Consider the following 57,671-nt stretch of genomic DNA (forward strand, 5'->3'; position numbering starts at 1 on the left):
CAGGCAGCCGACCTTGAAGGAATCATCGCGCGTGCCCTCAACCATCACGGCCCGGGCCATCCAGCACAGGAGACCCAGTAGGCGGAGGCTTGGGCAGATCTGCCGGGGACTCCTGAGCCAACTGCCGGGTGACGTGGGTTTCAGCCCCTGAGCGGGGTCACGTTCACTACGCCGATGGCGGCCGTTGAGGTGTCCTCCGGACCAGCGGCTTCATCGGAGTCGCCGTCTGCTGAGCGGCCGGACGTTGCGTCGGTCTCGGCTGGCTGTTCCTCTGCAGGGACAGGTGACACGGACACGGAGGCGGCACCGGCATCTGGAATGGTCGCGACGCTGACCGCCGGCAGCACACCGTCGGGTGTTCCTGTGGGCACGGCAGCTTCGGCGGACGCGCGCTCTGCGCGTTCGGCTTCGTCCAGCCTTGCCTGTTCTTCGATGTCGTCGGCAAGGGACTGGAGCATTGACTCCGCCTCTGCGGTCATCTCCTCGTGCCCGGCGGCCATGGCCTTGACCAGGTATTGGGCCAGGGCGAATTCGGCGAGCAACGCGGCCCGCCGCAGGAGGTGGCCGTCCGGCGTCTCGCGTCGGACCTGGGTGTAGCGTGCCAGGACCGCGTCGATGAACGGCGCCTCGTTGGAGGCCACCAGCCAGGCGAAGTCGTCGGCTGGGTCTCCGATACGGAGGTCCGTCCAGCCGGTGACTGCCGTCACGGCGTCGTGCTGGACCATCAGGTTGTCTTCGTGCAGATCTCCGTGGACCACCGAGGGATTGAAGCGCCAAAGCGCCACGTCTTCAAGTGCGTGCTCCCAGCGCCGAAGCAGCGCCGCGGGGATCTTGCCAGTGGTTGCGGCCTGGTCCAACTCGTTGAGCTTGCGTTGACGGAACTCGTTGGCCGAGTAGCTGGGCAGATCTGCGCTGGTGACCAGCGCCAGCGGCAGGTCATGGATCGCTGCCAGGGCAGAACCGATGTCCCGCGCGAGGTCCGCGTTGCCGGCGGACAGTTCCTCAATGGAGAGCGTGGCACCCTGCAAATGGGCATAGACGAACGTCGTCAGGTCCCCTTGCCGGACAGTCCCGGCGATGGTGGGCACATGGAACGGCAACTCAGCCCTGATGGCCGGGGCGAAGGCGCGCAGGATCATGAATTCGGATTCCAACCGGGTGCTGGCTTCGGGATGCCGGGGAGATCGGACACGCCACCGCTTGCCTTCCGCGTCAAGCAACAGCGCCGAGTCGAAGTCGGCGTCGTCATCGGAAGAATGAGCCGTAGCCGTCGGCGCCAATCCAGGCACCGCCGCAGTTGCTACAGCGGCCAGTTCAAGCGGTGTTCTTCTCACGTCTCCAACGGTAGATTGAGCGGAGCCGATGGCCATGATGCAGTGCGGCGAGTCTCCAGATCCGTAGCAAAACAGGGCTCCAGCGCACTTCGAAGCGCCTGTCCGGACGTATCCACATCAAGGGTCCGCCAAATGTTCTTTGTCGGCATGAGTCAGTACGGTAGATACATGACCTACACGGAGTCTCCTGCGCCGGCCAATCACCTCATGGACACCGTCCTTCCAGTGCGTCCTGCCGTGGTGGACCGTGGCTCTGGTGCCCGCCTCAAGCCGGGCATGGTGGAGGACCTGATCGCCTCGGGAACCGCCCAGGCCATGGTCATTTCGCAGCGCAAGGCCCTGGTGACGGAGCAGGGACTCTGGTTTGGTGATGCGCTCCGCCTGTGGGAGGACCTGAAACTGGCGGAAGACAACCCGGCCACTGCAATCTACCTGGGCACCACGTTGGGGCCGTCCTCCCTTCCGGAAGGCAGCACAGTGCTGCTGTTCACGGTCCCTGAACCCCCGGCGCCAGGCACGTCCGTGATACCGGCTGACGCTGAGTGGGCGGGCTTCCGCGAAGTCGCCGGAAGGCTCGACGCCAGCGATACTGCTTTGTTCATCGAAGCCAGCGCCATCAGCAACTGGCATGCAACACACACGCATTGCCCGCAGTGCGGTACCCCTACGGACCTGGAAGCAGGCGGATGGGTGAGGCGCTGCCCCAAGGACAACTCCGAGCACTATCCCCGGACAGACCCGGCCATTATTGTCACCGTGGTGGGTCCGGATGGCCGTCTGCTCTTGGGCGGCGGCGGTCCCACGGACGCGAAGAACTACTCCACCCTGGCCGGCTTCGTCGAGCCGGGCGAATCCCTGGAGCAGGCCGTGGTCCGGGAAATCGGGGAGGAAGTCGGTGTTCGCGTAACCGCGTGCCAGTATCTGGGCTCGCAGTCCTGGCCGTTCCCGGCTTCGCTCATGTTGGGTTTCACAGCCACCACCAGTGATTCCGTCGCCAGGCCCGACGGCGTCGAGGTCACCCGTGCGCGGTGGTTCAGCCGCGAGGAACTCCAAGCGGCCGTGCTGAGCGGTGAAATCACCATTTCCACCAGGCTGTCCATCGCACGGTCCCTGATTGAGCATTGGTATGGCGGCGTGATCGAAGACCTCCAGCCGTGACCCAAGGCATGGTTGACGCCGACGGTTCGCTGGAGGAACGAATACTCGGTGGTTTGGATGAGGAACAGCGGGAAGTAGCCAGCACCCTGACGGGCCCCTTGTGTGTCCTTGCCGGTGCGGGCACGGGCAAGACGAGGGCCATTACCCACCGCATCGCCTATGGGGTGCACTCGGGGGTGTACTCCCCGCGAAGGCTGCTGGCCGTTACGTTTACGGCGCGGGCGGCAGCCGAGATGCGCAGCAGGCTCCGTGATCTCGGTGTTCCCAATGTCCAGGCGCGGACCTTCCACGCTGCGGCGCTGCGGCAGTTGCAGTTCTTCTGGCCGCAGGCAATCGGCGGAACCCTGCCTAACCTTTTGGACCACAAAGCCACCATGATCGCAGAGGCCTCGCGCAGGCTCCGGCTCAGCACGGACCGTGCTTCCATCCGGGACCTTGCCGCAGAGATCGAATGGGCCAAGGTTTCCATGCTGACCCCGGCGAACTACCTCGAGAACGCAAAGGACAGGGGCACCCCCGGCGGTTTCGACCTGACGGCCGTTTCACGGGTGTTCCAGGCTTACGAGGACATCAAGACGGACCGCAACGTCATCGATTTTGAGGATGTGCTGCTCATTACCGTGGGCATCCTGCAAGAGGATCCGAAGGTGGCGGCTACAGTCCGGGAACAGTACCGGCACTTCGTGGTGGATGAATACCAGGACGTTTCACCGCTCCAACAGCGGCTCCTGGATCTTTGGCTGGGCGGCCGGGACGAGCTCTGCGTGGTGGGTGATGCCAGCCAGACCATCTATTCGTTCACGGGAGCTTCCCCGAAGCATCTCCTCGGGTTCAAGGCGCAGTATCCCCAAGCCACAGTGGTCAAGCTCGTCCGCGATTACCGTTCAACGCCCCAAGTGGTGAAACTGGCCAACGACCTCCTCGGTTCCAGGCGCAGCGGCGGGCCGGTGGCAGATGCCGCGTGGGCCTCGCCGCTCAAGCTTGTGGCGCAGCGGCCTTCCGGACCCGAGCCCCGTTTCCTTGAATGTCCGGACGACGAGGCAGAAGCTGCGGTGGTTGCCGGGAAGATCCAGGAATTGCTGGATGCCGGTGTCAAGGCAAGCGAGATTGCCATTCTCTTCCGCACCAACGGGCAGTCGGAAGCCTACGAGCAGGCCTTGGCATCGGCCGGCATCGGGTACCAGCTTCGCGGCGGAGAGAGGTTCTTCGCTCGGAAGGAAGTCCGCGATGCCATCCTTCAGTTGCGGGCTGCTACCCGGGCCGTCCAGGAAGGAACCCCGGAACCCCTGGGCCAGCTTGTCCGGGATATCATTGCTTCCCTTGGTTACACGGACGCAGCCCCGCATAGCGGTGGGGCCCTCCGGGAGCGCTGGGAATCGTTGGCTGCCTTGGTGGCCTTGGCTGACGAACTGGCTGTCAGCCGGGGGGAGTCCTTCAGCCTGGCGGAATTCGTCAATGAGCTGCAGGAACGCTCCGTAGCCCAGCATGCTCCCACCGTCCAGGGAGTCACGCTTGCCTCCCTCCACGCCGCGAAGGGCCTGGAGTGGGACGCCGTTTTCCTGGTTGGGCTCAGCGAAGGACTCATGCCCATCTCCTTCGCGGATTCTCCCGCAGACGTGGATGAGGAACGCCGGCTGCTGTATGTCGGAATCACCCGGGCACGGGAACACCTCAACCTGTCGTGGTCGGCGGCCCGGACACCGGGTGGCCGGGCCAACCGCAAGCCATCACGGTTCCTCGACGGCCTTCGCCCTGATTCTGTCGCATCGGCGAACGCCAGGAGCCGCGCGGGTGCGCCGCGGCGAAAAGCCGCCGCACCGGCGTCGTGCCGTGTTTGCGGGAGCATGCTCGCAACCGGAGCCGAACGCAAAGTGGGGCGCTGCAACCAATGTCCCCCCAGCTACCAGGAACAGACCTTCGAAGCACTCCGCCAGTGGCGTCGCGAGGAGGCCCAATCGGCAGACGTGCCCGCTTACGTAGTCTTCACCGATGCCACTTTGACGGCCATAGCGGAGGCGCGGCCGGAAACCCTGGAGCAGTTGGCGGGACTCGCTGGAGTGGGACCGTCGAAGCTGGAGCGCTATGGGGAGGCTGTGTTGGAGGTACTTACTGAAAGCGCAGAGCTCTGATGGCCGAGGAGATTCCCCTTCGCACCGATGACGGCGCTCCCGTCATAGTGCGCCGTTCCGCGCGCCGCCGGCGCACGGTCGCAGCTTTTTGGGAGGACGGCAATGCCGTTGTGGCCATCCCGGCCAGTTTCACCAAGGCGCAGGAACGCGAATGGGTTCGCAGGATGTTGGCCAAGCTCAAAGCCAAGGGCGAACGCCGGGGGAGCGGCGACGGCAGAAGGCGTCCGTCGTCGGACTCTGCTTTGGCGCAGCACGCTGCCCTGTTGTCCCGCACCTACCTTGGTGGCCGCGCTGTTCCGACGTCGGTCCGCTGGGTGACCAACCAGAACTCACGCTGGGGTTCGGCTACTCCGTCCGAGGGCACCATCCGGCTTTCGCACAAGCTGCAGCCCATGCCGCAATGGGTTGTTGACTATGTCCTGCTGCATGAACTGGCGCATCTTCTGGTGGCCGGGCACAACGCTGCGTTTTGGCGTCTGCTGGAGGCCTACCCGGAAACGGAAAGGGCGAAGGCGTTCCTCGAAGGCGTGAGCTTTGCCACCTCCCGCGGCTTGGGCGAAGGCCCCGCCTCGGTGGACACAGACGAGGATTAAGCAGCAGTGGCCGCCCGGATTTCCGTGGCGGCCACCGTGAGGCGCTACTTGGAGGGCGCTTCAGGTTCTCCCTCATCAGGGCCGGAGTCATCGGAAGCTTCGTCGGACGGTGAGTCACTGCCCGCTTCTTCCGCGGAGTCGTATCCACCGCTCAGGAGCTTCTGCAGGGCATCGTCCACTTCGCTGTCGCTCGCTTCCGCCAGGCGGCGGCGTTCCGAGAAGCCCTTGGGGTCGTCCAGGTCCTCGCCCGTTGGCAGGAGGTCCGGGTGGTGCCAAATGGCGTCGCGTCCGGCAACCCCGCGTTCTTCCTTGAGCGTGGCCCACAGCGTTGCAGCGTCACGGAGGCGGCGGGGCCTCAGTTCCAGGCCTACCAGGGAAGAGAACGCGTGTTCCGCAGGTCCGCCGGTGGCGCGCCGGCGCCGCACCATCTCGCGCAGGGCAGTGGCAGACGGCAACAACTTTTCGGTGGCTTCCGCGGTGAGCTCGTCAACCCAGCCTTCCACCAGGGCCAGCGCCGTTTCGAGCTTTTCGAGGGCGGCCGTCTGGACCGGGGTGCGTTCGGGCGTGAAGACACCTTGGGACAGGGCTTCCTGGATACCCTCGGGGTTGCTGGGGTCCAGGTCCCGGGCCAGGTCCTCGATCCGGGACATATCGATGTGGATGCCGCGGGCGTAGGCTTCGATGGCCCCCAGCAAATGTCCGCGGAGCCAGGGAACCTGGACGAACAGCCGGGCGTGGGCGGCTTCGCGGACGGCCAGGAACAGCCGGACGTCGTTCTCGGGCAGGCTGAGTCCTTCGCCGAACTTGGCAACGTTGGCAGGCAGCAAGGCCATTTCCAGGTCGGCGAGTGGGACTCCGATGTCCGTTGAGCTGACCACTTCGGCAGACAGGGCTCCGATCGCCTGGCCCAGTTGCATGCCGAAGATGGCCCCGCCCATGTTTTGCAGCATGGACGACGCGCCGCCCATCATGGACTTCATTTCCTCGGGCAGTTGCTGGCTGAGGGCACCGGAGAGGGCGTTGGCAATGCTGTTGGCCACGGGTTCGGTCAGCCGCTTCCAGGTGCCCAACGTTGCTTCGACCCATTCCGCACGGGACCAGGCCCGGCCGATCAGGCCCGTTGAGGGAAGGTCCGTCACGGGGTCGAGCCAGAGTTCCGCCAGTCGGAGGGCCTCGTCGATCTCGCGCTTTTGCGTGGAGTTCACGGAAGGGTCGCTGCCCGCGGCTGCGACGCGCCGGGCGTTCTCGTGGGCCAGTTGCCAGTTGACGGGTCCCTCGGAGGTGGAACTCATCATGGCCTGCACCTGGGCGAACATCTGCTGCAACAGTTGCGGATCGTTGGGCAGTCCGGCCGCTTTGGCAAGTTCGGCGGGATCGATGTTGCCCATTCCCTGGCCGCCCATCAGGTTCTGCAGCATTTCTGCCAGAGGGTCCTTGGGGTTGTCATCGTCGTTTGACGGGTTGTTGGGGTTGGTAGACATGGTGCCGCCGATCGTCGAACTGGCTGGTGATCCCCTTCACCGTACCGCGCAGGGGAGGGGCTGTCTGCCTGCGGGCGGCGTAGTTCGCTGTAGGCAAAGCAGCCCTGCAAGGTCCGGACCGCGTAGTGTGGATGCTTGGTATGTTCCCTGTGCCGCTGCCGGCGGCAGGAGCGAAACTGCCGTCACGCAGTGCCGGCTGAGAGAGGCCTCAATGCTTACTTCGCCCAGTCCCGAGGGCTCGGTTGACCCGCGTCAAACGCCCGACGCCGATCCCTCCTCCGTGCCCGCGTCACCGCCGGGCAGCAGCCGGTACATGATCATGATCGTCTCCGGCCTCCTTGCCTTGGGACTCGGTTTAGGCGCCGCTGCGTTGCCTGTTCCCTATGTGGTGGAATCTGCCGGCCCCACCTTCAATACCCTGGGCCAGGACGGCGACAAACAGGTCATCACCATCTCGGGTCGCGAGTCCTTCCCGGCGAAGGGCAATCTTGACCTCACCACCGTGGTGATGACGGGAGGCCCGAAGAGCCCGGCCACCATCTTTGACGTCTTCCGCGCCTGGCTGGACAAATCCAAGGCCATCTACCCGGAGGAACTGATCTATCCCAAGGGGACAACTGCGGAACAGACCGTCCAACAAGGCGAGATCGCCATGGAGACGTCCCAGGAAAACGCCGTTGCTGCAGCCCTGCGCGAACTGGACATTCCGTTCGAGCAGCGCCTTACCGTCGCGGGTCTTTCCGATGCTTCACCATCTGACGGCAAAATCCAGGACGGGGACCGGTTGGTCTCCATCAACGGCAAGCCGATCACCTCCATGAGCGTCATCCAGGCGGAGTTGTCAGCGGGAGCCGGTGCTCCGGCAACGGTCGTGGTTGAACGCAACGGTTCCGCTGTCACGGAAACCGTGACGCCAACCAAGAACTCCAACGACCGGTACGTGCTTGGGGTCCTTCTTTCCAGTGATTTCACCTTCCCGTTCGATGTGAAGATTTCGCTGGACAACGTTGGTGGACCGAGTGCCGGGATGATGTTTGCCCTCGGGATTGTGGACAGCCTGACGCCGGGGGACATGACCGGAGGCAAGCACGTGGCCGGAACGGGAACCATCACTGCGGACGGTGCCGTGGGAGCCATCGGCGGGATCGCGCAGAAAATGATCGGTGCCAGGGACCACGGGGCCACCATGTTCCTTGCCCCTGCAGCGAATTGCGCAGACGTGGTTGGGCACGTGCCTGATGGTCTCCAAGTGGTCAAGGTGGAGACGCTGGCTGATGCCACCACAGCCGTGGAACGGCTCGGCGCGGGCCAGGACACGTCAAGCCTTCCCACCTGCACAAACAACTAGACTGGCGGTGGAACTTAGCTCCACCGCCACTCGTGGCATATATGACGGCTCTGCCTGCACCCAGCGGCGGAAGCTGTTGAACACACGCACACCGACTGTTAACTGACGACCACCAATGAGGTACAGAGTTTGTCCCGTCCCGCCAGCTCCAGCCCGCCCGGAAGATCGCCGCTGAGACGAGGTGCCCTGACTCCGACGCTGATCGTCGTAGCCGTGGCGGTCGTCGGTTTCATATTCTTCGCCAACGTGTGGACAGATGTCCTGTGGTACCAGCAGTTGGGGTTCTTCGAGGTTTATATCCGCGAGAACCTTGCCCGGATCCTGACGTTCCTGGTTGGCTTCGCCATGATGTTCGCGGCCGTCTTCTTCGCCATCCGGATCGCGTACCGCTCACGCCCGGTCTATGCTCCGGACGCGGAGTCGCGCGACAACCTCAACCGTTACCAAGCTCAGCTCGAACCGGTACGCCGCGTGGTCATGATCGGCCTGCCCATCCTTTTCGGCCTTTTTGCCGGAAGTGCGGCAGCGAGCCAGTGGCAGAAGGTCCTCCTGTTCTTCAACCAGGAACCGTTTGGCCAAACTGACCCGCTGTTCAACATGGACATCAGTTTCTACCTCATGTCCCTGCCCTTCCTGGGCTTCATCACCGGATTCCTCATCAGCATCGCGGTGGTTGCCGGGATCGCGGGCATCCTGACGCACTACCTCTACGGCAGCATCCGCCTCATGGAGCGGGGTATCTTCACCAGCCGCGCTGCGCAGATCCACATAGCCGTAACGGGCGCCTTCTTCCTGTTGCTGCTCGGCGTCAACTTCTGGCTGGATCGCTACACGACGGTCCAGAGTGCTTCGGGACGTTGGGCCGGAGCGCTCTACACCGATGTCAACGCCGTGGTTCCCACCAAGGCGATTCTCGCAGTGGCCGCCGGCCTGGTAGCCATCCTGTTCATCGTGGCAGCGGTGATCGGCCGCTGGCGCCTTCCGGTCATCGGAACGGCCATGCTGATCATCACGGCCATCCTCGCCGGCGGCGTCTACCCCTGGGTCATCCAGCAGTTCCAGGTGCGCCCGTCCGAAAACACGCTGGAGCGGGAATTCATCGGCCGCAACATCAACATGACCCGGGCTGCCTATGGCTTGGACAAGATCGATGTGTCCGCCTACAACGCCACCACCACTGCAACGAGCGGTGCCTTGGCCAAGGATGCGCAGACGGCCGCCAACATCCGTCTCCTGGACCCGAACCTGATCTCGTCGGCGTTCTCCCAGCTTGAGCAGTACCGCCCTTACTACCAGTTCCCGCAGACGCTCAACGTGGACCGCTACACGATCGACGGGAAGGTGCAGGACACTGTCATCGCTGTTCGCGAACTGAACCCGGATGGCCTCAGCGCCAACCAGCAAACCTGGGTCAACCGGCACATTGTCTACACGCACGGTTACGGCGTGGTGGCCGCAAAGGGCAACAAGTTCACCGCTGACGGCAAGCCGGATTTCCTTCAATCGGGAATTCCTTCCAGCGGTGTCCTGGGTAACGACTCCAGCTACCAGCCGCGGATCTACTTCGGCGAAAACTCGCCGGAATACTCAATCGTGGGTGCTCCGGAAGGTGCCCCGCACCGTGAGCAGGACCGTCCGGCCGGCAGGGAAGGCAGCGGTGAAACCCAGTACACCTTCACCGGCAACGGCGGGCCGAACGTCGGAAACTGGCTGAACAGGATCCTGTACTCCATCAAGTTCCAGTCTTCGGACCTGCTGCTGTCCGACGGTGTCAATGAGAAGTCGCAGATCCTGTACGACCGCAACCCCCGCGACCGCGTCGAGAAGCTGGCGCCGTACCTCACCGTGGATGGAAATGCTTATCCTGCCGTCGTTGACGGACGCGTCAAGTGGATCGTTGACGGCTACACCACCAGCCAGTACTTCCCGTACTCCCAGCCACAGCAGCTGCAGAACGCTACTGCAGACTCACAGACGAGTGCCGGACGCACTGTTGCCCTGCCCAACAGCTCGGTCAACTACATCCGAAACTCGGTCAAGGCCACGGTGGATGCCTATGACGGCTCGGTGACGCTCTACGCGTGGGACGACCAGGACCCCATCCTCAAGGCCTGGCAGAAAGTCTTCCCCACGACGTTGAAGCCGTTCACCGAGATGTCCGGTGACCTCATGAGCCACGTCCGTTACCCGGAAGACCTCTTCAAGGTCCAGCGCGAACTGCTGGGACGCTACCACGTCACGGATGCTGACAGCTTCTACCAGAACAACGACGCTTGGAGCGTTCCGAACGATCCCACGGTGTCCGAAGCAGTGAAGCAGCCGCCGTTCTACATGTCCCTGCAGATGCCGGACCAGGACAAGCCAGCTTTCCAGCTCACGTCCTCGTTCATTCCGCAGACCGTGAATGGCAGTGCAAGGAACATCCTGTACGGATTCCTCGCCGCTGATTCCGACGCCGGCAACGTCAAGGGGGTCAAAGCTGACAGTTATGGCAAGCTGCGGCTGCTCCAGTTGCCAACTGACACGCAGGTACCGGGTCCAGGCCAGGCGCAAAACAAGTTCAACTCCGATCCCACAGTGTCGCAGGCCCTGAACCTGCTGCGGCAAGGTGCCTCGGATGTCTTGAACGGCAACCTGCTGACCCTGCCGGTTGGCGGCGGCTTGCTCTACGTACAGCCGGTCTACCTGAAGTCGACCGGTGAGACCTCCTACCCAACACTGCAGCGCGTCCTGGTGGCTTTCGGCGACAAGATCGGCTTTGCGCCGACGTTGGACGAAGCCCTGGACCAGTTGTTTGGAGGTAATTCCGGTGCCACAGCCGGCGACTCGGACAACAACGGCCAGACCCCGGCCACTCCGCCCGGGACAACCACTCCGCCGGAGGGCAGCATGGACGCCAAGGCAGACCTCAAGGCAGCTCTTGATGAAGCCAACAAGGCAATCGTTGATGGCCAGGCCGCCCTCGCAAAGGGCGACTTCGCGGGCTACGGAGATCAGCAGAACAAGCTGTCCGCAGCCCTCAAGAAGGCCCTCGACGCTGAAACCCGGCTCGGTGTGACACCTGCGCCGACGGCTACCCCCAGCGCCACTCCAAGCGCGACGCCGTCTCCCTCGCCGAGCAACTAGCCCGGCAGCGATTCCCTGAAGCAGGTGCCCGTTCCTTCCAGGAGCGGGCACCTGCTGCATGTGGGGGGAGACGCACATCACGCCACCAGGATTTGGTCTCCCATTCACCGGACGGTAATGTTGTTCTTGCGACGCGGGGTGGAGCAGTTCGGTAGCTCGCTGGGCTCATAACCCAGAGGTCACAGGTTCAAATCCTGTCCCCGCAACTGGAGAAAAAGTCCGGATCAGCACAAGCTGATCCGGACTTTTTGCTTGCCTGGAAAATCCTCCTCGATCATCGACGGGCTGAACGGCGGTAAAAGTGATCTGCGGCACGATGGTGCCGAAGTGGTCAAAACCGCAGTCGCCATAGGGTAAAGTTGATGGAGCGACGCGGGGTGGAGCAGTTCGGTAGCTCGCTGGGCTCATAACCCAGAGGTCACAGGTTCAAATCCTGTCCCCGCAACTGGGAAAGGCCCGGATCAGTATGTACTGGTCCGGGCCTTTGTTTTATCCGCGCAGCCGTGGTGCCGGCATCATGTTCCCTCCGGCCACGGTGCATGTCACGCCAGGAAGGCCCGCATGGTCAAAGAAGACTACGACGACGCACCCAAACCCCAGGTTCTGCAGAGGGACAGCCCCGTGGCCGTATACCAGCAGGTAGCGGACGTTTTGACAGATCAGGTGAGCCGGCTGGAACCCGGTTCGCGCATCCCCACCGAAGAATCGTTGATGGACCGGTACGGGATCAGCCGGACTACGGTGCGGAAGGCCATCGAAACCTTGGTGGCAAAGGGCCTGTTGGTCCGCCGCCAGGGTAAGGGAACCTTCGTCATGGCCCAGCGGCCCGTGCGCCTGCTGAACCGCCTGGCACCCTTCATGGAGACGTTCACTGCTGCGGGAATGAAGACGGTCAAGGGCTTGATCGAATACAAGTGGATGGAAAAGGACCGGACAGTTCCAGCCAAGCTCGTATCCGAGGACAACCTGGTACTGGTTATCCGCCGGTCGTACTCCAGCGCCGGATGGCCCTATGCGATTGCGGAGATCTTCATTCCTTCCCACATTGGCCGACACATCAGCCTCGCCGATGCGGAGAAGAACTCCATCTACCAGGTGATCCAGGACAGGACCCTGAAGCCGCTCCAGCGGGCCGAAATTACCGTGACCATGCATGCACCTCCCGAGCACCTGGCTGATGCCCTCAACGTGCGGGGCTTCCCCATGGTGCCACGCCTGGAGCGGACCACGTTGGGGCCGGATGGCGAAGTCCTGGAATGTACCGTGACGTACTTCCATCCCAAGGGGTTTGAGATCAGGGCTGAAGTTGCCACGGAAGCAAGCCCCGGTGCGGACAGCGCAGGAGTGCCCGCGAGCTGAGCCCAGCGCTCGGATGACATCCCAGGTTATTAAACGGCGAATGGCCCGGTCCTGGAGAACCAAGCCATTGGACGGCGAATGGCCGGGTCCAACTGAACCCGGCCATTCGCATGGGACTTGCGGGACTTAGAGCTTGTCGAAGTCCGCCTCGTTGATGGTGGCACCGGAGGCCGCCGGGGCACCTGCACCGAGGGCAGGCTTGCTGCCACCGGACTTGAGTGCTGCCAGGCGGGCTTCGATTTCCGTCTGCTCACCCAGGTCCTCAAGCTGGTTGAACTGGGCGTCGAGGCTTGAAGCCGCCAGTTCCTGCTGCCCAAGGACCTTGGCTTCTTCCCGGCGGATCTTCTCTTCGAAACGGCCAACCTCGCTGGTGGGGTCCATGATGTCGATGCTCTTGAGGGCATCGTGCACCTGGGACTGCGCAGCAGCGGTCTTGGAACGGGCCACCAGCTCGTTGCGCTTGGCGGTGAGTTGGTTGAGCTTGTTCTTCATTTGGTCGAGGCCGCTCTTGAGCTTGTCCACAACCTCGGTCTGGGAAGCGATGCTCGGTTCGGCCGCCTTGGCTTCGGATTCGGCCGTCATCTGGCGCTGGATGGCAACCTTCGCCAGGTTGTCGAACTTCTGTGCATCCGCCGCGTCGCCGGCCGCACGGTACTCATCGGCTTTCCGGGATGCTGCCAGGGCCTTGTTGCCCCAGTCCTGGGCGTTCTTGACGTCCTCGTTGTAATCGGCCTGCAGCATGCGCAGGTTGCCGATGGTCTGGGCAACGGCTGACTCGGCCTCGGCAATGTTGTTCGTGTAGTCGCGGACCATCTGGTCCAGCATCTTCTGCGGGTCCTCGGCCTGGTCAAGCAAAGAGTTGATGTTTGCCTTGGCCAGTTGTGCGATCCGACCGAAAATGGACTGCTTAACCATGGTGTTGCCTTTCGTCCTGCTCAGTGGAGCCCACTGAAATCAGTGATCAGTTGTTGTACCGCTTCTACATGGGGTGGGAACCCCACCTAGTTTGTGCTGGCCGGAACCAGTGTGGTGCCTAGAAGCTGCCGGAGTCGCCGCCGCCGAAGTCTCCTCCGCCACCGCCCCAGTCGCCTCCGCCGCCTGAGTCGCCGCCGAAGAAGCCGCCGCCTCCACCGCCGTCGCTGTGGCCTCCGCCCCAGCCGCCGTGGCCGCCGTTGAGGATGGAGTTGATGAGGATGCCGCCAAGGATGGCGCCCCCGAGGCCTCCGCCTCCGCCGCCTCCACCGAACATGCCGCCCCGGCCGTAGCCTTGGTCGGCGTAGCCAAAGTGGTCAACGTCAGCCTGTGCCAGTTGGGCCGCCTGCGCCGCGAGCGAGTGTGCCTGCTGGGCGTAGGTCAGGGCAGTCACAGGATCGTTGCGTGAGATGGACAAAGCGTAATCGAGGTTCCGTTGGGCTTCTGCCAGACGGGTCCTGGCTTCGGTCCCCACGCCGCCGCGGCGTGCAGTGATGTAGTCCGAGGTGGCACTGATCTGTGCTTGTGCCGCCATGATGGTCTGCTGCAGGGAGGCCTGGGCACGACGTGCCTGCTCTTCCTGGTCCCGAATGCCGGAGAGCGACTGGTCCAAGGCCTGGTGTGCTGTCTCCACGCGGTTCAGCGTCGCCAGGGGATCGATCCTGCCGCCTTGGATTTCCGTCTTGACCTGCGCCAGGGCAGCTTCGACGCCGGCAACCGGTCCGGCAAGTTCCGGGTGCTGGCCGGACTGGATCATGGCCCGCGCCTGTGCCAGGTCCTGGCTTGTTTCGGCAACGGCGCTCTCCAAGGACGTGCGGGCCTCGTCAAGGCTTCCCGCGGTCTTGGAAATGGCGTCGATCAGCACGTTGGTCTGGTGCAGGCTTTCTTCTGCGGCGCGAACCGCAACGGCGGCCAGGCTGTTCTCCCCCGAGCCAAGCTTCTCCTGTGCTGTTGCGGCTGCGTTGTTCACGAAGGCCAGGCGTTCCTTGGCCTGCATGATGTTGTCCGAGACCTGTGCGACGGCCGAGTCGGCGTACTTGGCGCGGAGCGTCTCCAGCGACTGTTCCGCAGTCGCGATTTTCGCGTCTGCCTCACGAGCGCCGTCGGTAACAGCGGCCAGGGCCTGCGGCGCATTCTTTTCCAGTTCGCGCAGCGAATCGAAATCGGACTTCTGGTCCCGCAGCGACGCCAAGGCGGCTTCGGAGCGGCGGATGATTTCACCGAGCCAGCTGCGCTGTTGGTCTTCGGTGTCCGGAATGTGGTCATCGAGTTGCTGCTGCAGTTTGAAGGACTCAGTCATGTGGCCCTTGGCTTCCTGCAGGGCCTTGGTGAAGTTGCCGATCGCGGCGTCGCCGTACTGCGCCTGCGCGAAGCCGAGTTCCTGTTCGCTGGACTTGATGGCGTCGTCCGCTTCGATGAGCAGCGAGCCGCTCCTCTGCCGGAGTTCGGGGATGCTGAGGCCGGCGAGGGGATCGAGCTGTTCGCCCTGCGGTCCGTAACTGGCGCTGGAGGCCTGTCCGGACTTCTTCCGCCGGTTGCGCAGGTACAGGTAGGTGCCCACGCCACCGGCAGCAACGACGCCGACACCCACCAGGACGCCTACGCCTGCGTTGCCGCTCGGCACGGTTCCGCTGCCACCGCCGGCCGCGTCACCAATGGCAGCCGCGGTGTCGATCGCAGCCTGTGCATAGTCCTTTTTGCCCGCGCCAAGGTTCGCAGCGATGGCGTTCTGGGTAATGTTCGTCCGCTTGGAGTAGATGGAACTCGCGGAGTTCGGGGCGAAGTAGTACTGACCGGCTGTGGAGATAGCCAAAAGAACGTCAGCCTTGCCCATCTTCTTGTTCGTTGCGACAGCTTGACCCCACTGTGCAGGATCCGACGGGTTCTCGAAGGAGTTCACCGTCACCACATAGAGGTTGTACTTGTGGTCCTTCAACGTCTTCTGGATGGCGTCCTGGACTTCGCCCTTCCGGCTTCCAAGGACGTTGGCATCATCGACGATGTTTGTGCCGGATGGAATGGTGACTGGATCAGCGGCCCACGCCGCACCCGCCGGCAGGGCCAGCACTCCAGCCACGCCAATCACGGCGAGTACACGTTTCACTATTGACCGCATGTGCAACCCTTCAGCACGTCTGCGACTGGAACAAGGCGAACCAATCGTCACAGAATGCTCAGCGCCCCCACGCATGGTGTGTAAAGCCGCAGGTCGCTGTGGCAATTCCTCTTGATTCTATGGTGCACCTGATACCCCGTCCACCGGGGTGAATATGCCACCAGCGAAATGAAGGAGAAAGCCCGAAGGGTCGCGCGTTGAAGCATGAATCGAGGTTCCGGCGACTCTCGTCACCGAACCCATCCAGGCTTTCAGGAAGCTCCCAGCGAACGTCCGAAATTGTTCCAGTAAATAGGGCCATAGTTAGGGGAGACGAGAACGAAAGGAAGTCCCATGACGGAGAACCCAGCACAGGGCGCCGCTTCGGAAAACCGCGAGCCGAACGAGCCGCGCGATCCTGCCGCCAGCACTTCGGATGCAACTCCCACACAGCAGCAGCCCGCCTGGAACTCCGATCAGCGAACGGGGTCCCAGCCCACCACGCCGATGCCGGCATTCCAGCCGCCGACCGCCGCGAGGGCAGGGGCTCCGGAACAGAACCCCAACGGCGGCCAGGATACCAACCGCAACAACAATGCGGCGTCCGGGGAGCCAACTGCGTCCCACCCCCACTCGAGCGCGCACCAGGGTCAGCAGCAGCCGCCCTATGCAGGCCACATGTACCAAGGGGGCAGTCAACGCCCGGACTATCCACAGCGCCATCCGTTCTACGGTTCCGGTCAAAACCCAGGAACGCCCGGGCAGTCCCAAGGCGGCCAGGCCCCGGGCGCCCAGGGTCAGGCGCAGTTCAGCAGCCTCCCCGGTGGGCCATACGGAGCCCAGCAGGGACAAGGCATGCACCAAGGACCCCAGCACACAGCGGTTGCCACCAAGCGCAAGCCCGTCTTCGGCGTAGGCACCCTGGTTGCCAGCATCCTTGCGGCAGGCCTGGTGGGCGGCGGCGTCGTGGCCGGCAGCAACATGCTGTGGGATCAACCCGCAACCACGTCTTCGAGCAGCGGACAGTCCAGCACGGTCATCGTCAATAACAAGGACGACGTCAACGCCATTACGGCGGCCGCCGCGAAAGCGTCGCCCAGCGTGGTGACCATCAAGGCCACCAGCGGCAACGAGGGTGGCACCGGCTCCGGCATCATCATTGACGACCAAGGCCACATCCTGACCAACACCCACGTAGTCACGCTGGACGGTGCCACGTCCAATGCAGCCATCGAGGTCCGTACCAGCGATGGCAAGGTCCTTAAAGCTACAGTCGTGGGCACGGACCCCCTGTCCGACCTCGCTGTCATCAAGGTTTCGGATGCGTCGGGACTGGTACCTGCCACCCTGGGTGACTCTTCCAAAGTCAACGTGGGGGACACCGCAGTGGCCATCGGCGCGCCGCTCGGCCTGACGGGAACGGTGACGGACGGAATCGTTTCAACCCTGAACCGGACCATCAGCGTGGCGTCTTCCGCGGCGCCCAAGGACGGTTCGGACAACTCCCAGGGCGGTGACCAGGGCTTCCAGTTCGCCCCTCCGGGGGGTGGACAGAGCCAGAGCACCAGCAACGAGGGTTCGATTTCCATCAACGTCATCCAGACTGATGCCGCCATCAACCCTGGCAACTCCGGTGGTGCCTTGGTGAACAGCAAGGGTGAAATCATCGGCGTCAACGTGGCCATTGCTTCGGCAGGCAGCAGCTCCGCCACTTCGTCCAGCGGCAACATCGGTGTTGGCTTCAGCATCCCGATCAACCACGCCAAGAGGGTGGCCCAGGAAATCATCGATACGGGCAAGGCCAGCCACGGCCAGTTCGGCGTCTCTGTCCGGGCCAAGTCCTCGACGGGCAGCGACTCGGGCTTCTCGGTTGGCGCCGAAGTTGCTTCCGTGACCAGCGGTTCCGCGGCCGCCAAGGCAGGCATCAAGGTTGGCGATGTGATCACGAAGTTCGGCGATTACTCCATCAGCGATCCCAACCAGCTGACCGCTGCAGTGCGTGAGCAGTCGGCGGGGGCAAAGGTGAAGGTCACCATCGTCCGGAACGGACAGTCGCAGGATGTCGACGTCACCCTGGATGCGGCACAGCAGTAACGGGCATCTGCGGAATCAGCCGCACCTGAAGAAAGAACCATCGACGGCGGGCCGCACCTGGGAGGCGGCCCGCCGTCGTGCTTTACCGGCAAGTTCGCTTCACCAAGGCGACGAAACAGGCGTTAACGCCGCCATGGAATTTTGCGGGCAATATGCTTAGCTAGGGGAAGCCCACGTGTTGGGCAATTTCACGGCCACGCTTTGAAGGTTGGCCGTCCACAAGCATGGAAGGCTGCTTCGAAGACAGTGGAAGACACATTGAAGATTGTGGTCCTGGTCAAGCACGTCCCGGACGCGCAGTTCGACCGGCACATCACCGGACCAGGCAACACCACCGATCGTGACGAGAGCATCTTGTCCGAACTTGACGAGTACGCCCTTGAGGCAGCGCTGCAGCTGGCCGAAGAGCGCGGCGGCGTGAAGGCGGGCAACGAGGTCATTGCCCTGAGCATGGGCCCGTCCGGAGCAGTGAATGCCGTGAAGAAGTCGCTTCAAATCGGTGCCTTCTCCGGCGTCCACCTGAGCGACGAGGCCTTGGCGGGCTCCGACGCGGCCGCCACTTCGCTGGCACTTGCCGCCGCCATCCGCCATCTTTCCGCGGATGGCCGGCCCGTTGACCTGGTTCTCACCGGCATGGCTTCCACGGACGGCGAGACGTCGCTGGTTCCGGCGCAGCTCGCTGAGCGCTTGTCCCTGCCCCAGGTAACGTTCGCCTCCAGCCTGGAGGTGAACGGCCGCACCGTGGTGGCCCGTCGCGATACCGGGCTCCACTCGGAGACCATCGAGGCGCAGCTGCCCGCGGTAGTGTCCGTGACGGACCAGATCAACGAGCCGCGGTACCCGAACTTCAAGGGCATCCTGGCCGCCAAGAAGAAGAAGATCGCTTCCCTGTCCCTCGCGGACATTGGCGTCGATGCCTCCCAGGTGGGCGCCGCGGGTTCCTGGACCGTGGTGGAATCGGCTGAGGCCCGTCCGCCGCGGACCGCCGGCACCATCATCACCGACGAAGGCGACGCCGGCATCAAGCTGGTCGACTTCCTGGCCGCACAGAAGCTGCTCTAAAGGGGACCCCACACCATGGCAAACGCACTTGTATTCATTGACAACCCCGGAGCCACGCTCAAGAAGAGCAGCCTGGAGCTCCTGACCCTTGCCCGGAAACTGGGGGAGACCGCCGTCGCCATCAATGGTCATGTGGCCGACGACGTCGCCGCCGCCTTGGGTGCCTATGGCGTCACCACGGTCTTCCGGCCGTCGTCGGACGACCTTGGCGACTACCTTGCCGGACCCAAGGCCGCCTACCTGGCTGCGGCTGTGGGAGCCTCCGGTGCCACCGCAGTTCTGCTTGAGAACTCTCCCGAAGCCAAGGAAATTGCCGGCCGTCTGGGCATCAAGCTCAGCGCGGGCGTCATCACGGACGTCGTGGACGTGGAAGCGGACGGAACGGCGCACAAGTCGGTCCTTGCAGGCTCTTACACCACCACGGCCAAGGCGACCACGCCGGTGTCCGTGTACTCGGTGAAGGCGAACACGGTTGAACCCGAGCCGGCTGCCGCTGCTGCAACGCCCGCCACGGCCACAGTGGAGGTACCTGGCGATGCCGCGGCAGGTTCTGCACGGATCTCGTCGCGGTCGGACAAGCCTGTCAGCGGACGCCCCGAGCTGAGCGAAGCCCGCATCGTGGTGGCCGGTGGCCGAGGCGTGGATGGCGACTTCGGTCCTGTCGAAGAGTTGGCTGATGCACTCGGCGCTGCGGTCGGTGCTTCCCGTGCTGCGACGGATGCCGGGTGGATCGGCCACGATGCCCAGGTTGGCCAGACGGGTGTGACGGTTTCGCCGCAGCTTTATATTTCGGCGGGCATTTCCGGCGCCATCCAGCAAAAGGCCGGCATGCAGACATCCAAGGTCATTGTTGCCGTTAACAAGGACTCCGAGTCTCCCGTGTTCGAGATAGCGGACTTTGGCATCATTGGCGACCTCTTCAAGGTCCTGCCGCAGGCTACGGCCGAGATCAAGAAGCGGAAGGGCTGATCCTTTGACTTCTGGCGTTTCGTCAGCGAAGAGCCCGTTCAACACCTCCACGGAGCGTGTTGAGCGGGTGCTTTGTTTTACTGCCCATCCGGACGACATCGACTTTGGAGCGGCGGGCACCATCGCAGCATGGACTGCCGCGGGAGTCCAGGTCAGCTACTGCATCATGACCGACGGCGACGCCGGCGGATTCGATCCGGTGGACCGGGAAAGGATCATCGAGCTCCGGGCCGAAGAACAGCAGCGTGCTGCCGCCCTGGTGGGCGTGCGGGATATCCACTACCTCCACGAACGTGACGGCTACCTGGAACCCACCCACAAGGTCATCAAGCAAGTGGTCAAGCTGATCCGGGAGATCCGCCCGGACATTGTGCTGACCATGCATCCGGAAAGGAATTGGGACCGGATCCAGAAGAGCCACCCGGACCACCTTGCGGCGGGGGAGGCCGTGACCCGCGCCGTTTACCCGGCCGTGGAGAACCCCTTCGCCTACCCCGAACTCGCAGAGGCAGGACTTCAGGCTTTCAAGCTGCCGTGGCTGTGGTTTATCTCCAGCCCGGAAGCCCTTGAGAACCATGCCGTGGACATCACGGAACACGTTGATGCCAAGCTGGACGCCATCAGGATCCATGCGAGCCAGCACCCGGACATCGAGGGGATGGAACGCGTGGTCCGGGGGAACCTGCTCGCCAACGGACAACGCGCCGGGCTGGCTGAAGGACGGAGTGCGGAGCGGTTCCACGTGGTGGCGATCAACGGTTCCAGCACTATCGCAGGCTTCTAGTATTGCCCTCGTGTAACCCCTGCCATATGCTTGACCTCGGTTAAATCATATTTATTTGAGGAAGGCAGACTTTGATGGCGAAGACTGCACAGCAGCCGGTTCTTGTGATCATGGGAGTTTCCGGCTCGGGAAAATCAACCGTTGCCGGCGTCCTGGCAGGGAAGCTCGGATGGGACCTTGCCGAAGGTGACGATCTCCACCCTGAAGCAAACGTAGCCAAGATGCACTCCGGACAGGCGCTCACGGACGAGGACCGTTGGCCTTGGCTCGAGATTATCGCCGCCTGGATCCGGAAGCGGACGGAAAGCGGAACCCCGGCGATCATCACGTGTTCGGCCCTGAAGAAGAAGTACCGCGACGTGCTTCGAGGAGAAGGCGTCGTCTTTGTGTTCCTCCAAGGCAGCAAGGACAAGATCTCGGACCGCCTGGCCTCCCGCCACGGCCATTTCATGCCGCCTTCGCTCCTGGAATCCCAGTTTGAGGCGCTTGAGGAGCCTACAGAGGAGGAGAACTACATCTCGCTGTGTGTCTCGGCGTCTCCGGCTGAGGAAGCGGAGGAAGTGATCGAACGGCTGGGTCTTCTGCCCGCCGTCGCCGAGGGCAACGAAACGACTGCCTTGTGATTGCGCTCAAGACGGCAGCGCTGGTGCCCGCAGAGGTCCAGGGCTGGACCGGCCACGACACGCAACTCCTGGTGGTGGCCGCCCTGGGAATCGCGCTGATCGTGGTCCTGATCGCGAAACTGAAACTGCATCCCTTCCTGGCCCTGGTGCTGGGTTCGGCCTTTGTTGGCCTGGCCTCCGGCGTTGAGCTCGGAAAGGTCATCACAAACTTCGAAGACGGCGTGGGCGGGGTCCTCAAGGAAGTGGGGCTCCTGATCGCCTTGGGCGCGATGCTCGGCAAGCTCCTGGCCGACTCCGGGGGAGCGAACCGCGTGGTGGATACGCTCATCGCGAAGGCAAGCGGCAACAAGCTGGTCTGGATGATCACCTTGGTTGCGGTCATCATTGGCCTGCCCATGTTCTTCGAGATCGGCTTGGTTCTGCTCCTCCCGGTGATCGTGCTGGTGACGCAGCGTTCCAAGATGAAGCTGATGCGCATCGCCATCCCCGCCTTGGCCGGCTTGTCGGTGCTGCATGGACTGGTGCCGCCGCACCCGGGGCCGCTGATCGCGATCAGTGCCGTGAAGGCCGAATTGGGGACGACCCTGGCCTTGGGCATCCTGGTGGCCATTCCCACCGTGATCATTTGTGGTCCGTTGTTCTCCCGGCTGGCTGCCCGATGGGTACCTGTCGACGCGCCGGCCGTCGCCGGTGGCATCGACACCCAGCACAGTGCCGACCTCAGCGACGTCAAACGGCAACCATCGTTCCTTGTGACGCTGCTGACCATCATCTTCCCCGTGGTACTCATGCTCCTGAAGGCGCTGGGCGGCATCATCTGGCCGGATGCTGCCACTGCGCCGGCCATCAGGATCTTCTTCGACTTCGTGGGCCAGCCCCTTGTCGCCATGACGCTGGCCGTGCTGGCGGCAATCGTGACCTTCGGGTATGCGGTGGGTTTCACGGGCAGCAAGATCACCGCCAAGCTTGGAGACAGCCTGGGACCAATCGCGGCCATCCTCCTGATCGTAGGCGCCGGTGGTGGTTTCAAGCAGACCCTGATCGGCGCGGGGGTGGGCGACGCCGTCAAGAAATGGGCCGAAGGCGCCAATATGTCTGTGTTGGTCCTGGGCTTCATCGTCGCCGTGGCCCTCCGCCTCGCCACAGGATCGGCGACGGTGGCTACCGTGACCGCTGCCGGAATCGTAGCGCCCCTGGCAGGCAGCCTCAGTCCTACGCACGCGGCCTTGCTGGCGCTGGCGATCGGTGCCGGCTCGCTGTTCCTGTCCCACGTCAATGACGCAGGCTTCTGGCTGGTCAAGGAACTCTTCGGACTGACTGTAGGTCAAACCTTCAAGACCTGGTCCGTAATGGAGACCCTGATCTCCGTGGTGGGTTTCGGCTTCGTGATGCTGTTGTCGCTCGTTTTGTAGCGACGGCTTTTCGCAGCGCAAAGTACGACGGCGGCCGTACCGTAGGTGGGACGGCCGCCGTCGGGCGTTAAGACGGGGTGGACTCAGGCGGCGCCCAAGGGAACCACCACGACAGGAGCGGAGGTGGGCTCTTTGGACCCACCCCTGGGCTCAACCGTGATGGCTACCGATGAAGCCGCTGACAATCCCTTCACAACGGCAGGCTTGGACAGGCTTTCGGCATCCATGGTGCCCTGGGAGACCGGCGCGGAACCATCCTTCGGCAGCGTCCATAGCTGGTAGACCTTGCCGCTCGGGGCAGGAGCCACCCCGTTCATGAGCACCACGAACGAGTCCTTTGCCGAGGAAGCGGAGATCGTGGCGGTGCCACCTCCGGGAACGTCCGCGGTCTTCTTCTGGACGTCCTGCGCCTGGAGGACCTGGTTGATGGGATCGTTCTGGGCAGAAACATACGCGCCTACACCGACTCCTGCCACTGCGATCGCGGCTGCGGCGGCAGCGCCGATGATCCACGCCCGCGCTCCTGCCATCCCTCGACGTTCCTTGCGCTTGAGCCGTGCACTGGCGAGATCGGCGACGGCCGCTCCTCCGGAGGGCTCTCCCGTGGACGGAGCAACAGCCTCGGCAGTGGACTGCGTTGCGGGTGAGGTCAGCGCGATCCTGTCCATGATGGAGTCGAACAAGCCGGCAGGGGGCTCCTCCTCCGGTGCAAAGGTAACGGCCAGCGTTTCGTGTGCCTGGCGAACCCTCTCCCGGAACTCCGGGCCCTCGGGAGCGTCCTTGACGTAGTCGTCGATCAGGGCACGTTCTTCCTCGGTCAAGGCGTCCAAGGCATAAATTTCGGCAAGTTCAAGGAGTCGGCCCTCGGCAAGGTCGGTTGCGATGTGGTTCGCGAACATTTTTCGGATAAATCCTCCACCGGTGTTTTCACTCATCTCAGCCCACCCCCAAGCACGTCTTGAGGCGCAGGAGGCCGTCCCGGATCCGCGACTTGATGGTGGGCACGGCTGCGCCGAGCCGTTCGGCAACCTCGCGGTAGGTGAGGCCGCCGTAGTAGGCCAGCCGGACAGACTCCTGCTGGGTCTCGGTCAAGGTTCCCAAGCAGCGGACCACAGCCTCGGCTTCGAGGTTGGTACCGGCTTCTTCGGCTACCACGTCGCGGTCGGGATCCTGGCTGGAAGCGCCGTAGCGCGCCTCCCGGTCAGTGGCTGCCTGCACGGCACGGACGCGGTCAATGGCCCGGCGGTGTGCAATGGTCATCAACCAAGCCAAAGGTGTTCCCGCGCCACGGTCGAACTTCGCGGCGCCTTGCCAGACCTGCATGAAGACTTCCTGGGAGGCGTCCTCGCTCAGTTCGGGATCGATCAGCACACGCCTCGCCATACCGAACACCCGCCTGGAGGTCAACCGGTAAAAATCTGCGAAGGCTTGCTGGTCTCCGGCAGCGATCAGCTCAAGGAGGCCTGACAACTGCGAATTCAGGTCGGTCGCGGGCCCTGCGGCTTCGAAGACCGGGGGACCGGGGGTATTGGGGGTGTCCATTACTGTCCAGCATATGTGGTCGGCTTTGAAAGCGGCAGGACGGCCCACCGGCGTGGTGGGCGATGCCGTGCGGTTGACCACTACAGCCACCTGTCTCTCCAGCACGCTCACTTGGGCTCCTCATCCGCAATCCTTGGCCGGAATTCTCCTGCACCCGTTATTCGGCGCGGCGGCCCACCTGGATGGGTTAGATTTTGGCCCCGGCGAAGCCGTTCTGGCGCCATGCCTCGAAGACCGCGATGGAGGCCGCGTTGGCAAGGTTGAGCGAGCGAAGCGAAGGCAGCATAGGCAGCCGGACCCGTGCGGTGACATGCGGATCCTGCTTCAGCCAGGCCGGGAGCCCCACGGACTCGGGCCCGAACATCAGCACATCGCCTTCGCGGTACTCGATGTCCGTATAGGAGGTTTCGCCGTCCGATGTGAAGGCAAAGACCCGGTCCGGCTGAAGGGCGTCCCATGCGGCGTCGATGTCCTTGTGGACCGTGACCACAGCGAGGTCGTGGTAGTCCAGGCCTGCGCGGCGCAGCTTGGCATCGGAAAAGTCGAAGCCGAGTGGCTCCACCAAGTGCAGTTCGGCGCCGGTGATGGCTGCGAGGCGGATGGCATTGCCGGTGTTGCCTGGAATTTCTGGGGTGTGGAAGAGGATACGGAACACTGGTCCATCCTATCCAGCCTTGCCGCGCAAAGGGGTGGAGCGGGTTACTGGTGCATGCCCCGCAGCAATCGTGCCAGTACCGGCACCACCACCGTGTTCGGCGCCGGACCGGAACTGAGGAACTGCTTGAGGCCCCGGGCCAAGCCCGCGCCGTTGACTACTTCGATGCCGGACTCCGGTGCTTTTCCATAATGGTCGATCACCGGCTCGTGCAGGTTGCCGTCAGGGCTGTGCAGGACCACCCACCCCGTAACATTCAATTCGGGAAAGATGTCCTGCATCTGCCGGACGATGTGGCCGAGCTGCGGTGGTGCGATGGTCCTGCCGCCATGGCGCAATGACTGGCCGTTCCAGGCGTAGGCACCCTTGGGCAGCAGCATGGAGCCGACCAGAGCGAGCCGGTATCCGGACAGTACGGCGTGGTCTATGTGACTGTTGTCGGATGGTGACCGCAGGCCGTTCACCAAGCGCGCGGCAGGAAGGGCCGTCAGGACCTGCCGTGAGATGAGCTGGACCGTGCGCAATTCGCGCTGGATCCGGGCCTCTGCGCCGAAGATGCCGCGTTTGCGGGGAAGTCCATGGACCTGCAAGGCGGCTTCCGCCTTGGAAATGAGGGGAACCTCATGCGGGTCATCGAACGGTGGCACGTACACGGCGGGGTCTCCGGCGGTGTTGCGCTGCTGCTGCGGGCGCCTGACACCTGCGGCAGTGGCCGGCCCGCGACCGTCGGGGCCCGCCTCGCGACCGGGGACGGACCCGCCGGTTGCCCCGGTGGCATAGCGGCGGTCGTATTCCGCCCGGCGCCGCGGATCGATCAGGGTTTCATAGGCCAAGGTCACCCGACGGAACGCTTCAGCCTCGCCGCCGTGATCCGGGTGGGCCTTCCTCGCGGCCTTGCGGTAGGCCACCTTGATTTCCTTGTCTGTCGCAGTGACGGGCACACGAAGGACTTGATAGTGCGAACTGCTGCCCTCGGCCAAGCACGGGCCCTTCTCTAGGTTCGGTTGTCCGCCCCGGAAGGGCGGTACGTGCCAGTTTATCCAGCCACTCCATGAACGTTGGCAGGGGGCCCGGTGGTTCCCGGCTGGCATAATTCCTGCTGTGAACACTCCGGCCCCGCCCAACGGCCGCAGGCCCGGAAAGCTTGCCCTCGCCATCAACCCGGCCGCTTCCTTCGGCCGCCTGCCCAATGCGGGGGACCAGGCCGCCGCCTTTTTCCGCGCCGCCGGTACCGACGTCGTCGTGCTTCAGGACGTCAGCTCTGAAGCCCTGCGGCGGCGTGTGAACCAAGCGGTCACTGCTGGCATCGACGCCCTGGTAGTGGTGGGTGGGGACGGCATGGTCAATCTCGCCGTGAATGCGCTCGCCGGTACCGATGTTCCCCTGGGCATCGTCCCGGCTGGGACCGGCAACGACGTTGCCAGGTCGCTGGAACTGCCCCTCGATGACATCGCGGCAGCGTGCCGCACAGTACTTGACGCCCTGGACGCGGGTGGTCGCCGGATTGACCTGGCTCGGGCAACGTCAGCCTGCGGGACCGCCTATTTTGCCGGGGTGCTTTCCGCGGGCTTCGATGCCGCCGTGAACGAACGGGCCAACTCCTGGCGCTGGCCCCGCGGCAGGAACCGGTACAACCTGGCCATGATCCGGGAACTGGCTTCTTTCCGGCCCATCGACTATCTGGTCACGGCGGACGGCCGGCAGTGGCGCCAGCGCGCTATGTTAATGTCCGTTGCCAACGGGCAGTCGATCGGAGGTGGCATGAGGATTACTCCGGAGGCAGCTCCTGATGACGGCGAACTGGACCTGTTCGTGGTCAAACCGCTATCCCGATTGGCCTTCCTGGCGGTCTTTCCCAAAGTCTTTACTGGCCGGCACACAGGACATCCGGCGGTAGGGATTCAACGGGCCAAGCGCGTGCGGCTCGAGGCCGCCGGGGTCAGCGCCTATGCCGATGGCGAACGGATTGCGGAGCTGCCTGTCGAGGTTGAGGTGGTTCCGGGAGGATTGCGCGTCCTGGCGTAACGCGTCGGTAGACTCTGATCGGGCAGGGACGGCGAGTGAGGAGCAATGGTGGTACAGAACGTTCGACGGCGGCTGCTTGCCTTGGGCGCGGTGACAACCACCGGCCTGCTGATGGCCGGATGCAGCGTCAACGTTCCGGACCCCGCGGCTCCGAAGCCTTCGCCGGCAGGGTCCACACTGTCCACGCCTACCATCACCCCAGGGCATGATGCAGCCGCCGTGGCGGCCAAGGACCTTCCCCTTGGTGCTGGCGGAACGCTGGTGCCGGGAGAACCGGTCACGTATGCCAGCAGGCTTGAGGAGGTTCCGGGGTGGTCGGTGGTCCATGCGGGGCTGCAGGGTGAGAACCGCTACGCGAAAGCCGATGGCTGCGTGGCCCTGGCCAGGATTACGGTCAACCAAGGTCCCTTGGTGGTTCCCGGAGACGATGTTGCCTCCACCAAGGCACTGTTCCAGTACCTCGATGCCGGGATCGATCCGGAAAAGCTGAAGGCGGCCACCCTGCGCTGGGGGCAGGACTCAGAAAAACCCCAGCGCTCCGTGGAACTGCTGGCGTTGGAGTCGGCGTCTACCGCCGGAGGAAAACCTGCCTTGGTGATGGCCAGGCTTTTCAGTGGGACTGCGTCCGCTGTGTATGTCTCGATTGCCTGCCCGGACGCGTCCGCCCTGGCCAAAGCGAAGGCAGACGTCCAAGCCCAGGTGGTCCTCGTTCCGCCGTCCTGACGGCGGGTGGGAAGCCGCCCTTCAAATAATCAATGAGATTTGTTTTTAGAGATATCCTGTTCCCATGGGCATCACGGGTCCTTCGTGGAGCAGGAGAATTGCCGCCATCGCGGCACTGGATGACGGCAACCGCCGGGCACTGTACGCCTATGTTTTGGGTGCCGGCGTTGCGGTGGGGCGGGATGAGGCGGCTGAGGCCATGGCCCTTCCCCGCAGCACGGCTTCCTTCCACCTGGACCGCTTGGTGGAGGAGGGTGTGCTGAGGGTCGAGTTCCGGAAGGCGCCGGGCAAAGCCGGACCCGGCTCGGGCAGGCCCGCGAAGTTCTACCTCGCTGCCATGGACGAAGTAAGCGCATCGATCCCGGAGCGTCACTATGACCTGGCCGGGGATGTCCTGGCCTCTGCCGTTTCGGAAGCCATCAATGCGGGGATGCCAATCAAGGATGCCCTCCTGGAGGTTGCCCGCCGCAAAGGTGGCGAGGCCGGCCGGCCGGGTGATTTCCTTGGCGCGTTGACAGACATCGGATACCAACCCGTCGCGGACGGGGGTGGGTACCGTCTCCGGAACTGTCCGTTCCACCGGCTTTCGATGAACCACCAGGACGTGGTGTGCACCATGAACGGCGCTTTCCTGAAAGGTGCTGCTGCGGCTTCGGGACAGGATCCGGACTGCGTGGTGCCGGATGAGGGTCCTGGCCATTGCTGCGCCCGCATCGCCAGGGCCGAGGCTCCTGCCCGGGCTTGAGGGCACAGCGTCGGTAGAATTGCAGGGTGCCCGTATACCTTGACCATGCCGCAACCACCAGTATGTCTGCCGAAGCCCTTTCGGTCATGACCCGCGAATTGGCGCGGACCGGCAACCCCTCCTCGCTGCACGGCGCGGGACGCCGTGCGCGGCGAACCGTCGAGGACGCCCGCGAAACACTGGCTGCGGCTGCGGGCGCCCACCCCTCCGAGGTCATCTTCACCTCGGGCGGCACCGAGGCGGACAACCTCGCTGTCAAGGGCCTCTACTGGGCCCGGCATGACGCGGACCCGCGCCGGCGACGGATCCTGTGTTCCGCCGTCGAGCACCATGCTGTCCTGGACGCCGTGGAGTGGCTCGAGCGCCACGAAGGTGCCGAGGTGGTGTGGCTGCCTGTTGACGGCGAAGGCTTGGTCCAAGTGGAGGCCGTGGAACGTGAGCTGAGCCGGGATCCGGAGTCGGTTGCCCTGGTTACTGTCATGTGGGCGAACAACGAAGTAGGCACTGTCCAGCCCGTCGCGGAAATCGTCGGGTTGGCCACGCCGTATGGGGTTCCGGTGCACAGCGATGCCGTGCAGGCCTTCGGTTCCTTGCCGGTGGATTTCCGTGCGTCCGGGCTGGCGGCGATGTCCGTATCAGGGCATAAGATTGGCGGCCCCGTGGGTGTTGGCGCGCTCTTCCTTGGACGCGCGGTGACGTTGACGCCGGTCCAACACGGCGGGGGACAGGAGCGGGACGTCCGCTCCGGAACGCTGGACACTCCTGCCATAGCTGCCTTCGCGGCCGCTGCCGCCGGCGCGGTGCGGAACCTGGCCGCGGAGTCCGAGCGGCTGTCCGGCCTCCGCGACCGTTTGATCGCAGGCGTTGGCGAGGTGGTTCCGGAGGCCGTGCTTCGTGGTGCGCCCGGCGAGGGCAGGCTCCCCGGGAATGCCCATTTCACCTTCCCGGGGTGCGAGGGCGATTCCCTGTTGTTCCTTTTGGACCTGGCCGGCGTGGAGTCCTCCACGGGGTCCGCATGCACGGCGGGAGTGCCCCGCCCATCGCATGTCCTCCTGGCCATGGGCCTGGAGGAGGACGCAGCGCGGGGTGCGCAGCGTTTCACCCTGGGCCATGCGTCCACCGAAGCGGATGTTGACGCCCTGCTGAAGGCGCTTCCCGAGGCCTGCGCGAGGGCGCGCCAAGCGGGCATGGCGGGGCACGAATCGAGAATCCAGACGGCGGCCACCGAAGCCCGCAACCCGGGACGCTGATTTTGCGCAGCTAGGCGCCAGGCAGAAGTTCCTCCAAGGGGATGCCCGGATCGGTCAGGCTCTGGACATCGACGCGATGCCTGCCGGAAATCAAGGCCTTGATGGGCTTCTGCACCCGCCGCTGGTTGACGCTCATGCCGGCCACCACCTGCTGGGCTCCCTGCCCTCCGTCCCTCAGCCAGAAAGCAATGTAGCTGTCATCCTCAAGGGAGCCCCGGATGACGGGGTCCACGTTGGCGGCAAGTGAGGGATAACCCGAGTACTCCATGCTCAGGGTGAATTGGTCCGTATAGAAATAGGGCACGGCGTCCAGTACGGCGTCCTGCCCCAGCATGGACCGTGCTGCCGTCTTTCCACCGTTCAAGGCATTGGCCCAGTGCTCGCTGCGGTGGTGTTCACCAGTGAAAGGGTGCAGCGCATTGGCCACGTCTCCGGCCGCAAAGACATCGGGCGCGCTGCTTCGGAGCGAGGCGTCAACCAGGATGCCATTGCGTAATTCAAGACCTCCGGCCTCGGCGAGTGCCGTGTCAGGAACGACGCCGACGGCGATGACGACGATGTCTGCGGGCAAGGAGATGCCTGTGTTGGTGCGGACGGATAAGACGCGCCCATCCCTGCCCTCAATGGAGGCTGCGCTGGCCGGGAGGTGGAATACGACACCGTGGTCCTCGTGGGCCTTTTGGAACCGTGCACCCAGGCGTGGGCCAATGGCGGCGCTGAGGGGCACGTCCTCGAGCCCAAGCAGGGAGACTTCGTTGCCATAGCTCCGCGCGGCTGCCGCCAACTCCATGCCAATCCATCCCGAGCCAACCATGACCACCCGTTGTCCGCCTTCTTGCAGCAATGAGCGCAAGCGGACGCTGTCCTTGTACGTCCGGAAGGTCATGACGCCTTCAAGTTCATGGCCCGGCAGTGGGATATGCCGGGGCTGGGCGCCCGTGGCCAACAGGAGCCTGGCGTAGTCGATGTGTTTCCCGTCCATGAGCGTTAATGTGTGCGCGGCAACATCGAGTGCCGTTGCCGGGTGGTCCAAAAGGAGTTCAACTTCGTTATCCGCGTACCAGTCCCCAGGCGCCACGTCTACGGCGTCGTCCTCCGCCTTCCCGAGGAGGAATTCCTTGGAAAGGGGTGGGCGCAGGTATGGGATCCTGCCCTCTGCAGCCAAGAGCGTGAGGGGGCCTTCGAAACCCTCGGCGCGCAGGGTCTTTGCCGCGGTGGCTCCGGCGAGCCCACCGCCCACTATGACCATCCGTTCGGTTGCCATGTCCATCGCCTCGTTCTAAAACTGGTGACTTTGACTTTAGAAGGACCGGCGTTCGCCGTCAAGGGAATTTAAGGGCGCTATGGTCTGTTCGGCTAGAATGGATGGGCGCGCCGTCTGACCAGCGCGCGAACCCCTCAAAACAATCCATGACACAGAAAGCCAGCATGCGAGTACTTGCAGCAATGAGCGGTGGAGTCGACTCCGCCGTGGCAGCCGCCCGGGCCGTCGAGGCCGGACACGACGTCGTTGGAGTACATCTGGCGCTGTCCCGCATGCCAGGAACGCTCCGAACCGGCAGCCGTGGCTGCTGCACCATCGAGGACTCCCGGGATGCGTGGCGCGCCTGCGATGTCCTTGGCATCCCTTACTACGTGTGGGACTTCTCGGAACGCTTCAAGGAAGACGTTGTCCAGGATTTCATTGACGAGTACGCGGCCGGACGAACGCCCAATCCCTGCATGCGCTGCAACGAACGAATCAAGTTTGCTGCTTTGCTGGAGAAGGCCATTGCCCTGGGCTTTGACGCCGTCTGCACGGGTCACTACGCCAAGGTGATCGAGGACGCCGATGGCAACCGCGAACTTCACCGCGCGGCCGATTGGGCCAAGGACCAAAGCTACGTTCTCGGAGTCCTGACCCACGAGCAGCTCAAGCACTCCATGTTCCCGCTGGCGGACACCCCGTCCAAGGCCGAAGTCCGCGCGGAAGCGGAGCGTCGCGGCCTGTCGGTTGCCAACAAGCCGGACAGCCACGATATCTGCTTCATTTCCGACGGCGACACCCGGGGCTGGCTGGCCGAGAAGATCGAGATGACCACCGGCGACATCGTGGATGAGACAGGCGCGAAGGTAGGCGAACACCCCGGCGCGAACGCCTTCACGGTGGGCCAGCGTCGCGGGCTCAAGCTCGGGCGTCCCGCTGCCGATGGCAAGCCCCGCTTCGTGCTGGAGATCCGCCCCAAGGAAAACAAGGTGGTGGTGGGTCCGGAGGCGTTGCTCGCTATCGACGAAATCCGCGGCATCAAGGTTTCCTGGGCGGGCCTGCCCATTGCGGAAGTGTCTACGGGCGCGGACTTCGATTGCTACGCCCAGGTGCGGGCACACGGTGATCCCGTTCCAGCCACTGCACGGGTTGAGAGTGTGGTGGACGAGGACGGCGTGGAGCGGGCCGGGCTGGTAGTGACCTTGGAGGACTCCCTCAGGGGAGTTGCCCCCGGGCAGACCGTGGTCCTGTACCAAGGCAGCAGGGTGCTCGGCCAAGCGACCATCGACGCGGCCCGGTCGCTGCAGAGGGCAGCCCTCTAAATCATTGCCTCCGTTTGGCGGGACCCCCATACTGGCCTAAGCAGCTGAACCGCTGCGGTGTTGTGGGGTCCGCATTCGGGACGGCGATGACTGTGGCATTTCCAAAGAAGAGCCCGGGAGACATCAAGGCTGGGCAGATGGTCTCGGTGACCGTTCTGGCCGAAGGGCCCATCGGGACCGGCGGTGCACCACCGCTGACCGCCCAGGTCCGGATTCCGGTGGAGCGGCTCCGGCGCGGCCCCACCGGCCACCGTTATGCGGTGCACATCAGGAAGTGGCGGGGCACCACTGTGTCTCCAGTGACCCTGACCAGCCAAGGCGATCCGTGGCAGCTTGTTTCCGAACCGCCGCCGGCAGAACTCAGGGCGTTGCTGGATGACACCAGGTTCCTGGCCCAGCATGTCTACGGCGTGGCCATGAGCACCCTGGACGTCTTCGAATCCACCTTGGGGCGCCGCATGCCTTGGAATCCCGAGGGCCGTGTGGTCCTCAAGGCAAGAGACCTGGTGACTGCGACGGATACCGGCTACGAGCGCGGTACCAACATCATCCGTTTCGGATCAGTGGACCGCATGGGGTACAAGGTTCCCACGGCATTGTTCCGGGACATCGTTGCCCACGAAGTCACGCACGCCATCCTGGACGGATTCCGGCCTGCCTGGGCGGACCAGCTTGCCACCATCGAACAACTCGCGCTCCATGAAGCGCTGGCGGATCTGGTGGCCATACTGCAGGTGTTTTCCTCCTGGGAAGTGGTGTACCGGCAACTGGAGGCAGCGGCCGGTGGGTTCGAAGCGGGGCAGGTGGTGGACGACGCCGTGCTGCAGCGCTCGCTGTTCGACTTCGCCCGGGACCTCTTCGCCCGCGGTCCGCTGCGGGAACCCTTCGTTGGGGCGGTTCCCGCGGACTGGCAGGAATTGGAGGAGCCGCACGCGCGTGGGGCCGTGGTGGTGGGCGCGGTCCTTCGTGCCGTCCACAAACTCTGGTCCGAAAGGAACGCCCGGTTCGGCGACAACCAAAGCCTGCAGCAGAAAGCCGAATCAGGATCCATCGTGGCCACCCGGGTGCTGCGCATGGTGATCCGTGGCCTGTCCTACATGCCGCCGGTGGACGTTGGCTGGCGCGACCTCCTGCGCGGAATCATAGCCGCGGACCTGGACATGGTCCCGGAAGATCCCCACGGCTACCGGAACACGCTGCAGGCCGAGTTCTCCGCGATCGGCGTTCGAAGGGTGTCCCTGAACAACATCAGCGGCGTGGACAACTACCAGGGCCTGCGATACCCGATCCGGCTCTCGGCCCTTGGCTCGGATCCGCAGGAAGTCCAGAGGTTCGTCTGGGAGAACCCTCGGCTGCTCGATGCCGCGCGGCTGGAACGCCGGACGCCTTTGAGTTCAACGCGGGTGCGGACCTCCGAGCGGGTTTCGCCGGACGGCTTCATCATCTCCGAGATCGGTGCCTCGTTCATCCAGACAGTGCGGATGAGCCGACGTGAGGCTTACGTCCGGCTGGGCTTGAAGACGCGCCGGGATTACGTGGACATCCGCGGTGGTGGCCTCTTGAGGTTCGACGCCGGTGGGAGGCTCGTGTACGCCGCCCTCAAACCCGTGATGGATCGGGACAGGCAAACACTCCAGTTCCGATCCGATGTGCAACGGGACGCCGAGGAAGCCGCATCGTCGGGAGTGCGGAACAAGTTCCACGGCACGGGGGACTGACCCCCAGCCGGGGACGGGCGCCCGTCAGCTGCCCCACGCGGCCTTGCGAGCCGCCGTCGTGCCTTCCAGCTGGGCCACCTGGTCGAAGTTGCCGGCCTTGAGGCCCTTGCTGACGAGCTTGAGGATTTCTGCGCGGCCAAGGGTGGCGTCGCTCCTCAGGGATTTGACGAAGTGGTAGGTGAAGGCGCCGTTGTAACGCCCGTCGATCAAGGCGTCGGCGGCGGTTTGGTCCGAACGGCAGGCCGCCATGAGCACGGGTTTGGAGAGCTTGGCTGACTTGACCATGTCCCGCAGTGTGCGCGAATCGTTGAACTCGGTGGCAATGACGGCCCTGGGCGTGGGTGCCGGGAGGAAGCGGGGACGGCGTCCAGGAACCAGGTCCAGCGATTTCAGGCCGGTGCCGCTGTGGCAGGTATCAAGGACAACATCCATGCGGATGCCGTCAGGCAGGCTGGCGAACACGTCCGCCAATTCGTCATCGGCGATGACAGTGGCAGGGTCCCACGCGTCACCCGTGTTGTTGATGTCGTAGCAAGCGAATGCCTCGTCCAGACGATCGGCCTCATCGCCGTTGGTGTCAGGAATTTGGGTTCCATGGCTGGAGAAGGTGAAGACCAGATGGTCTGCCTTTCCCGTGGCGGCCGCCTCAACAAGTTTGCTGAGTTCTGCCATGACCGCTTTCTTGGTGGCCTTGGCGTCCCTGAGAACTGTGATGTCCGACGCTGCGAAACCGTACTTTTCAGCCAGCAGCGTGGACAGGTCTTCTGCGTCGTTGACGCAGCCCTGGAGCCAGCTGGATTGAGGCAGGAACTTGAATTTGTTGATCCCTACGCAAAGGGCTGACTTGCTCATGTGGCTGTCCTTCGGACTCGGTGCTGCATTCCCCATCGTGGCGGCCCCGCAAACCACCGCCTGGATGCTGTCCACGTCGCCCATTCATGCCGTGGCACAGCGCTTGCCAACTCGACACTAAAGATATTCCCGGGCGCAGGCGCGGGCAATGGGCCTTAACGATTGGCGGAAGCTACTAGTTGGTAAATTTTGTGTCTCGAATCCCCGTATCGGGGGTTCCGCGCCGTCGAAGTCTGATTGAATCGTGGAATCAAATGTGTGCGCCGTCACAAATATCCGACGGCGGCGCGCCGAATCCATCGAACAGAAGGTTCACCAGATGGCACTGAAGAAGAAGGCCCTGCACGGCGTTATCGCGCTCGCGGGCGTTTCCGCATTGGCGTTGACGGCATGCACCGGGCCCTCGGGCGGCGGGAGCTCCTCCGCGCCGGCTGCTGCCGGACCCGTCGCCTACGGCACCACCGACAAAGTCACTGCCCTTGACCCCGCGGGGTCCTACGACAACGGTTCATTCATGGTGATGAACCAGATCTACTCCTTCCTGCTGAATTCCAAGCCGGGTGGGGCCGAACCGGTACCGGACCTGGCGGAATCGTCGTCGTTCACGGCGCCCACCGAGTACACCGTCAAGCTCAAGCCGAACCTGAAGTGGGCCAACGGGCACACCCTCGACTCAAAGGACGTAAAGTTCTCCTTCGATCGCCAGGTGGCCATCAACGATCCCGCAGGTCCCGCATCGCTGCTGACGAACATCGAGAGCGTGACGGCGCCGGATGCCACCACCGTCGTGTTCAAGCTCAAGCAGGCCAACGACCAGACGTTTGCCCAGATCCTCAGCAGCCCGGCTGCCCCGATCGTTGACGACGAAGTCTTCCCGGCGGACAAGCTGCTCTCGGACGACGACATCATCAAGGCCAAGGCGTTCTATGGCCAGTACACCATTGACAGTTACAAGAAGAACGAGCTGGTCAGCTTCAAGGCGTTCCCCGACTACCAGGGTGTCCTGGGGAAGCCGGCCAACGACGAAGCGACCATCAAGTACTACGCCAGCCCCACCAACCTGAAGCTGGACATCCAGCAGGGCAACATCGACGTCGCGTTCCGCAGCCTGAGCGCAACCGACGTGGACGACCTCAAGAAGGACTCGAAGGTCAAGGTCCTCACCGGCCCGGGTGGCGAGATCCGCTACATCACCTTCAACTTCGACACGATGCCCTTCGGAACCAAGGCAACCGGGGCCGATCCCGCCAAGGCGACGGCGGTCCGCCAGGCCATCGCCAACCTCGTGGACCGGCAGGCCATTGCCGACCAGGTCTACAAGGGTACGTACCTGCCGCTGTACTCCAACGTTCCGAACGGATTCCTCGGTGCCAACGAGTCCTTCAAGGATGCCTACGGTGACAATGGCAAGCCGAGCACCGACAAAGCCAAGAAGGTACTCACCGACGCGGGAATCACGGACAAGGTTGCCTTGAACCTGCAGTACAACCCGGACCACTACGGTGGATCCTCGGGTGACGAGTACGCGATGATCAAGGAGCAGCTGGAAAAGTCCGGTCTCTTCACGGTGAACCTGCAGTCCACCGAGTGGGTCACGTACAGCAAGGCCAGCCGTGCCGATGAGTACCCGCTGTTCCAGTTCGGTTGGTTCCCCGACTTCAGCGACTCCGACAACTACCTGACCCCGTTCTTCCCGGAGGGCGGTTTCCTCAAGAACCACTACAACAACGCCACGGTCAACGAACTCATCAGCAAGCAGCTGACCGAGTCGGACAAGTCCAAGCGTGAAAAGGACATCCAGGATGTCCAGAACGCCCTGGCCAAGGATATTTCCACCCTGCCGCTGCTCCAGGGCGCGCAGGTGGCCATCGCAGGCAGCGGTGTGAACGGCGTCGACAAGACGCTGGACGCTTCCTTCAAGTTCCGCCTGGGAACCATTTCCAAGTAACCACTCCTCCAAGACCAAAGAGGGCGGGACACTCATCAGGTGTCCCGCCTCCTTTGCTGACTCATCGTCGTCAGTACGCACGAGCCAGTCCCGCGCAATCCACGGGCAGGAAACACAGGTAACACATGACAACTCTCATAGACGTGCCCGACGCCGAACCCGGCATCGTGGCTCCGAAAAGCAAAAACAAGTCCGGGGGAGGGCTCGGCAGATACATTGTGGTCAGGTTCCTCCTGATCATCCCCACGGTCTTCATCCTGGTGACCCTGGTGTTCTTCCTGATGCGGGTCATCGGCGACCCGATCACCGCAGCGCAAGGCGGACGGTTGCCTCCCGATGTCCTGGCGCAGCGGATCCACGACGCCGGCTACGACCGGCCCGTCCTGGTGCAGTACTTCGAGTACCTTGGCCAATTGCTCACAGGCAATTTTGGAACAACCATCACCGACCGCCGGCCGGTGGTGGAGGTGTTGTTCACCTTCGGAGCCGCGACCCTGGAACTGAGCATCAACGCACTGATCGTGGCGCTCGCGGTCGGCATCCCGCTCGGCATGGTGGCCGCCCAGCACCGGGACAAGACCTCGGATGCCTTCCTGAGGCTCTTTGCCATTCTTTGCTACGCAACACCCGTGTTCTTCTCGGGACTCCTGTTGAAGCTGACCTTTTCCGTGTGGCTCGGCTGGTTCCCCGTGGCGGGGCGGGCGTCCACGCGCACTGAATTGACCATGAGCAACTTGTCGGCGCCTTCGGGAATCTACTGGCTGGATGCTCTGCGCAGCGGCAACTTCACGGCCTTTGGAGACATTGCCTCCCACGCCGTCCTCCCGGCTGTTGCCCTTGGCCTGCTGACTGCAGGCGTCTTCCTTCGCCTTGTGAGGACCAACGTCATTGGAACCCTCGGCAAGGACTACGTCGAGGCGGGCCGTTCCCGCGGCGTGAGCGAGTTCCGGCTGGTGACCAAGCACGCCTACAAGCCCGCACTCATCCCCATCATTACCGTCATGGGACTCCAAATCGCGCTCATGCTCGGCGGTGCCATCCTGACGGAGACGACGTTCGAATGGAAAGGGCTGGGGTACCAACTGGTGCAGTACTTGAACGCCCGTGACTTCGTAGCCGTCCAAGGCATCGTGGTGCTCCTCGCGGTCATCGTGGCTGTCACCAACTTCATCGTGGACATCATTGCCGCGCTCATCGACCCCCGAGTGAGGTACTGACCATGTCTACTCCTGAACTGGCTGCACCCAAGCAGCCCCTTTCCTCCCGGCTTCCCGTGGTGTCCCACCTGAAGAAGAGCGTGGGACTCCAACGGGGCATGCTTGTCACTGGCGTGGTCCTGAGCGGGCTGTTCGTCCTGTCGAGCATCTTCGCGCCCCTTCTGGCGCCCTACGGCTACTCGCAGCTCAGCGACGCTGCGGGCTCGTTCCCCACCCAGCAGGCGCCCAGCGCCAAGCATCTCCTGGGCACCACCGTCGGCGGCTACGACGTACTGTCGCGGGTCCTCTGGGGCTCGCAGACGGCCGTGACCGTGATCGTGGTATCCGTGGCCATGTCCCTGTTCCTGGGCGTGGCCCTGGGCCTGCTCAGCGGCTACTTCGGCGGCTGGCTGGACCGCATCCTGGTGGTGGTGGCCGACGCCATCTACGCCTTCCCGACTTTGCTGCTTGCCATCGTCATCTCCATTGTGATCAGCCGGGGGCAATCCAGCTTCTGGGGCGGCATCTTTTCCTGTGCGTTCTCCATCACCGTGGTCTTCGTTCCACAGTATTTCCGTGTGATCCGCGCAGAAACCATCCGCCTCAAGGCCGAGCCTTTCGTGGAATCGGCCAAGGTCCTGGGTGCTTCCAGCCTCCGCATCATCGGGCGCCACATCTTCAAGAACGCCACCAGGACTTTGCCGCTCATGTTCACCCTCAACGCATCGGAAGCCATCCTGACCTTGGCAGGGCTGGGCTTCCTGGGGTTCGGCATTGAGCCCACCTCCGCTGCCGAGTGGGGGTTCGACCTGAACAAGGCACTGGCCGATACATCCTCCGGCATCTGGTGGACCGGTGTCTTCCCAGGCATAGCCATAGTCCTCACTGTCCTCGGCCTGACGTTGGTTGGAGAGAGCATCAATGACCTTAACGATCCGCGGATCCGGGGCCGCAAACGCGCCGGGGGAACCGCTCCGGCGCCGGTAGAAGCAGGTAAGCCATGACCACCAACCTCGGAAACATCACGGACCAGGGCGGCGCCACGGAGCCGGTCCTTGCGATCGAGCAGCTCCAAGTCACCTTCGCCACCGATGCCGGGGACGTCCACGCGGTGAAGGACGTCAGCCTCGACGTGAAGGCCGGCGAGGTAGTGGCCATCGTAGGGGAGTCGGGATCGGGCAAGACCGTCACGGCGAAGACAATTCTTGGCCTGCTGCCGGAGACCGCCATCAGTTCCGGCGCCGTGGTGATCAAGGGCAATAACGTGATCAGCCTCGGCAAGCCGGCCCTGCGGAAGATCCGTGGCCGGGACGTTGCCATGGTGTTCCAGGAACCGTCTACGGCCCTGAATCCCGTCTTCACGGTGGGGTGGCAGATTGCCGAAGGCATCCGCGCCCACGCCAAAGACGGGCATCGCGTCTCCGCCAAGGAAGCCAAGGCGCGCGCCACCGAGGCCCTCCGTAAGGTGGGTATCCCGGATCCGGAAACGCGGGTGGACTACTACCCGCACCAGTTTTCCGGCGGCCAAAAGCAACGCGTCGTTATCGCTGCCGCCTTGGCGTTGAACCCGGGGCTCATTGTGGCGGACGAGCCCACCACCGCCTTGGACGTGACGGTGCAGGCCGAAATCCTCCAACTCCTGCGGGAGCTGCGGGACAACTACGGAACGTCGATCGTGCTGATCACCCACAACATGGGAGTGGTGGCGGACCTCGCGGACCGTGTAGTGGTGATGTACCAGGGTGATGTGGTGGAGGAGGCTCCATCGCGGGTGTTGTTCGCGGAACCCCGCGAGGAGTACACCCGGAAGCTGCTCGCCGCCGTTCCCCACTTGGGCCGCAACTCGGCGTCCGAAGGGGCCCCGTCCCGCCTCCACCAGGACGGAAAAGTGCTGGTGGAAGCCAAGAACCTCACCATCGAATACCCTGGCCGTTTTGGCCGCCATGGTTTCAAGGCCGTGGACGACGTGAGCTTCACGGTGTCCGAAAACGAGGTGTTCGGCCTGGTGGGTGAATCGGGGTCCGGCAAATCCACCATTGGCCGCGCGATCGCCGGTTTGACCAAGGCAACCGGTGGCAGCTTGAAGGTCCTCGGTTACGAGATGCTGGACTTCAAGGAGCGGACGTTCCGCCCGCTGCGCAAGGACATCGGCTTCGTGTTCCAGGATCCGGCAGCTTCCTTCAACCCGCACCTCACCATCGGTGAGTGCGTTGCCGAACCGCTCCTCATCCATACCAAGCCGAGCGCCGCACAGGCGAGGAAACGGGTAGGCGAGCTGCTCGAGTCAGTCCAGTTGCCGGCGTCGTACGCGCAACGCTACCCGCACGAGCTGTCCGGTGGGCAGCGGCAGCGCGCTTCCCTGGCGAGGTCGCTGGCACTGAGCCCCCGGCTCCTGATTGCCGACGAGCCAACCTCCGCGCTTGACGTGTCCGTGCAGGCCAAAGTCTTGGATCTGTTCAAGGACATCCAGGAAGAGTACGGTTTCGCGGCCCTGTTCATCAGCCACGACCTCGCCGTGGTGGACATGCTCTCGCATTGGGTCGGCGTGCTGTACAAAGGCAAACTCGTGGAGCAGGGCATCGGCAACCACGTCATGGGCGCGCCGCAGCACGACTACACCAAGCGGCTGATCGCCTCGCTGCCGGTACCGGACCCGGACGAGCAGGCACGACGGCGGGAGGCGCACCGGGCGCTTTTGGGCGGCTGACGCTACTCAGACACAATCCCGATGTTGAACATCTTCCCTTGTGGCTGCTGCATGAAGATGCGCAGCCACAAGGGAAGCCACATCTCCATTCCCCGGGCGGCGTCCAACCCACCAAGGTCCAGGATGTGTTCCTGATGGAGCCGAATGTGCACCCGATTGCGTGGCGGCAACACTGCCCTTACTGGTCTCTCGTGAAGGCTTCGCCGGGAGGTAACAACAACGGCGCCACCGGCCGCACACCATAGACTGGAAGGCATGACCGAGCAGAGCAACGCCCTCCCTGATGACACCGAATCCTTCGACCCGGCAGCGAGTTCCCTGTCCGGCCAGGTGGACCGGGGAATCATGGAGGAACTGCTGTCCATCCGGTCCAGCATCGACAACATTGATGCCACGCTGGTGTTCCTGCTCGCCGAGCGGTTCAAGGCCACCCAGAAAGTGGGCGTCCTCAAAGCCACCCATAAGCTTCCCGCCGGGGACCCGGGCCGGGAGGCGGCACAGATCGCACGGCTGCGGCGCCTCGCCGAGGACGCCCACCTGGACCCCGCCTTCGCCGAGAAGTTCCTGAACTTCATCATCAGCGAAGTCATCCGGCACCATGAGGCGATTGCCGAGAACCACCAGATCTCCAGCCAGCAGGCCTAGGCGTGGCGGAAACGCGCCCTTTGCGGGCCAGTGCCACGGCTCTTGGCCCGTGGCCGGGCAGTGACCCTGCGGAGGCCCTCCGGACCATCCGTGGGGAGTTGGGCGAGCCCCACCTTCCCTTCCTCCCTGAGCTGCCCGGCCGCGGTGTCGGTTCCGACGCCGTGGGCCGGACAGGCAGCCTGTTGGTGGATTTGGCCATCGACGTCCAACCGCATGGTTGGCGGCTGGTGGACAGGCCCGGAAAGGACCACCTTCGGGCCCGGTCGGCCCTGGCATCGGACATCAATATCCTTGCCGACGTGGCAGGAGCAGAAGACGTTTCGGCCACGGAAGTGAAGGTCCAATTGGTGGGACCCCTCACCTTGGCCTCGGAGTTGTACCTGCACAGCGGCGAGCGGGCGCTCCTGGACTACGGTGCGCGTCGTGACATTGCCGGGTCTTTGGCTGCCGGAGTGGCCGATCACGTGCAGAAGATCCGCGCAGCTGTCCCCGGGGCCGGCATTGTTGTCCAGCTGGATGAACCTGCCATTGCTGCCGTGATGGGCGGAACCATCCCGACGGCGAGCGGTTACCGGACCTTGCGGTCGATCGCCGCTGACGAGGTCAGTTCCGCGTGGCGGCTGGTGCTTGACGCACTCAAGGCGGCCGGCGTCGTCGAGACGGTTGTATCGGTACCGGAAATCGAAGCGCCGATCGAACGCATCCTGTCAGCGGGAGCGGACGGTGTCGCCGTCCCACTGAAGGCCTTGACCACACGCCAGTGGGAGCAATTGGCCGCGGCCGTGGAATCCGGCAAGCGGGTGTGGGCGGGCGCACTGCCCACCGATGGTCCTTCCTTGCCACGGACCGCGGACATCGTGGAACGCATCTGGCGGCCGTGGCGGCAGGTGGGCCTTCCGGCGTCGGCGTTGTCCGGACTCCGGGTCACTCCGGCGACGGGCCTCGAGAGCCTTAAACCCGCGGAGGCCAAGGCTGTACTGACCAAGCTGACACACGTCGCGGACGGACTGGACCAGCTGGCCCAGGGCTAGATCCGTTCCTCCCAACGGTCAGGCTCAGCGTAGCGGGGCAGGCCCGTCCCGGGCGCACTCCCCGGAAGGTAGGGGACCAGGCGGTAGTCGAAGCGACCCGCGTAGACGAGGACCAGACCTACCTGTGGTTGGATCACCTTTACCTGGATCCGGTGCTTGCCTTCTGCTGCATCCCACCACTGCTCGGCATAGGCGCGCGCGTCGAGGGCGGCCGGCAGGGGAATCCGAATCGGACCCAGGAAGAGCCGGCTGGCCTTGGACACGCCACGCAACCTTCCTTCCGGAGTGACACTGACCTCCAGATCAGTGACGAGGCGCCGGTAGCGGCCCAGATGGTCCACGAGCCTGTCCGGCTGCCCCGCCGGACCCGCGATGGCGCTGGTTGTGTCGTGGAACAGCCGGGTACCGGAAGGGAAATGGATCTCGCGCCGTGCAGTCAGCGCTGGCCGGCCAAAGGGGTCTACGTGGGCATGGTTTTCGATCCGGAAGGGAATGCCCTCTCCGTACTCGGGAAAGAAGGCCTCTTCGTTGCCCGTCAGGGCAAGCAGCGGCCGCAGCCACTTCTGCCGGCAACCCACCACATCGAACACTCCTTGGCCGATGCCGTAGGTGCCGGAGCCGGCAGCGAGGGAGAAGTAGTCGCGGACTTCCGGCTGCAGGCGGTCGAAGTCGCCGCGCAGAGCCAGTTGGTAGATGGCATCGCCCATGGCGTGGAGTCCTTCCTAGAGGCGTCCGGCAGCTTTGAGCCGGATGTAGGTGTCTGCGAGGTGGGGAGGCAGGTCCTGTGGATCCGCGTCCACTACTTCTGCCCCCAATTGCCGGAGCTGCGCCGTGACGGCTGCCCGTTCCAGCAGGGCCCGTTCGGCGGCCGCCGAACGGAAAACCTGGCTCGCTGTCGAACGTTCTTCCTTCATCGTTGCAAGAACGGGGTCACGGACCGAGGCCACAACAACCACGTGCTGGGTAGCCAGCTGGGCAACCAAGGGGAGCAGGCCCTCTTCGGGGGCGCCGCCGTCGAGCGCGGTCAACAGGACCACCAGCGAGCGGTGGGCCGAAACGGCCCGTACCTGGCCCGGGATCTGCTGCCAATCGAGTTCGATCAGTTCCGCGTCCAGCGGTGCCATGGCCTGGACGAGTTGTCCCAGGAGGTTTCCCTTCGACGCCGATTCCACCCGTGCGCGGAGCCGCCTGTCGTAGGCGAGGAAGTCCACGCGGTCCCCGCCGCGTTCGGCGAGGACCGCCAGCAGCAGGGACGCTTCGATGCCCGTGTCCAACCGCGTCTCGTCCTCAATCCGTGCGGCGGCCGTTCGCGAAGTATCGAGGACAATCACCACGCGGCGGTCCCGCTCCGGCCGCCAGGTGCGGACAACAACGGAGCTGCGCCGGGCCGTGGCGCGCCAGTCGATGGAACGGACATCGTCCCCGCGGACATAGTCCCGGAGGGAGTCGAATTCCGTGCCGGCACCGCGGATCTGGACAGCCGCCCTGCCGTCGAGCTCACGGAGTTTCCGCAGCTTGGAGGGCAGGTGCCGTTTGGAGTGGAACGGGGGAAGGACCCGGAGGTGGCCGGGCAGCGGCCGGGTCCGCTGGCGGGCGGCGAGCCGCAGTGGCCCATGGGAGCGGATGGTCACGTGCGGTGCAGCGAGTTCGCCCCGCCGTCGGGGGACCAGCGTGACGGTCATCCGTCGTCGTTCGCCCGCCGGAACCACCAGGGTCTGGACGGCGTTGATGGCGCCGGCGGAGGGTTGCCACGCATCACGGACCATCGCGCGGAGCTTTCGGCGACCTGGATTGGTGATAACCACCACGGATTCCACGTGGTTCTCCAAGGTGACGTTCGCCGGTGGGATACGCTCCAGCGCGGTTTTGGCCGGGGAAGCGGCAAATGCCACGTCAACGACGACAAGCAGGAGCAGGGCAGCGATGACCACAAGCACCGTTGACCAGGACGGGAACAGCACAACCGGGGCCAACGCGGCGAAGGCAAGAAGGACGAAGCGACCCGTTACGGCCATTCGGCACTCCTTGGTGGCACCGCAGGGGCCTTGTGCCGGGCCGGAAGCTGGATCACCGGGGAACCGGAACGGAAGCCAGGATGCTGCCCAGCACGTCGTCCACGTTGATACCGTCCATCTGGGCTTCCGGGCGCAGTCCCACGCGATGCCGGAGGCACGGGAGGGACAGTGCCTTGACGTCGTCCGGAGTCACGAACGATCGCCCGGACAGCCAAGCCCACGCTTTTGAGGTGTTGAGCAAAGCGGTGGCCCCGCGAGGGGACACGCCGAGCTGGAAGGAGGGAGCAGACCGCGTTGCCCGGACCACGTCCACGATGTAGGCAAGGACTTCCGGTGCAGCGGAAACCTGCGCCACAGCTTGGCGTGCCTGCGAGAGTTCAGCGGCGCCGGCAACCGGCCGCACGCCCGCTGCGGCGAGGTTCCGGGGATCGAAACCTGCGGCGTGGCGGCGGATCACCTCGATCTCTTCTGCCCTGCCAGGCAAGGGCATGGTGAGCTTCAGGAGGAAACGGTCCAGTTGGGCCTCGGGCAACGGATAGGTGCCCTCGTACTCCACGGGGTTCTGGGTTGCCGCCACAATGAAGGGTTCGGGAAGGGGCCGCGACACGCCGTCAACGGAAACCTGCCGCTCCTCCATCGCTTCCAGCAGCGAGGCCTGGGTCTTGGGCGGCGTCCGGTTGATTTCATCAGCCAGCAGGATATTGGTAAAGACAGGACCTTCCCGGAAAGAGAACTCCGAGGAGTGTGCGTCATAGACCAAGGACCCTGTGACGTCGCCGGGCATGAGGTCCGGGGTGAACTGCACACGCTTGGTATCCAGGCTCAAGGCGGTGGACAACGCCCGCACCAGCAGCGTCTTCGCTACACCCGGGACTCCTTCAAGAAGGACGTGCCCGCCGCACAATAAGGCGATAAGCATTCCGGTCACCGTGGGGTCCTGGCCCACCACGGCCTTACCGACCTCGTTCCTGACGTTCAGGAGCGACTGCCGGGCCGGGTCACCGGCGCCATTGGCCGTCGCGTGGACACCGTGATGATCGGCGGATGCGGCATCCATTCCGGAGTGGCCGGCTTCCGGCGCCGCTGTGCCGGAGTATCGCTCGGCGCTTTCCGTGTAGCTGCCTGGCTGGTTGCTCATTGGGCTGTCGCCTCCTGTTCGATTCGTTCCATGTGTTGTGCCCATTGCACGAGGTGTCCTTCAGTCTGGGGCTCTGCGTCGAGCAAGGTGAAACGGAGCTCCGGAACGGGTCTTCCAAAGCGTCGTTCCAAAGCCTCAATGACGGCGTCCGGTGTGGCTTCGGCACCGAGATTGAAGTGCCTGGCCAACCTCCACAGAGTTCCGGCCCGGATATTGTCCGCGGCTCGCTGCACGGCCCGGGAATCCTGGTAGAGCCGCGCCCGGCCTTCCGCGGTTTCAGCCGCTTTCACCACCACGGGCAGCGGCTCGTGGACCAGGGGACCCAGCCGGCGTCCCCGCCATGCGATGGCCAGTACCGCCACGAGGGCAAGCCAGGGACCCCCGACTACCAGCCAGGGTGGTGCCAGATCATTGAGGGTGGGGGTGGAACCGTCGGCTTCCAGGTCGGCGACGCCAGGCAGGTACCAGACGACGTGACCGGTGGTGCCCAGCGTGCGGAGCGAGAGCGCGGCGTGGCCCTCCTCGGCGAGGTGTGCGTTGTTGAGCAGATCGGTGCTTCCGAGCACCACCACCTTGCCCGTGGCGGAGGCTGCGTAGAGTCCGGGACCCCCCGCCCTGGTGGTGTAGCACGTGACCGGGCCCGTGTAGACGGTGCCTTTGCCGGCAACGTTGCCGGCAGCTGTCGCATCGGCCTGGCGGCAGGAGGGAGCCAGCACGCCGCTCGAATCTGGAACCACGCCGCTGGCCTGAATCTGGGCATCGAGGCCGCGCACGGTCCCCAACCGTGGTGATACCGCAACCACCTTCGCGGCGTCTGAGTCCCGCAACTCGGTGAGTTGTTCCCGGCCCAGGAAACCCCGGGGGTCGTAGACCAGCACAGTGGACTCCGGATTGTCCGCAACGGTGTCCAGCGTGGTGGCAAGGGAGTCGGTGCTGGTGACACGGACTCCGTGCCCGCCCAGGAGTTCGGCCAAGGCCATGGCGCCTTCCGGTCCGGGGTTGTTGGCCGATAGAGGCCGCGAGTCCGTCGCAGACGCTTGCTGCTGCACCACGAGGAACGTCACCAACGCGGCAAACAGGACGGCGAGCGCCACCCACTTCACGTTCTTCCGCAACCACTTGCCCCAGGTGGTGCCGGACCTCCCGTTGGTGGTGGCTTTGGGTGACGGCGCGCCGGCGGACGTCTCGGTGAGCGTCATCGCGGCACAGCCAATCCATTGCCGGCAGGCCCAGCGTAGGTGGGGGACATGCCCTGCATTTCCACGTCCAGTTGTCGAAGGGCCTCGAAATCCTGCTCGCGCGCCGCTTGGTCGCCATACAGGACTGCGTCAAAAACGCTTGCGGCGTCGGCCAGGCGATGGCGGATGGCTCCGAATGCCCCGCCCAGGTGGGCGGCGGCCTCATCGGCAGTCCTGCCTGCCCGCGACTCCAGGACGTCGCGTTCTTCCGCGGAGCGCACCAGGGAACGGAATTGATCGACGACGGCGGCCCGCCAGTTGCCGTCCCTTGCGGCAGTTGCGGCGCGTTGCCTGTACGCGGACGCGCCAACTACCGGCTCATTGCCGAACACCCCGGAAGGGGGCGTCTTGCGGCGTGCGTTCAAGCGCGGACGGACCAAGATGATGGCCACCACAATGAGCACCACGGCGAGGGTGATGATGAGGGGGACGGCCACACCATTTCCACCTGGGGTGCCGTCGCCTCCCAGGGAGTTGAGCCAGTCAAGGAAGTCACGCCATGCTTGGTCCAGCCAACTGGGACGCGCTTCTGCATACTTGCTCTTGCTGAGCTCTTCTGCAGCCCATCGCCGGGCTTCGTCCCGGTCCGGTGCCACGGGCGGTTCTTGCGCGACGGCCAGCGTCAGAAGTCCGGTCATACCGGAGGCCGTGGCCCATAGGGGACATCCGGCGTCGGTGAACCCGGAACAGGCCACGAACCGCTGTGCGGCTGCGTACCGGTATGACGGGCCCGAGGCCCACCCGGTACGCCGTCAGGGTCCGCGCCCGTCTCCATCAAGCGCATCAGCTCCACATCGAGGCCCTCACGCCGCATCCGGAGATCCACATAGATCAGCGCGGTCACCGACGTCTGGAAGGCAAAGGTCACCGAACCGACAAGCACGGCGATGATGGTGGAAATGATGGTGGCCACCAGGAAATTTGAACTCGTGGAGGCAGCGTCCGGGTGTGGGGAGAACACCGTTCCAACGCCTTCGGTTGCCAGGTTCACCGGGATCTGGACCACGTTGCCAATGACACCAACCATGATGCTCACCACCAGGGTGATGCCGAGGATGCGCCACCAACTGTTCTTGGTCAATTGCCAGGACCGCAGCAGACCGTCATAGATGCCCACCCGTTCCACCACGATGGCGGCAGGAGCGAACATGAGCTTCAGGCCAATCCAGACAAAAAGGACCAGCGCGCCGATCCACAACGGGATAACCAAGGCGATTCCTGCTGGTCCCATGGCCATCACCAGGAGCACGGCTACTCCCACAACTGCGGCAGCAGCCAAGAGGCCCACAAAGGTGAGGAGCGCCGCGACGCCGAGCAGCGGCCAGATCCGCCGCGCCGCAAGTTTCCACATCTGACGGAAGCCGGTCCGCCGGTTCAACACTGAGCGCAGGACCGGCACGGCGAAGGCTCCTTGCAATACCGAGCCGAGGAGGGCAGCGAGGATGGCCACGCCCATAATGGCAGCAATAAAGCCGATGACCGGACCCATGAAGTCATCGAGGTCTGCGCGCCGGTTCACGGATTGCAGTGACTCCAGGGCCGGCAGCACTGCCACGGTCAGGACGCCGCCAAGGATCCCGCTGGCTGCCTGCACAATAAGGGCCGAGCCCACCATCGATGCGGCATTCCGGCGGATGGTCTGGAAGGCGCCGTCAAAGAACTCGCCGAACTGCAGGGGCCGCAGGGGAATGACCCCGGGTTTGGGCGGAGCGACGTACAGTGGTTGGCCGTAAGGTTGGCCATGTTGCTGACCGTAGGGCTGGCCGTGCTGTGGACCGTACGGCTGCCCATACGGCTGGGGCTGCGCGCCGGGCATTCCATTGGGGGCCTGGCCCTGCCAGGGACCGTGCCCGGGAGGCGCCGGCCACTGCGGTTGACCGCCCCATTGCGGTTGGCTTCCCCACCCCGCCTGTCCGCCCGCCTGTGGCGGCTGGCCATGCTCTGGTTGTGTCACGAGTTCCTCCCCATGAGGCCCCGACCGCCGACCTTCGACGTCCCCCAAACGGACCTGGAACCCAGCCTATAATCCCTTTGCCATCACTCCTAGCATTCGCATGATTCCCCGCATGCAGGAGGTGTTCCTGCCGGTGCAGTACGGTGGAAGTGCTCCTGGGGGACGCCATGCCGTGCGCCCCCGCCAACAGGACAAAGGGTTGTCGATAAGGGAACATATAACTATGAAGGCACGCATTCTGGTAGTAGACGACGACGAAGCGCTCGCAGAAATGATTGGCATCGTCCTGCGTAATGACGGCTTCGAGCCCGTGTTCTGCGCAGACGGCGGCCAAGCCCTCGACGTCTTCCGTTCGTCCAAGCCGGACCTCGTCCTCCTCGACCTCATGCTTCCCGGTTCGGACGGAATCGAAGTGTGCCGCCAGATACGTGGCGAGTCGGATGTTCCCATCGTGATGCTCACCGCGAAATCCGACACCTCGGATGTCGTCCGTGGTTTGGAATCGGGCGCAGACGACTACGTACCCAAACCCTTCAAGCCTGCTGAGCTTGTTGCCCGCGTCCGGGCCCGCCTTCGTCCGGGTGAGCAGAAGGCGCCGGAGACCTTGCGCATCGCCGACGTCACCATTGACGTTGCGGGCCACTTGGTGACCCGTGGCGGGGAGCGCATCTCGCTGACCCCTCTTGAATTCGACCTTTTGGTGGCCCTGGCCCGTAAGCCGTGGCAGGTCTTCACCCGGGAGCTGCTCCTTGAACAGGTGTGGGGATACCGGCACGCTGCCGACACCCGATTGGTGAATGTCCATGTCCAGCGTTTGCGTTCCAAGATTGAGCGTGATCCGGAAGCGCCCGAGGTTGTCTTGACGGTGCGTGGTGTCGGATATAAAGCAGGTTCCTGACTCACCCGCCGGCGAGGCCGAAACGGCCGGGGCCAAGCGCGGAGCCTCAGCCCCGGAGACCACCGGGGCACCTTTGGCGAACCCTGGGGAAACTCCTGAAGAACCAATGGGCCCCGGCTCCCGCCGCAACAGTGGAACTGTGAAATGGTTGGCCACCAGGGCAAGGATCTGGACGCGGCGTGGGCTGATCCTTGTCCTTCGGGTTTCCCGTCTCGTGGCGATCGGAATACGCCAGATCCGGCCGGGCCTCCGGTTCCTGTGGCGGTCGCTGTTGCGGCGCTGGCGGCGGTCCCTCGAGTTCAGGACAGTGCTTACCACGCTGCTGCTTGCCATCACGTCCTTTGCGATCGTTGGTGCCTACCTCTCCAACCAGATCGCCAACAACCTCTTCCAGGAGCGCCTGGCCCAGGCGGAATCGGAATCGCGCTACAACGTCAAACAGGTCCAGGACACGTTCGACGGCGCGCAGGTCACCGACCAGTCCAGCGTCATCACCTTGGTCTACGACACGCTTACGGCAGTCGAGGGCCGGGGATCCGTTATTCAACGGCGCTATGTTTTTGAAGCAGTTCCCGAGCAAACCAAGCCACGCAACCGGTGGGTGGAGTCCCGGGCCTCCGACCAACTGACCGTGCGGGTCATTCCACCGGAACTGCGGAAGGCCGTCCAGGACGGCGGCAAGCAGCAGTTCTGGGCGTCGATGGAGTTTCCCGTAGGGAACGAGGACCGGCCGGGCATTGCCGTGGGAAACAAGGTCACCTTCAACGGGACCATGTATGAGCTCTATTTGATCTATGACCTCAACACCGCCCAGAAGACCCTGGACGAAATCCAGAACGTCCTCTGGGCCGGTGGCGCCGCGTTGGTCCTCATGATTGGTGCCATCGCCTGGTATGTGACGCGAAACGTCGTGAGCCCTGTCAGCCACGCTGCAGTAGTCTCCGAAAAATTGGCGGCAGGCCAACTCCAGGAGCGCATGGTGGTCAAAGGCGAGGACGAAGTGGCACGCCTTGGTGCCTCGTTCAACCACATGGCCGCAAGCCTGCAGGAGCAGATTACACAGCTGGCCACGTTGTCCCAGATGCAACAGAGATTCGTTTCCGACGTCTCCCATGAACTCCGGACGCCGCTGACCACTGTCCGCATGGCGGCAGAGGTACTTTTCGATGCCCGCGAAGATTTCGACCCCATGAACAAGAGGTCGGCGGAACTGCTCTACAACCAGGTGGAGAGGTTCCAGTCGCTGCTCTCCGATTTGCTGGAGATTTCCCGCTTCGACGCGGGGGCGGCCATCCTGGATGCCGAGCCGCAGGACATTTTCCAGGTCCTCGGACACGTCATGGAGGGCGCTGCGCCGGTGGCAGCCGAGTATGGCTCCGAAGTCCGCCTGAACGCCAGGGACAAGGCCATCGTGGTGGAAATGGACTCCCGCCGGATCGACCGTATTCTCCGCAATCTCCTGCTCAACGCTTTGGAACACGGTGAAGGCCGGCCGGTCCACATCTCGGTTGCCGCCAACCAGGATGCCGTTGCCGTGGCCGTCCGTGACCACGGAATAGGGATGAGCCAGGCCGAGGCCGCCCGCGTCTTCGACAGGTTCTGGCGTGCCGATCCCGCCCGTGCCCGAACAACGGGCGGCAGCGGCCTTGGACTCTCGATCGCGGCGGAGGACACCAAACTCCACAACGGCTGGCTGCAGGCGTGGGGACGCAAGGGGGCCGGCTCCAACTTCCGGCTGACGCTTCCCCTGCGCCAAGGCGGAACCATCCTCAAGTCGCCGCTCCAGTTGGAGCCGGCGGACATCGACCTCCCGGACACCGGCATCGAACATCAATTGCTCGTCCTGGATCCTGGCCCGGCGGCGGACACGTCCGGAACACACGGTGACCCTGCCGGTTCCGAGCTGCCGCCCAGCACCCCGGGAGGCAAGGAATGAATGCAGCCAAGTCCCTCCGGCGGGTAGCCATCGCGGTGATGGCAGTCCTCGTGGTCCTCCTGGCGTCCTGCGCCCAGATTCCGCGGTCCGGGCCCGTGGGCAAGAGCAAGGACGAGAGCGCCGGAAATTCGAACGCCCCGGTCTTCTTCCCGGCAGCGCCACGGGCCGGTGCCAGCCCGGAAGCGGTGATCGAGGACTTCTACATGGCCGGCAGCGGTTATGAAGACGACTACCCTGTGGCACGGCAGTACCTGACCCAGGCGCAATCCGTGACCTGGAAGCCGGACAAGCGGGCCCTGGTCTTCCGTGAAGCCCAGGTGGTCAAAACCGCGGTCGAAAACGAATACGTCTACGAACTCGACCTCGCCTATTCCGTGGACGCCGACGGCATCGCCACCCAGTACCCGCCGGGGACCAAGGAATCGATACCCGTCACTCTTGACCAAGTTGAGGGGGAGTGGCGGATCTCCAAAGTGCCCGATGGCACGGCCATCCCCGAGGAGACCTTCAAGGTGATCTACGGGGCGTACCCCATCTACTTCTATGACCCCACGTTTACGTATGCGGTTCCCGACTACCGGTGGTTCATCAAGAAGAAGACCGTCAAGTCGATGACCAGCGCTTTGCTGGCCGGTCCGGCACCCTACTTGCGTGGCGCCGTCGTGAGCGCCTTCCCGTCGGGCATCAAACTCGCGCGGGAGTCGGTCCCGGTGGTTTCCGGTGCTGCCCAGGTGGACCTGTCCGCCAAGGAGCTTTTCGATGCCTCGGCCGAAGACCGGCAGCGGATGCAGAACCAGCTGGCGCTGACGTTCAGGAGCCAGCCGGATGTCATTAACGTCCAGCTCCGCGCGGACCAGGATTTGGTACGCGTGGACGACGACGGTTCGGTCCTGCCGCCGGTGGTGGACAAGAGTGTCCCGGCCCGGCAAATCGCCGTCAACAACGGAGACCTGGTCCGTTACGAGAACAACAGGGTCTCGCCCCTTCCGGACATCCAATCTGTAGCCGGGCTGGGACCCCATTCGCCGGCGGAGTCACCCGTTTCGCAAACGGCGGCTTTCCTCAATGGAGACCGGACAACCCTCTACTCGATTGAACCGGGCCAGCCGGCACGTCAGCTGACAACACGCAGTACCCTAACCGGTCCTTCGTTCAGCCCCCAGGATTGGGTGTGGACGGCGGGTCCCGGGGCCAACGGAGCTACCGAAATCGTGGCGTTCAAACCAACGGGGGTAGCACAGGGGATGGCCATCCCTTCCGCCACGATCACACCAGCCTGGCTTTCCGGACGGACCGTCAAGGAATTCAGGGTTTCTCGCGAGGGCGCCAGGGCACTGATCATTTCGGTGGCCAGCGGCAAGACGGCGGTCCAAGTGGCCGGCATCGTCCGGAACCCCGATGGGACGCCCAAGGACCTTACGGCGCCCGTCACCCTCTTCACCAATTCGTCTCCGGACCAGGGGGCATGGGTCAACGGGTCCACGGTGGTTGTGATGGCCGCGTCAGCGACGGGGACGGTTGTGCCGGAACTGCTTTCGCTGGCCTCTGGGGATCCGCAGCAACTGGCGCCGTGGGACGGGCTCACCAGCCTGAGCGCCGGAAACGGTTCTGAGCAGATCTACGGCCAGTCGGCGGCCGGAGTCTTCCAGCGCGTCGGCAACGGTTGGGAACTGCAGCTGAAGGGTCCCACCGAACCCGCATTCCCGGGCTAGGCGCTTGTTTTCCACATAGCGGCCGGGTGTCGGTGCCGGGCTTGTCCTGCACTGGAAAGCTTGGAACATGTCTTCCCAACGCCTTCGCCCAAGGAACTCCGGCGTTAACGTGCGCAAAAGCCCGAAGGCGAGGGTGGATCCCGACCTTGAAGGAAGATTCCCCGTCATGGCGGCCAGGCGCGGTGACCCTGCCCGCCGGGTAGCCCGGATCGTCTCTGCGTTCCAACTGGGGGTCTGCGAGGTCCTGAACGTCTTGGTTCCGGTGGAATGCGTTTGTTGCGGGGTCGAAGACACCGTGCTGTGCGGCATTTGTGCCAAGCGCATCCGGCTGCTGTGCAGGAACCCATTCCGCGCCGAGCAGGAATCGCCCTACCTGGTGGAGCTCAACGGAACCGCGAAACTCGGCGTGGTTGCTGCGGGGCCCTACCGGGACGAGCTTGCCACGGCAATCCTGTCGTTCAAGCATGCCGGCCAAGGACGGATGGCCACGGTCTTGGGACCGTGCCTGGGCAGGGCAGTCAAAGCTGCCGTTGGCCGGGAACAGGGCCTGGTCCTGATTCCGGTACCCAGCAGCGGAAAAGCGTTCCGCAAACGTGGATTCAGTCCTGTCAACGTGCTGCTGGCCGCGGTGCGGCGTCGACGCCTCCTGGAGGATTGCCCCACATGGGACGCCTTGCGCAAGAAGGGCGTCGTTCCATTCTCTGGATTCCAGGTGCGTGAGGCCACGGTGTTCTTCGCCATGGCCATGGATGCGGTTGTGGGTCAGGCCGGGCGGCCAGGCGCCGGTGGCCAGAAAGGACTCGGCCGTGGGGAACGGGCACGGCGGGTGGCCGGTTCCATGGTTGTGAAGCCGGCGTTCCGGTCCAAAGTCCGAGGGAGGAAGTGCATCATTGTTGACGATGTCCTGACAACCGGGGCCACCTTGGCTGAAGCAAACAGGGCCTTGCAAGCGGCAGGGGCCACGGTTTGCGGTGCCATTGTCCTGGCGGCCACGAGGCCACCAGCCTACGCCTCTTTCGCTGCTGGGGACGAGCCCTCCGCAGTGAAGAAGACGCAAACAAAAAATAAGTGGCCAAAGGATGAATAACTCGTGCCGATGAACTAACGTCGATTATGGGTACCAAGAACAGATGTACCTGTCGATAGCGGCTCGGAAAGGGGCTCGACTGTCCGTCAGACCGGCCCCAAACAGAGTCGTTGTCGTGTCACCTGAGTTATTTGGAGGGCACCATGGAGTTCATGATCAGCGGACGAAACCTGACCGTTTCCGATCGCTTTCGCGAATACGCCGGCGAGAAAATCTCAAAGATTGAGTCGCTTGGGGATAAAGTCCAGCGGGTAGACGCCAAGGTTTCCAAGGAAACCAACCCACGCCAGATACCTGGCCAGCTCACCGTTGAAGTGACCGTCCTGGGCCGCGGCCCCGTAATCCGCGCAGAGGCCACAGCCGCTGACAAATTTGCTGCCTTCGATCTCGCCTACAACAAACTCCTTGAACGGCTGCGTCGTGCCAAGGACAGGAAGAAGGTGCACCACGGGCGGCACACGCCCAAGGCAGTCCGGGAAGCAACGGCATCCCTTGAGCCCGCCAGTGCCAGTGAGCCGATCTACGCCGAAGCAGGCAACCACCAGGCTCCCGTACTGCAGGCCGATGAACCGTCGCCGTACGACATCGAGAACGACATTCCGGCCGGCGACTCACCGGTACTCATCCGGCGGAAGGTGTTCCCCGCAGCGTCACTGACTCTCGACGACGCCGTGGACAACATGGAACTCGTGGGACACAACTTCTACCTGTTCCTGGACAAGGAAACCAACGCACCATCCGTGGTTTACCGGCGAAGCGGCTGGACCTATGGTGTGATTACCCTTGACTCAACGTGTGAACCCGGCGAGGACGCGGTTGAGGAAAAGATCCACGCTTACCGTTCCGATGATCAGGCGGCCACAGCCAAGTAGGGCACAGCCGCCCCAATGAAAGGACTTCAATGACCGCTTCGCTGAGCCTCTCGCAGGCACGGCGTATGGCATTGGCAGCCCAAGGATTAGCAAAAGCCCGGCCCACCGGACCTGTCACAAGACGGGCGGTGGGCCGGACTTTTGCCCAACTGCAATTGGTACAAATCGACTCAGTCAACGTCTTGGCGAGGAGCCACTACCTGCCTTTCTTCTCCAGGCTGGGCAGCTATGACCCCGCGATCCTGCAGGCCATGGCAGGGCGGCCACCCCGAAAGATGATGGAGTACTGGGCACACGAGGCCAGTTTCATCAGGCCGGAGCACTTCCGGGACCTGCTGCTGTGGCAGAAACGCGTCTGGGTGGGCGCACACCGCATGGACCCGGCCATCCGAGGGGACATGGAAGCCAGGATCATGGCCGTACTGGCAGGGAGCCGGCCGATGACAGCCGCTGAGTTGACCGCCACCTTGGGACACGACGAGGACCCGGGACGGGATAACTGGGGTTGGAACTGGAACGTGGTCAAACGGGTGCTTGAACACCTGTTTGAGGAAGGGCGCATCTCGGCCGCCTCCAGGACCACACAATTCGAACGGCGCTACACGCTGACCTCAAGGGTCTACCCCGGGGACCCCGCCCCGTCCACGGACCTGGAAGAGTCCATGGACCGGTTGATCGAGGCCGCAGCCCGTGCCCACGGAATCGGGACAGTGCGGTGTTTCGCGGACTACTTCCGGACGCCAGTGAAAGCCGGTGCGGCGTCAGTCCAGCGGCTGGTCGAGGCTGGACGCTTGGAGAAAGTATCGGTGCGGGGCTGGGCACGGGATACCTACCGGCATGTCGAAGCGAGGGTCCCGCGCAAGGCCGAGGGCCGTGCTTTGCTGAGTCCTTTCGACTCCCTGGTTTTTGAGCGACGCCGCCTTGAGGAACTGTTCGGGTTCCATTACCGCATTGAGATCTACACTCCGGCAGCCAAACGACGCTTCGGCTACTACGTCCTGCCGTTCCTGCTTCGTGAAGAAATGGTTGCCAGGGTGGACCTTAAAGCCGACAGGGCAACCGGACGCCTCCTGGTCCGTTCGGCGTTCGGCGAGCCAGGTGCCCCGGCGGACACCGCCGTCGAGCTTTCTGCCGAACTCAACCTCATGGCCGAATGGTTGGGACTGCAGGACATAGTGGTGGAGCCCGTTGGCGACCTTGCTGCCGGGCTCGCCGAGGCCGTGTCCGCAAGGCCTTCCCGGCTGGTCTCCGCAGACAATCCGCTGACAGGGAAAACCGACAACGTGGCCTTGGTCTCTCCCGTAGACTGAAACAGCCAGAATTCGGCAGCATGAGACTGGGAGTAATTTCACGTGGCATCACTAATCGAAAAACTTCTCCGCACGGGTGATAAAAAAACCCTGAAGCAACTGCGGAACTATGCCGATTCCATCAATGCCCTTGAAGAGTCCTTCAAGACGTTCTCCGATGCCGAACTCCGCGAGGAAACAGATCGCCTGCGCTCCAGGCATGAAGACGGCGAGGCCCTGAACGACCTCCTCCCCGAAGCGTTCGCCGCCGTCCGGGAGGCGTCGTCGCGCACCCTGGGAATGCGGCACTTCGACGTCCAGCTCATGGGTGGCGCCGCGTTGCACCTGGGCAACATCGCCGAGATGAAAACCGGTGAGGGCAAAACGCTCGTTGCCACCGCGCCGGCCTACCTGAACGCCCTCACCGGCAAGGGCGTACACGTTGTCACCGTGAACGACTACCTCGCGGAGTACCAGTCCGAACTCATGGGACGTGTCTACCGTTTCCTTGGACTTACCAGTGGCTGCATCCTGGCCAACCAGGACCCTGCTGTTCGCCGCGAGCAGTACGCCGCGGACATCACGTACGGTACCAACAACGAATTCGGCTTCGACTACCTGCGCGACAATATGGCGTGGGACGCAAGTGAACTCGTCCAGCGCGGCCACAATTTTGCCATCGTGGATGAAGTGGACTCGATCCTGATCGACGAGGCCCGTACACCGCTGATCATCTCCGGTCCGGCCCAAGGAGACACCAACCGCTGGTACAGCGAGTTCGCCAAGGTGGTCCTGCGCCTCCAGCCCGAGGTGGACTACGAAGTGGACGAAAAGAAGCGCACCGTCGGCGTCCTGGAAGCCGGCATCGAAAAGGTCGAAGACTACCTCGGCATCCAGAACCTCTACGAGTCCGCCAACACTCCGCTGATTGGGTTCCTCAACAACGCCATCAAGGCAAAGGAACTCTTCAAGCGGGACAAGGACTATGTCATCCTCGACGGCGAGGTCCTGATCGTCGACGAACACACAGGCCGCATCCTGGCCGGACGCCGCTACAACGAGGGCATGCACCAGGCCATCGAGGCCAAGGAAAACGTTGAGATCAAGGCCGAAAACCAGACCCTGGCCACGGTCACGCTGCAGAACTACTTCCGAATGTACTCGAAGCTTTCCGGCATGACCGGTACGGCCGAGACAGAGGCGGCCGAGTTCATGAGCACCTACAAGCTGGGTGTGGTGCCCATTCCCACCAACCGTGACATGCAGCGCATTGACCAGTCGGACCTCGTGTACAAGAACGAGATCGTCAAGTTCGACGCCGTAGTCAAGGACATCGCGGAGCGGCACGAAAACGGCCAGCCGGTCCTGGTAGGCACCACCAGCGTCGA

Annotated in this window: 48 protein-coding genes and 2 tRNA genes (2 of these 50 cut by a window edge); 34 read left to right on the forward strand and 16 right to left on the reverse strand. The window is 63.9% G+C overall.

What is annotated here, in order from left to right; translation table 11 throughout:
• Positions 1-81: the end of an ATP-dependent helicase gene (locus ACH488_RS03270; protein WP_397322240.1), read on the forward strand. The gene continues 3,429 nt to the left of window position 1, outside the view; only the last 81 of its 3,510 coding nucleotides appear in the window; its start codon lies off the left edge, out of view; it ends in the stop codon at positions 79-81.
• A gap of 59 nt (positions 82-140) precedes the next feature.
• Here ACH488_RS03270 and ACH488_RS03275 read toward each other — a convergent pair whose 3' ends face one another.
• Complete coding sequence (locus ACH488_RS03275) at positions 141-1,334, reverse strand: macrolide 2'-phosphotransferase (RefSeq protein ID WP_397322241.1); 1,194 nt, start codon at positions 1,332-1,334, stop codon at positions 141-143.
• 168 nt (positions 1,335-1,502) lie between these two features.
• Here ACH488_RS03275 and nudC point away from each other — a divergent pair, with 168 nt between their 5' ends.
• Genes nudC through ACH488_RS03290 form a run of 3 tightly spaced genes read left to right on the forward strand, consistent with a single transcriptional unit; the run spans position 1,503 to position 5,214 of the window.
• Complete coding sequence (gene nudC, locus ACH488_RS03280) at positions 1,503-2,492, forward strand: NAD(+) diphosphatase (RefSeq protein ID WP_397322242.1); 990 nt, start codon at positions 1,503-1,505, stop codon at positions 2,490-2,492.
• Positions 2,493-2,500: 8 nt separating this feature from the next.
• Entirely contained in the window at positions 2,501-4,621 is a 2,121-nt protein-coding gene (locus ACH488_RS03285; protein ID WP_397322515.1) for an ATP-dependent DNA helicase UvrD2, read from the forward strand.
• The gene (locus ACH488_RS03290; protein WP_397322244.1) at positions 4,621-5,214 is read left to right on the forward strand and encodes a M48 family metallopeptidase; all 594 of its coding nucleotides are present in this window, start codon (positions 4,621-4,623) and stop codon (positions 5,212-5,214) included. The genes ACH488_RS03285 and ACH488_RS03290 overlap by 1 nt, the downstream gene beginning before the upstream one ends.
• Before the next feature lie 44 nt (positions 5,215-5,258).
• On the opposite strand, the gene ACH488_RS03295 is transcribed toward ACH488_RS03290, so the two are convergent.
• Positions 5,259-6,695, reverse strand: coding sequence for a zinc-dependent metalloprotease (locus ACH488_RS03295; RefSeq protein ID WP_397322245.1), 1,437 nt, complete (start codon positions 6,693-6,695; stop codon positions 5,259-5,261).
• 211 nt (positions 6,696-6,906) lie between these two features.
• Between ACH488_RS03295 and ACH488_RS03300 the strand changes: the two genes are divergently transcribed.
• The 5 genes from ACH488_RS03300 to ACH488_RS03320 all read left to right on the forward strand — a co-directional run bounded on the left by ACH488_RS03300 (position 6,907) and on the right by ACH488_RS03320 (position 12,528).
• Positions 6,907-8,043 (forward strand): PDZ domain-containing protein, encoded by a 1,137-nt coding sequence (locus tag ACH488_RS03300; RefSeq protein ID WP_397322246.1) that lies wholly within the window; start codon positions 6,907-6,909, stop codon positions 8,041-8,043.
• Between the two features lie 129 nt (positions 8,044-8,172).
• Positions 8,173-11,169, forward strand: coding sequence for a UPF0182 family protein (locus ACH488_RS03305; protein ID WP_397322248.1), 2,997 nt, complete (start codon positions 8,173-8,175; stop codon positions 11,167-11,169).
• Between the two features lie 132 nt (positions 11,170-11,301).
• Positions 11,302-11,375, forward strand: a tRNA-Met gene (locus tag ACH488_RS03310).
• A gap of 165 nt (positions 11,376-11,540) precedes the next feature.
• A tRNA-Met gene (locus ACH488_RS03315) sits at positions 11,541-11,614 on the forward strand.
• A gap of 116 nt (positions 11,615-11,730) precedes the next feature.
• Positions 11,731-12,528: a GntR family transcriptional regulator gene (locus ACH488_RS03320; RefSeq protein ID WP_397322250.1), complete on the forward strand. Its 798-nt coding sequence runs from the start codon at positions 11,731-11,733 to the stop codon at positions 12,526-12,528.
• Positions 12,529-12,654: 126 nt separating this feature from the next.
• Here ACH488_RS03320 and ACH488_RS03325 read toward each other — a convergent pair whose 3' ends face one another.
• Both ACH488_RS03325 and ACH488_RS03330 read right to left on the reverse strand, forming a co-directional pair.
• Positions 12,655-13,443, reverse strand: coding sequence for a PspA/IM30 family protein (locus tag ACH488_RS03325; protein WP_397322252.1), 789 nt, complete (start codon positions 13,441-13,443; stop codon positions 12,655-12,657).
• Between the two features lie 118 nt (positions 13,444-13,561).
• Positions 13,562-15,616 (reverse strand): TPM domain-containing protein, encoded by a 2,055-nt coding sequence (locus tag ACH488_RS03330; RefSeq protein WP_397322254.1) that lies wholly within the window; start codon positions 15,614-15,616, stop codon positions 13,562-13,564.
• A gap of 333 nt (positions 15,617-15,949) precedes the next feature.
• Between ACH488_RS03330 and ACH488_RS03335 the strand changes: the two genes are divergently transcribed.
• The 6 genes from ACH488_RS03335 to ACH488_RS03360 all read left to right on the forward strand — a co-directional run bounded on the left by ACH488_RS03335 (position 15,950) and on the right by ACH488_RS03360 (position 22,539).
• On the forward strand, positions 15,950-17,689 hold the full coding sequence (locus ACH488_RS03335) for a trypsin-like peptidase domain-containing protein (protein WP_397322256.1): 1,740 nt from the start codon (positions 15,950-15,952) through the stop codon (positions 17,687-17,689).
• 246 nt (positions 17,690-17,935) lie between these two features.
• Positions 17,936-18,751 (forward strand): electron transfer flavoprotein subunit beta/FixA family protein, encoded by an 816-nt coding sequence (locus ACH488_RS03340; RefSeq protein ID WP_397322258.1) that lies wholly within the window; start codon positions 17,936-17,938, stop codon positions 18,749-18,751.
• A gap of 15 nt (positions 18,752-18,766) precedes the next feature.
• Positions 18,767-19,720 carry an electron transfer flavoprotein subunit alpha/FixB family protein gene (locus ACH488_RS03345; RefSeq protein WP_397322260.1) on the forward strand — a complete coding sequence of 318 codons (954 nt, stop codon included), beginning with the start codon at positions 18,767-18,769 and terminating at the stop codon, positions 19,718-19,720.
• A 4-nt stretch (positions 19,721-19,724) separates the two neighbouring features.
• Entirely contained in the window at positions 19,725-20,504 is a 780-nt protein-coding gene (locus ACH488_RS03350) for a PIG-L deacetylase family protein (protein ID WP_397322261.1), read from the forward strand.
• A gap of 74 nt (positions 20,505-20,578) precedes the next feature.
• The gene (locus ACH488_RS03355) at positions 20,579-21,127 is read left to right on the forward strand and encodes a gluconokinase (RefSeq protein WP_397322263.1); all 549 of its coding nucleotides are present in this window, start codon (positions 20,579-20,581) and stop codon (positions 21,125-21,127) included.
• A complete protein-coding gene (locus ACH488_RS03360) occupies positions 21,124-22,539 on the forward strand; it encodes a gluconate:H+ symporter (RefSeq protein ID WP_397322265.1) in 1,416 nt (471 codons plus the stop codon). Before ACH488_RS03355 ends, ACH488_RS03360 begins: the two co-directional genes overlap by 4 nt.
• A gap of 83 nt (positions 22,540-22,622) precedes the next feature.
• Here ACH488_RS03360 and ACH488_RS03365 read toward each other — a convergent pair whose 3' ends face one another.
• The 4 genes from ACH488_RS03365 to ACH488_RS03380 all read right to left on the reverse strand — a co-directional run bounded on the left by ACH488_RS03365 (position 22,623) and on the right by ACH488_RS03380 (position 25,716).
• Positions 22,623-23,474: an anti-sigma factor domain-containing protein gene (locus tag ACH488_RS03365; RefSeq protein WP_397322267.1), complete on the reverse strand. Its 852-nt coding sequence runs from the start codon at positions 23,472-23,474 to the stop codon at positions 22,623-22,625.
• A 1-nt stretch (position 23,475) separates the two neighbouring features.
• Positions 23,476-24,081, reverse strand: coding sequence for an ECF RNA polymerase sigma factor SigK (sigK, locus tag ACH488_RS03370; RefSeq protein ID WP_397322516.1), 606 nt, complete (start codon positions 24,079-24,081; stop codon positions 23,476-23,478).
• A 187-nt stretch (positions 24,082-24,268) separates the two neighbouring features.
• Positions 24,269-24,736, reverse strand: coding sequence for a tRNA (cytidine(34)-2'-O)-methyltransferase (locus ACH488_RS03375; protein ID WP_397322269.1), 468 nt, complete (start codon positions 24,734-24,736; stop codon positions 24,269-24,271).
• 44 nt (positions 24,737-24,780) lie between these two features.
• Positions 24,781-25,716, reverse strand: coding sequence for a J domain-containing protein (locus ACH488_RS03380; RefSeq protein ID WP_397322271.1), 936 nt, complete (start codon positions 25,714-25,716; stop codon positions 24,781-24,783).
• 121 nt (positions 25,717-25,837) lie between these two features.
• Between ACH488_RS03380 and ACH488_RS03385 the strand changes: the two genes are divergently transcribed.
• From ACH488_RS03385 to ACH488_RS03400, 4 genes are all read left to right on the forward strand, one after another.
• Positions 25,838-26,761: a diacylglycerol/lipid kinase family protein gene (locus ACH488_RS03385; RefSeq protein WP_397322273.1), complete on the forward strand. Its 924-nt coding sequence runs from the start codon at positions 25,838-25,840 to the stop codon at positions 26,759-26,761.
• Between the two features lie 45 nt (positions 26,762-26,806).
• Positions 26,807-27,484: a hypothetical protein gene (locus ACH488_RS03390; RefSeq protein WP_397322275.1), complete on the forward strand. Its 678-nt coding sequence runs from the start codon at positions 26,807-26,809 to the stop codon at positions 27,482-27,484.
• Between the two features lie 64 nt (positions 27,485-27,548).
• A complete protein-coding gene (locus tag ACH488_RS03395; RefSeq protein WP_397322277.1) occupies positions 27,549-28,229 on the forward strand; it encodes a helix-turn-helix transcriptional regulator in 681 nt (226 codons plus the stop codon).
• Between the two features lie 26 nt (positions 28,230-28,255).
• A complete protein-coding gene (locus tag ACH488_RS03400; protein WP_397322279.1) occupies positions 28,256-29,479 on the forward strand; it encodes a cysteine desulfurase family protein in 1,224 nt (407 codons plus the stop codon).
• Positions 29,480-29,489: 10 nt separating this feature from the next.
• Here the strand turns inward: ACH488_RS03400 and ACH488_RS03405 are convergent, their stop codons facing one another.
• Positions 29,490-30,743: an NAD(P)/FAD-dependent oxidoreductase gene (locus ACH488_RS03405; RefSeq protein ID WP_397322281.1), complete on the reverse strand. Its 1,254-nt coding sequence runs from the start codon at positions 30,741-30,743 to the stop codon at positions 29,490-29,492.
• Between the two features lie 182 nt (positions 30,744-30,925).
• On the opposite strand from ACH488_RS03405, the gene mnmA reads away from it, so the two are divergent.
• Both mnmA and ACH488_RS03415 read left to right on the forward strand, forming a co-directional pair.
• Positions 30,926-32,047, forward strand: coding sequence for a tRNA 2-thiouridine(34) synthase MnmA (gene mnmA, locus ACH488_RS03410; protein WP_397322517.1), 1,122 nt, complete (start codon positions 30,926-30,928; stop codon positions 32,045-32,047).
• A gap of 92 nt (positions 32,048-32,139) precedes the next feature.
• Positions 32,140-33,765 carry a hypothetical protein gene (locus tag ACH488_RS03415; protein WP_397322282.1) on the forward strand — a complete coding sequence of 542 codons (1,626 nt, stop codon included), beginning with the start codon at positions 32,140-32,142 and terminating at the stop codon, positions 33,763-33,765.
• 24 nt (positions 33,766-33,789) lie between these two features.
• Here the strand turns inward: ACH488_RS03415 and ACH488_RS03420 are convergent, their stop codons facing one another.
• Entirely contained in the window at positions 33,790-34,617 is an 828-nt protein-coding gene (locus tag ACH488_RS03420) for a caspase domain-containing protein (RefSeq protein ID WP_397322283.1), read from the reverse strand.
• 319 nt (positions 34,618-34,936) lie between these two features.
• Here ACH488_RS03420 and ACH488_RS03425 point away from each other — a divergent pair, with 319 nt between their 5' ends.
• The 6 genes from ACH488_RS03425 (at position 34,937) to ACH488_RS03450 (ending at position 42,144) form a co-directional block, all read left to right on the forward strand.
• Positions 34,937-36,565, forward strand: a complete 1,629-nt coding sequence (locus tag ACH488_RS03425; RefSeq protein ID WP_397322285.1) for an ABC transporter substrate-binding protein — start codon at positions 34,937-34,939, stop codon at positions 36,563-36,565.
• A gap of 125 nt (positions 36,566-36,690) precedes the next feature.
• Positions 36,691-37,782 carry an ABC transporter permease gene (locus tag ACH488_RS03430; protein ID WP_397322286.1) on the forward strand — a complete coding sequence of 364 codons (1,092 nt, stop codon included), beginning with the start codon at positions 36,691-36,693 and terminating at the stop codon, positions 37,780-37,782.
• Between the two features lie 2 nt (positions 37,783-37,784).
• Positions 37,785-38,765 (forward strand): ABC transporter permease, encoded by a 981-nt coding sequence (locus tag ACH488_RS03435; protein WP_397322287.1) that lies wholly within the window; start codon positions 37,785-37,787, stop codon positions 38,763-38,765.
• On the forward strand, positions 38,762-40,468 hold the full coding sequence (locus tag ACH488_RS03440; RefSeq protein WP_397322288.1) for an ABC transporter ATP-binding protein: 1,707 nt from the start codon (positions 38,762-38,764) through the stop codon (positions 40,466-40,468). Before ACH488_RS03435 ends, ACH488_RS03440 begins: the two co-directional genes overlap by 4 nt.
• Before the next feature lie 255 nt (positions 40,469-40,723).
• Positions 40,724-41,113: a chorismate mutase gene (locus ACH488_RS03445; RefSeq protein ID WP_397322289.1), complete on the forward strand. Its 390-nt coding sequence runs from the start codon at positions 40,724-40,726 to the stop codon at positions 41,111-41,113.
• 2 nt (positions 41,114-41,115) lie between these two features.
• A complete protein-coding gene (locus ACH488_RS03450; protein ID WP_397322290.1) occupies positions 41,116-42,144 on the forward strand; it encodes a hypothetical protein in 1,029 nt (342 codons plus the stop codon).
• On the opposite strand, the gene ACH488_RS03455 is transcribed toward ACH488_RS03450, so the two are convergent.
• From ACH488_RS03455 to ACH488_RS03480, 6 genes are all read right to left on the reverse strand, one after another.
• Positions 42,141-42,851, reverse strand: a complete 711-nt coding sequence (locus ACH488_RS03455; RefSeq protein WP_397322292.1) for a DUF4166 domain-containing protein — start codon at positions 42,849-42,851, stop codon at positions 42,141-42,143. The genes ACH488_RS03450 and ACH488_RS03455 overlap by 4 nt on opposite strands.
• A 15-nt stretch (positions 42,852-42,866) precedes the next feature.
• Positions 42,867-44,159, reverse strand: coding sequence for a DUF58 domain-containing protein (locus ACH488_RS03460; RefSeq protein WP_397322293.1), 1,293 nt, complete (start codon positions 44,157-44,159; stop codon positions 42,867-42,869).
• 52 nt (positions 44,160-44,211) lie between these two features.
• Positions 44,212-45,216: an AAA family ATPase gene (locus ACH488_RS03465; RefSeq protein WP_397322519.1), complete on the reverse strand. Its 1,005-nt coding sequence runs from the start codon at positions 45,214-45,216 to the stop codon at positions 44,212-44,214.
• A gap of 77 nt (positions 45,217-45,293) precedes the next feature.
• Positions 45,294-46,496, reverse strand: coding sequence for a DUF4350 domain-containing protein (locus ACH488_RS03470; RefSeq protein ID WP_397322294.1), 1,203 nt, complete (start codon positions 46,494-46,496; stop codon positions 45,294-45,296).
• Complete coding sequence (locus ACH488_RS03475) at positions 46,493-47,173, reverse strand: DUF4129 domain-containing protein (RefSeq protein WP_397322295.1); 681 nt, start codon at positions 47,171-47,173, stop codon at positions 46,493-46,495. The genes ACH488_RS03470 and ACH488_RS03475 overlap by 4 nt, the downstream gene beginning before the upstream one ends.
• Positions 47,170-48,351 carry a glycerophosphoryl diester phosphodiesterase membrane domain-containing protein gene (locus ACH488_RS03480; protein WP_397322296.1) on the reverse strand — a complete coding sequence of 394 codons (1,182 nt, stop codon included), beginning with the start codon at positions 48,349-48,351 and terminating at the stop codon, positions 47,170-47,172. Before ACH488_RS03480 ends, ACH488_RS03475 begins: the two co-directional genes overlap by 4 nt.
• A 361-nt stretch (positions 48,352-48,712) precedes the next feature.
• Here ACH488_RS03480 and mtrA point away from each other — a divergent pair, with 361 nt between their 5' ends.
• The 7 genes from mtrA to secA form a co-directional block, all read left to right on the forward strand.
• Positions 48,713-49,387 (forward strand): MtrAB system response regulator MtrA, encoded by a 675-nt coding sequence (gene mtrA / locus ACH488_RS03485; RefSeq protein WP_347107889.1) that lies wholly within the window; start codon positions 48,713-48,715, stop codon positions 49,385-49,387.
• A 106-nt stretch (positions 49,388-49,493) separates the two neighbouring features.
• A complete protein-coding gene (gene mtrB, locus ACH488_RS03490; protein WP_397322520.1) occupies positions 49,494-51,323 on the forward strand; it encodes an MtrAB system histidine kinase MtrB in 1,830 nt (609 codons plus the stop codon).
• On the forward strand, positions 51,320-53,035 hold the full coding sequence (locus ACH488_RS03495) for an LpqB family beta-propeller domain-containing protein (RefSeq protein ID WP_397322298.1): 1,716 nt from the start codon (positions 51,320-51,322) through the stop codon (positions 53,033-53,035). The genes mtrB and ACH488_RS03495 overlap by 4 nt, the downstream gene beginning before the upstream one ends.
• A 166-nt stretch (positions 53,036-53,201) precedes the next feature.
• Complete coding sequence (locus ACH488_RS03500; RefSeq protein WP_397322299.1) at positions 53,202-54,122, forward strand: ComF family protein; 921 nt, start codon at positions 53,202-53,204, stop codon at positions 54,120-54,122.
• A gap of 143 nt (positions 54,123-54,265) precedes the next feature.
• Positions 54,266-54,994 carry a ribosome hibernation-promoting factor, HPF/YfiA family gene (gene hpf, locus ACH488_RS03505; protein WP_397322300.1) on the forward strand — a complete coding sequence of 243 codons (729 nt, stop codon included), beginning with the start codon at positions 54,266-54,268 and terminating at the stop codon, positions 54,992-54,994.
• A 29-nt stretch (positions 54,995-55,023) separates the two neighbouring features.
• On the forward strand, positions 55,024-56,304 hold the full coding sequence (locus tag ACH488_RS03510) for a winged helix-turn-helix domain-containing protein (protein WP_397322301.1): 1,281 nt from the start codon (positions 55,024-55,026) through the stop codon (positions 56,302-56,304).
• A 42-nt stretch (positions 56,305-56,346) separates the two neighbouring features.
• Positions 56,347-57,671: the start of a preprotein translocase subunit SecA gene (secA, locus tag ACH488_RS03515; RefSeq protein WP_397322302.1), read on the forward strand. 1,417 nt of this gene lie beyond the right edge of the window; 1,325 of the gene's 2,742 nt are visible here — the first part of the coding sequence; it begins with the start codon at positions 56,347-56,349; its stop codon lies beyond the right edge, outside the window.

The sequence above is a fragment of the Paenarthrobacter sp. NPDC018779 genome, from assembly GCF_044391085.1.
GTDB lineage: Bacteria > Actinomycetota > Actinomycetes > Actinomycetales > Micrococcaceae > Arthrobacter.

Bases quoted from the DNA above. Each gene is read 5' to 3' on its own strand.
- ACH488_RS03295 (WP_397322245.1), bottom strand. From the start codon at position 6,695: ATGTCTACCAACCCCAACAACCCGTCAAACGACGATGACAACCCCAAG.
- nudC (WP_397322242.1), top strand. From the start codon at position 1,503: ATGACCTACACGGAGTCTCCTGCGCCGGCCAATCACCTCATGGACACC.
- hpf (WP_397322300.1), top strand. From the start codon at position 54,266: ATGGAGTTCATGATCAGCGGACGAAACCTGACCGTTTCCGATCGCTTT.
- ACH488_RS03510 (WP_397322301.1), top strand. From the start codon at position 55,024: ATGACCGCTTCGCTGAGCCTCTCGCAGGCACGGCGTATGGCATTGGCA.
- ACH488_RS03460 (WP_397322293.1), bottom strand. From the start codon at position 44,159: ATGGCCGTAACGGGTCGCTTCGTCCTTCTTGCCTTCGCCGCGTTGGCC.
- ACH488_RS03465 (WP_397322519.1), bottom strand. From the start codon at position 45,216: ATGGATGCCGCATCCGCCGATCATCACGGTGTCCACGCGACGGCCAAT.
- ACH488_RS03455 (WP_397322292.1), bottom strand. From the start codon at position 42,851: ATGGGCGATGCCATCTACCAACTGGCTCTGCGCGGCGACTTCGACCGC.
- mnmA (WP_397322517.1), top strand. From the start codon at position 30,926: ATGAGCGGTGGAGTCGACTCCGCCGTGGCAGCCGCCCGGGCCGTCGAG.
- ACH488_RS03430 (WP_397322286.1), top strand. From the start codon at position 36,691: ATGACAACTCTCATAGACGTGCCCGACGCCGAACCCGGCATCGTGGCT.
- ACH488_RS03390 (WP_397322275.1), top strand. From the start codon at position 26,807: ATGGTGGTACAGAACGTTCGACGGCGGCTGCTTGCCTTGGGCGCGGTG.
- ACH488_RS03495 (WP_397322298.1), top strand. From the start codon at position 51,320: ATGAATGCAGCCAAGTCCCTCCGGCGGGTAGCCATCGCGGTGATGGCA.
- ACH488_RS03470 (WP_397322294.1), bottom strand. From the start codon at position 46,496: ATGACGCTCACCGAGACGTCCGCCGGCGCGCCGTCACCCAAAGCCACC.
- ACH488_RS03445 (WP_397322289.1), top strand. From the start codon at position 40,724: ATGACCGAGCAGAGCAACGCCCTCCCTGATGACACCGAATCCTTCGAC.
- mtrA (WP_347107889.1), top strand. From the start codon at position 48,713: ATGAAGGCACGCATTCTGGTAGTAGACGACGACGAAGCGCTCGCAGAA.
- ACH488_RS03435 (WP_397322287.1), top strand. From the start codon at position 37,785: ATGTCTACTCCTGAACTGGCTGCACCCAAGCAGCCCCTTTCCTCCCGG.
- ACH488_RS03300 (WP_397322246.1), top strand. From the start codon at position 6,907: ATGCTTACTTCGCCCAGTCCCGAGGGCTCGGTTGACCCGCGTCAAACG.
- ACH488_RS03325 (WP_397322252.1), bottom strand. From the start codon at position 13,443: ATGGTTAAGCAGTCCATTTTCGGTCGGATCGCACAACTGGCCAAGGCA.
- ACH488_RS03500 (WP_397322299.1), top strand. From the start codon at position 53,202: ATGGCGGCCAGGCGCGGTGACCCTGCCCGCCGGGTAGCCCGGATCGTC.
- ACH488_RS03480 (WP_397322296.1), bottom strand. From the start codon at position 48,351: ATGCCCGGCGCGCAGCCCCAGCCGTATGGGCAGCCGTACGGTCCACAG.
- ACH488_RS03330 (WP_397322254.1), bottom strand. From the start codon at position 15,616: ATGCGGTCAATAGTGAAACGTGTACTCGCCGTGATTGGCGTGGCTGGA.
- ACH488_RS03290 (WP_397322244.1), top strand. From the start codon at position 4,621: ATGGCCGAGGAGATTCCCCTTCGCACCGATGACGGCGCTCCCGTCATA.
- ACH488_RS03320 (WP_397322250.1), top strand. From the start codon at position 11,731: ATGGTCAAAGAAGACTACGACGACGCACCCAAACCCCAGGTTCTGCAG.
- ACH488_RS03355 (WP_397322263.1), top strand. From the start codon at position 20,579: ATGGCGAAGACTGCACAGCAGCCGGTTCTTGTGATCATGGGAGTTTCC.
- ACH488_RS03405 (WP_397322281.1), bottom strand. From the start codon at position 30,743: ATGGCAACCGAACGGATGGTCATAGTGGGCGGTGGGCTCGCCGGAGCC.
- ACH488_RS03420 (WP_397322283.1), bottom strand. From the start codon at position 34,617: ATGAGCAAGTCAGCCCTTTGCGTAGGGATCAACAAATTCAAGTTCCTG.
- mtrB (WP_397322520.1), top strand. From the start codon at position 49,494: ATGGGCCCCGGCTCCCGCCGCAACAGTGGAACTGTGAAATGGTTGGCC.
- ACH488_RS03285 (WP_397322515.1), top strand. From the start codon at position 2,501: ATGGTTGACGCCGACGGTTCGCTGGAGGAACGAATACTCGGTGGTTTG.
- ACH488_RS03345 (WP_397322260.1), top strand. From the start codon at position 18,767: ATGGCAAACGCACTTGTATTCATTGACAACCCCGGAGCCACGCTCAAG.
- ACH488_RS03365 (WP_397322267.1), bottom strand. From the start codon at position 23,474: ATGAGTGAAAACACCGGTGGAGGATTTATCCGAAAAATGTTCGCGAAC.
- ACH488_RS03440 (WP_397322288.1), top strand. From the start codon at position 38,762: ATGACCACCAACCTCGGAAACATCACGGACCAGGGCGGCGCCACGGAG.
- ACH488_RS03335 (WP_397322256.1), top strand. From the start codon at position 15,950: ATGACGGAGAACCCAGCACAGGGCGCCGCTTCGGAAAACCGCGAGCCG.
- sigK (WP_397322516.1), bottom strand. From the start codon at position 24,081: ATGGACACCCCCAATACCCCCGGTCCCCCGGTCTTCGAAGCCGCAGGG.
- ACH488_RS03475 (WP_397322295.1), bottom strand. From the start codon at position 47,173: ATGACCGGACTTCTGACGCTGGCCGTCGCGCAAGAACCGCCCGTGGCA.
- ACH488_RS03425 (WP_397322285.1), top strand. From the start codon at position 34,937: ATGGCACTGAAGAAGAAGGCCCTGCACGGCGTTATCGCGCTCGCGGGC.
- ACH488_RS03395 (WP_397322277.1), top strand. From the start codon at position 27,549: ATGGGCATCACGGGTCCTTCGTGGAGCAGGAGAATTGCCGCCATCGCG.